Raw genomic sequence first — 40,480 nt, 5'->3', positions numbered from 1 at the left:
CATGTGAAAAATGTGGAGGAGAAATGTACCCTGAGTATTATAAAGGAGTACAAGGGATAGAGTACAAAATATCAGACATACGCTAAACAAAAAAGGACCGGGCGGTTTTTGCCCGGTTTTTCTTAATGTGGGGAAAAGATCTCTGAGAAGCATAGATGATTGTTGAGTCCCAAATAAGGGGTTCATTGACTGGAAAAGGGGGGTGAGTTCCGAGAAGGGGTGCTGAGTCCGGAATAAAGGCTGGTGAATCCGGAATAAGGGTTGCTGAGTCCGGAATAAACGCTGGAGATCCGGAATAAAGGCTGGAGAATCCGAAATAAAGGGTGCAAAGTCCGGGATAAAGGGAGCTGAGTCCAATAAGGGTTGCTGAGTCCTGAATAAAGGCTGGAGAATCCGAAATAAAGGGTACAAAGTCTGGGATAAAGGGATGCTGAGTCCGGAATAAGGGTTACGAAGTCCCTGATAACAGGTGCAGAGTTCTGATAAACTGGTCTGAGTTCGGTAAAGCAATTACTAAGTCCGGTTAATTTGTTCTGAATTCGGTAACACCACTTCTGAGTTCGTTATAACGGTTCTAAGTTTGGTGAAATGATTACTGAGTTCGGTAAACCACCCTCTGAGTTCGTTCAAATAACTGTGAGTTCGATTAAATGACTCTGAGTTTGGTTATAAACCGAAAATAGGCTAGAAAATTGGCCAAAAATCAAAAAACATTGCCATATCGTCAAAAAATACAATGCCGCTGACCTTTATTAAGAGGTTCGGCCTAAATTCACCAAAACCTATTCACACTATTTTCATCCCCTGTTATAATCTCCTAGGTTTCATCGAAAAATAGGAGTATGGCGATAAAGGAGAATACACAATGAATCAGAGTAACTCGACGGTCCAAAAGCTAACTGAATATGTGCTGGTGCTTTTGGGATCTGCCGTTGTTGCGATTTCTTTTAACGTACTGCTGCTGCCAAATCGGGTGGCATCTGGTGGAGTGAGTGGGATTAGTACGATACTGGATGCTTTGTTCGGTTGGGAGCCGGCTTTTGTCCAATGGGCTTTAAATATTCCTTTGTTTATAGCGGGTGTGCTTTTATTAGGGTTTCAATATGGATATAAGACACTGGCCGGGACGTTATTTTTGCCGCTGGTGGTATTCCTGACGAATGACTGGGAGCCTTTCACGCTGAATCCGCTGCTTGGCGCTTTGTTTGGCGGAATGGGGGTAGGTTTAGGTCTCGGGATTGTGTTTCGTGGGCATGCTTCGACAGGAGGAACTGATTTAGCGGCACAAATTTTACATAAATATGCAGGTTTGAGTCTGGGAACTTGTGTAGCGATTATTGACGGGCTGATTGTTTTATCAGCGGCTATTGTGTTTGATATTGAAGGCGGTCTTTATGCTTTGATTGGTTTATATGCAACGAGTAAGACGATAGATGTCGTGCAAACGGGTTGGAAGCGTTCGAAAATGGCCCTTATCATTACCGATTATGAGCAACAGATTCGGGAAGCGGTTTTGCATAAAATTCCGCGTGGTGTGACAAAACTACAAGCATATGGCGGTTATACCGATTATGCCAAATCTGTCCTAATGTGCGTTGTGGATCAGACAGAATTTCAAAAATTAAAGGACATTGTTAAAAGTATTGATGCACATGCGTTTGTTGTCGTGATGGATGCATCTGAGGTTTTAGGCGAAGGATTTAAGCGGAATTAATTTTTCAATCAAATGGAGGGATCTTCGTTGTCTAAAAAATGGATGGCTTTCCTCATCCCGACCATACTGCTCGCTTTATCAGCCTGCGGCGGGGGAGAGGAAGAAGAAACACAGGAAAATGGGGCTGAGCCTAGCGCCATTGAGGCAGAGGCAAGACCTATTTATGAACAAAATTGTCTCCAATGTCACGGTCAAAATTTACAAGGAGCCGGTGGTCCATCTTTAGAGAAAGTAGGTTCGAAATACTCGCAAGCCGAAATTGAAGAAATCATTTTAGAGGGTAAAGGAACCAATATGCCTGGCGGGTTAATCCAAGGGGATGAAGCTGCGACTGTAGCTGAATGGCTTTCAACATTAAAATAATCCCGAAGTCAAGGACTCTTTTATAGGGTCCTGTTTTTATTGCTAATTTTAGGAAATAAGACTCTAGTCATTTGAACCGATCATTGAGCAACAGACCTGATTTTACAAATTCCGAGCCAAAGCCCTATTGCCAATCATGGAAAAAATAGGACTAAAAGCTGCCGTTTTCCAGTTATCGACAAATTTCAACTCTGGTAAAATAAGAAATCTAGTGAATTTGAACTAGAATGAAATCAAAATGTAATAATTTTTTTCGTTTTTTTTGACATTTCGAGTGTTATAATGTTTCTGGACCCCAAAAATAGGGTAAAATATATCCCTTTTTTAAGCGAAATTGTCAAAACATGTATATATAGTTTGTCGGATTATAGTACAATTGATTTGGAATTCAGAGTACACAACATTTGGGTGGTTATTTCATGATAGAAATGAAAGATGTTTATAAAAAATATAAAAACGGCGTTTTGGCCGCAAATGGCATTAACGTCAAGATTGAAAAAGGTGAATTTGTATATGTCGTAGGTCCCAGCGGTGCTGGTAAATCTACGTTTATTAAAATGATGTATCGTGAAGAAAAACCGACAAGCGGAGTGATTATCGTTAATAATACGAATCTATCAACTCTTCGCAACAGTCGGGTACCGATTTTTAGAAGAAACTTAGGCGTTGTTTTTCAGGATTTTAAGCTTTTGCCGAAACTAACTGTCTATGAAAATGTTGCTTTTGCGCTGGAGGCAATCGAGGAAACGCCAAAACAAATCCGCAGAAGGGTTATGGAGGTTCTCGATTTAGTGAGCTTAAAGCATAAAGCAAGAATGCTTCCATCTGAGCTTTCAGGAGGAGAGCAGCAGCGAATTTCGATTGCACGTTCGATTGTAAACTCGCCAAAGGTTGTCATAGCGGACGAGCCCACAGGTAACCTGGATCCTGAGACAAGCTGGGACATTATGAGAATCTTTGAGGAAATTAATAACCGTGGTACTACGGTGGTCATGGCTACTCACAACAAAGAGATTGTAAACACCTTAAAACATCGTGTTATTGCCGTAGAAAACGGACAGATTGTGCGCGATGAAGAGAGAGGAGATTATGGCTATGAAAGCTAGAACTCTTCTAAGACATATGCGTGAGAGCATCAAGAGTTTAGGACGCAACGGTTGGATGACATTCGCCTCAGTCAGTGCCGTAACTGTGACTTTGCTTTTAGTTGGTGTATTTTTTCTGATTATGATGAATTTAAATGAGGTTGCAACATCATTGGAAGAAGATGTTGAAATCCATGTTTATATTGATCTGACAGCTGACCAAGCAGCGGTAGAGCAATTAGGCGAACAAATAAAAGCGTTAAACGGTGTGGAGGAAGTTACTTTTTCTTCTAAAGACCAAGAGCTGGCTGCGTTTGCAGAAAGCATGGGTGATGAAGGGGAGCTCTTCGCACTATGGCAGCAAGAAAATCCGCTGCACAATAAATACATTGTCAAAGCATCAGACCCAAGAAATACAAAGGCTGTCGCCAATCAAATTAACGTGATGCAGCATGTAAGCGAGACTGAGTACGGGGCTGGCAAAATAGATAAATTATTTGATATCCTTGAAATTGGCCGCAACGTTGGACTTGTTTTAATTGTCGGCCTGCTGTTCACAGCGATGTTCCTTATTTCAAATACGATTAAAATTACGATTTTGGCCAGAAGCAAGGAAATTGAAATCATGCGATTGGTTGGGGCTACAAATGGCTTTATCAGATGGCCGTTTTTCCTTGAAGGAATGTGGCTGGGAGTACTAGGTTCATTTATCCCGATTACCTTAATCGCGATTCTTTATAAAAAAGTGTATGACTACCTGTCACCTCAGCTAGAATCTACTTTTATACGAATCTTGGACTATACTCCATTTATCTATCAGCTGTCAGGGCTGCTGATCCTGTTAGGCGCACTGATTGGTATCTGGGGAAGTACCATGTCGATTCGGAAGTTTTTAAAAGCTTAATAAATAGAAAAACCGGAGCTGATCCCATTCACTCAGCTCCCGATACATATCTCACTTTTAGTCTATGATAAAAGAAAGGCAGGGAATACTTTTGAAAAAAAGCACGATTTCGATTGTTACAGCGTTTTTTCTATTAGTAGGAACGCTTACATATAGCGTAGCAGAGGCTAATACGATAAATGATTTAGAAAATAAAAAAAATGCGATTAGTAAAGAACGTTCAGGAGTCAGCAGCGAAATCGAAGAAAAGAATGCGGAAATCAGCAGTTTACAGGCACAGCAAGACAAGTTAAAGCAGGAAGTTGAAGAGCTCGATACAAAGATTGCTGAAACTAATACACAGATACATGAAAAAGATCAAGAGATTAATAGAAAAAAAGAGGAGATTTCTATTCTTCAAGCAGAAATCCGAGAATTAACCGAAACGATTGAAAAGAGAAACGAATTATTAAAAGAGCGTGCACGTGCATTCCAGCGTTCAGGCGGATCTCTTAGTTACTTAGATGTTTTACTTGGTGCCAATAGCTTTGGGGAATTTATTAGCCGTGTTAGTGCGGTTTCTACGATTATGGATGCGGACAAGCAGTTAATTAAAGAGCAAGAAGAAGACCTGGCGAAATTGGAAAAGCTGCAAAAACAACAAGAAGAAGAGCTGGCAAAGTTAGAAACACTCCGTCAGGAATTGGAAAAAATGAAGGCTACTTTAGATGCGCAGCGTAAAGAAAAAGATGCTTTGATGGAAGAGCTTCGTAAGCAGCAAGCCAATATCGAAAATGAAGTTATGGATTTGAAAGAGCAAGAAGAATTGCTTGCAGCTCAAGAAGCGACGATGGCTAAAGCTATTGAACTCGAAAAGGCAAGATTAGCTGAATTAGAGAGACAAAGAAAAGCGGCTCAACAGTCCGGTGGCGGATCTTATCCAGCTGACACCGGCGGAACCTTTATGGTTCCTGCTGCCGGATATGTATCATCTGAGTTTGGACCTAGATGGGGCGACTTCCACTACGGTTTAGATATCGCAAAAGGTGGCCATGTGCCAGTCGTTGCTGCTGCAGATGGTGTGGTAATCCGCTCTTATTACTCGCCAAGCTATGGAAATGCTATTTTTATCAGCCATTCCATTAACGGGCAAATCTTCACAACCGTTTATGCCCATTTAAACAGCCGGAGCGTAGGCGAAGGTGAAGTTGTCACAAGAGGACAGCAAATCGGTGTAATGGGTAACACAGGAATGTCTTATGGTCAGCATCTGCACTTCGAAATCCACGAAGGACCATGGAATGCCAACAAGACAAACGCCGTCAACCCAAGAAAGTATCTCTCATTCTAATTTAATAGAATGATAGGAAGTGTTAAAAACCCGGGCAAGTGGGATGCCCGGGTTTTTTTGTTTATTGCAAGGGATCGGATGGCACCAAACTCAGGAGTAATACCCGAATCTGGCAACAAAAATGACGAAATCTTGGACGTAATACCCGAAATCAATTATAACCAGCTATTTATTATTAAAAATGCTTTATTATATTTTATAAAAACTATGTCATTGTTACCGAATTAGATGTACAATGAACTCAATCCTGCCGTGCGATAAAGGATTTACATTGAAAGGAGTTTTTCCGGTGGCTCAATCATTTGAAACCAAAGCGGTCCATTTTTCGATAGATCAAGAAACAATCAACAGAAGCAAAACGACGCCCATCTATCAGACATCTGTATTTTCTTTTAAAACGCTGGAAGAGCTAGAGTCGCATTATACGGGCGAGCTTCCATATTTATATACAAGAAACGGCAATCCGAATCCTGATGAACTGGGACAAGCAGTGGCTCTGCTAGAAAATGCTGAAGCGGGAGTTGCTTCTTCATCTGGTTTATCTGCGATCATGGCTGGGATTTTGGCTGTTTGTAAACATGGGGATCATATTGTCGCGAGTGAAGATGTTTATGGCGGGACCTATCATTTCCTTGAGCAGCAGCTTGAGCAAATCGGCATCAGCGTGACTTTCGTCAATTTTTCGCAGCCAGAACGTATAGAAGCGGCGATTGCTCCCGTTACCAAGCTTCTTTATTCAGAAACGATAACCAATCCTTTTTTGAGGACTGAATCACTCGAAACTATGGTAGCGATAGCGAAAAAACATAATCTAACGACAATGGTTGATAATACGTTTGCGACTCCATATTTACTTAGGCCACTTGAACAAGGGATTGATATTGTGATTCATTCAGCCACGAAGTACATTGGCGGGCATAGTGACGTGACAGCTGGGGTAGTGGTTGGCAGTAAAAAATGGGTCAGCCTGGCAAAGGAGAAAATTGTGACCTGGGGTGCAAATGTAAGTCCATTTGAAGCATGGCTTGCTTGCCGAGGACTAAAAACAATGGCTCTCCGAATGAGGCAGCAATGCGAGAATGCGGAGAAACTCGCATCTTTTTTACAGGAACATCCAGCTGTTGAGAAAGTATTTTATCCAAAAAACGTTTCGGTAAAAGGAAATGGGGCGATTGTTTCCGTTCAATTAAAGCCTGAGATTGATATGAGTGCATTCTTTTCTAATCTTTCTTGGGTTGCTATTGTCCCTTCACTGGCTGGGGTGGAGACTACGGTTTCTTATCCAATTGCAACGTCGCATCGGGCACTTCCGGAAGCTATTCAGCAAAAATTAGGAATAACGACACACTTAGTGCGTATATCTGTTGGTATAGAAGATTTTTCAGACATAGCGAGTGCGTTTCAGCAAGCTATGAAATTAGCTGAAAAATAAAAATTTACAGAAAAGCACTTGACGATGTGAAACCTTTTACTCTATAATTCAGTTCAAACGAACAACAAGTTCATACTTCAGCTAAATTGAATATCTCTTATCCAGAGCGGCGGAGGGACTAGGCCCGATGAAGCCCGGCAACCATCAAACAATCGGTTTGATAAGGTGCTACTTCCTACAGATCAAAGCGGATCTGAAAGATAAGAGGAGGACTCAAGCTACAATCCCTCTTCTTATGAAGAGGGTTTTTTAATTCCTCTTCATTCTATTCTTTTGATGTGTTCCCCCTTTCAAAAAAACACAAATAAAAAGACCGTCCGCTCTGTAGGAAGTTTACCTAGTTTTCATATCGGAATAATTAACAAGGAGGAAATAAAAATGACTCATGAATTCGAGAACTATCAGCCGGAAACATTACTATTGCACGGAGGACAAGAGCCAGATCCAGCCACTGGATCACGAGCAGTTCCGATTTATCAAACTACTTCCTACGTTTTTAAAAACACAGAGCATGCCCAAAATTTATTTGCACTTGCGGAGCAAGGAAATATCTATACAAGGATTATGAATCCAACGGTGGATGTTTTTGAAAAAAGAATTGCGTTGCTTGAAGGCGGGGCTGCAGCAGTTGCCACTTCTTCTGGAGCGGCTGCCATCGCCTTTGCCATCCTCAATATTGCTCAAGCGGGAGATGAGATTGTCGCTTCATCTGATCTTTATGGCGGTACCTTTAACCTCTTTTCAATCACTCTTCCTAAATATGGAATCAATGTTAAATTCGTAGATCCAAAAGACCCTGAAAATTTCCGGGCTGCAATTACTGATAAAACAAAAGCCGTCTTTGCAGAAATTATCGGCAACCCAAGCTTACATGTCCTTGATGTTGAAAAAGTAGCGGCTGTAGCGCATGAAAATGGAATTCCATTAATCGTTGATAACACTTTTGCATCCCCAATCGCTTGTCAGCCTATTAAATGGGGAGCCGACATCGTTGTTCACTCTGCGACCAAATGGATTGGCGGCCATGGAACTTCAATCGGCGGAGTCATCGTTGATGGCGGTACATTTGATTGGAATTCAGAGAAATTCCCTGGGTTCACTGAGCCTGACAGAAGCTACCATGGGCTTCGTTTTGCTACGGATGTCGGCAATGTAGGGTTTGCTGTTAAACTTAGAGTCCAATTGTTACGTGATATAGGTGCTTGCTTAAGCCCGCAAAATGCCTTTTTATTCCTTCAAGGACTTGAAACCTTACATTTACGCATCGAGCGTCATGCAGAAAATGCTTTAAAGCTAGCTCAGTATCTGCAGAATCATCCAGCAGTTGAATGGGTTTCCTATCCTGGATTAGAGCAGCACCCTTCCCATGAAGTCGCCAAAAAATATTTCAGAACAGGCTTCGGCTCGATTGTGAATTTTGGTATTAAAGGCGGCAGAGAAGCTGGCCGAAAAGTGATTGATAATGTGCAGCTCTGGTCTCATGTTGCCAATGTCGGCGATGCGAAATCACTGATTATTCACCCTGCATCTACTACTCATCAACAGCTGAGCCCAGATGAATTAAAGTTAACCGGAGTTACGGAAGAGTTGATTCGTCTTTCCGTTGGAATTGAATCCATCCAAGATATTATTCATGATTTAGATCGGGCTATCTTCGTAGCAACAGGCAAGTCTTCCGAAGTAGAAGTTGCGGCTGATCGCGAGGAATGACAGTGACGGACGGAAATAGTGATACATGGTTAGACGTGATCTGTTTTTGCACTCCTTTCAAAAACTCAGATGAAAGAGTTGAGGCCTTTGACATCTAGGCTGAATTACCAATATAAAACCAATACTGTTCAGATTGGGGACATTATCCTTGAATCAGGTGACTGTTTATCAGCAGTAGAGGTCGCCTATGAGAGGGCTGGAAATTTTAATGGCCCTGCGGTTCTTGTATGCCATGCCCTGACAGGGAATCATTTTGCTGTCGGTACCAACGAGAATCCAGGCTGGTGGAGCGGACTGATTGGTCCTGGCGGTTATATCGATACAAACGAATTTCAGGTCATTACTTTTAATGTGCTGGGAGGATGTAATGGAACCACGGGTCCAACGAGTACTAATCCACATACAGGGGAGCCATACCGCGGCAGCTTCCCGTACCCAACCATCCGTGACTTAGTCCGGGTTCAAAAAAGGGCATTGGAACTTTTAAAGATTCGCTCACTTCACGCCGTTGCCGGGGGCTCACTCGGGGGCATGCAGGTGCAGGAATGGGGACTCTTATATCCGACATTCATAAATCACCTTATTGTCTTAGCTTCTACTCCGGAACTAAGTGACTATGGAATGGCATTTAATAGAATTGCGATCGAAGCGATTCAAAATGATCCGAACTGGAATGATGGTTTTTATGATCCAAATGCTGAACTTAAAGGATTAGAGATTGCGAGGATGGCTGGTATGATCACATACCGAACCCCGCAGCTTTTTTCCAAGCGGTTCGAGCGCGAAGTTAGAGAGGAGGGCTCCCCAACTTTGTATCAAATCGATTCATATTTAATCTATCAAGGGAAAAAATTACGGCAACGGTTTGATGCGAATAGTTATTTGAGATTATTGCATGCGATGAACAGCCATGATATTGGCAGGGGACGAGGCGGCTGGGAGAAAGCTTCCCGGCAAATTCAAGCAAAAGTCCTCGCCCTCGGCTTTAAAGGGGATCTGTTATACGAGACATCCAGAATCGCCGAGTTCGCTGCAACAGTCCCGGTTGGCCACTTTTTCGAGGTCGATACCGTCTTCGGCCATGACGGATTTTTAGTCGAATTCGACAAATGGGGACCGCATATTAAACGGGCGCTTGAAGAAAAAACGGTTAAAGAGGAAGTCGGGTAATGGTTATAGCCGGCTTTTATAAAATATGCTCTTTCCTATTTTAGAGGGGAGAGCTATTTTTATTGTTTTTTGTTATATCAGGTGCCGAGTTCGGAAAAAGAGGTGCCGAGTTCGGAAAAAAGGGGTGCCGAGTTCGGAAAAAGGGGTACTGAGTTCGGAAAAAGAGGTGCTGAGTTCGGAAAAAGAGGTGCTGAGTTCGGAAAAAGGAGTGCTGAGTTCGGAAAAAGAGGTACTGAGTTCGGAAAAAGAGGTGCTGAGTTCGGAAAAAGGAGTGCCGAGTTCGGAAAAAGAGGTGCTGAGTTCGGAAAAAGGGGTGCTGAGTTCGGAAAAAGAGGTACTGAGTTCGGAAAAAGGGGTGCGGAGTTCGGAAAAAGAGGTGCTGAGTTCGGAAAAAGGAGTGCCGAGTGCGGAAAAAGGGGTGCCGAGTTCGGAAAAAGGAGTGCTGAGTTCCGCAAAATGGTGTCCAGTTTCTAAAAATCTGTATCAAGCTCCAAAAAACGAGTAACTGATTTCGAGAAAACCGTTCCAATCTTGTGAAATTAATCTCGGGGTTTGTCTCATAATTTATAAAGCCTGTACATATATTGGAGTAAATGCCTGTACTATTACGTGTTGGCAGATTACATGGCAGAATGAAGCAGGTTAGGGGGAGCCCGAGTGAAGAATAAAAAATGGCTGGCAATTACATTGTCCTGTTCAATTGTAACAGGAACGGGTGGGTTTTTAGTGGGGGCGAATCCCTTTTTTGAAGAGGAAAAGGAAGAGGCCCAACCCAACCAATCGGATTCATACATATTGAGTGACAGTTTGCGAAAGGTGCAGCGTGCCTTTGATTTAATTTCGACAGGTTATGTGGAGGAGGTTCCAAAGGAAGAGCTGGTAGAAGGAGCGATTCAGGGGATGCTTTCTGCTTTGGAGGATCCTTATTCGGTTTACATGGACGAGGAAACGACCAAGCAGTTTTCCAATACACTTGAATCTGAATTTGAAGGAATCGGAGCCGAGATTAGTAAAATCGAAGGGAAGATTTATATTATTTCTCCTTTTAAAAATTCCCCTGCAGAAGAGGCCGGGTTAAAGCCGAATGACGAAATTATTTCGGTTGACGGGAAGAATGTATCGGGTATGGATCTGTATGATGTAACCGAAATGATAAGAGGGGAAAAGGGGACGGTAGTGAATCTCGTGATTAAGCGGGAAGGACTCAGTAAACCGCTTGAAATCCCGGTTGAGCGGGCAGAGATTCCAAATGAAACCGTGTTTACCCAAACCTTTGAAAAGAATGGAAAAACGATTGGGTATGTTGAAATTACCTCATTCTCGGAAAATACGGATGAGGATTTTATTAAAGAGCTAAAGGCATTTGAGGAAAAAGGAATTGACGGTCTGTTAATAGATGTGAGAGGAAATCCAGGCGGGCTGCTTTCGAGTGTGGAAAATATTTTAAAAGAGTTAGTGAGCAATACAAAGCCGTATGTTCAAATCGAGGAACGCCGCGGCAACCAGATGCAATACTTCTCAAACAAAAAAGAATCGAAGGATTATCCGGTCGCTGTGTTAATTAATAAAGGAAGTGCGTCTGCTTCTGAAATTTTAGCCGCTGCCTTAAAAGAAGTGGAAGGTTATACACTCATTGGTGAGAAAACATTTGGCAAAGGGACTGTTCAGCAAGCCGTGCCGATGGGGGATGGAAGCAATATTAAGCTGACTCTCTTTAAATGGTTAACACCAAATGGCAACTGGATCCATGGCAAAGGCATTGAACCTAACGTTGAGATTGGCCAATCGGAAGTATACTATACCCATCCTATTCAGCTAGAAGAACCGCTAAAGCGGGATATGAACAATGAAAATGTGAAGAATGCACAGGTTATTTTGGATAGCTTAGGCTTCGAACCTGGCAGAACGGACGGATACTTTAGCAATCAAACTGAAATTGCCGTTAAAGCCTTCCAGCAAATTAAAGGAATGAAAATGACTGGGGTTATCGATACGATCACAGCGGCAGCTTTGGAAAAAGCAGTTATCGAAAAAATGAATGACCCTCGCTATGACCTTCAGCTCCAAACCGCCATAGAAATCATTGCTAAAAAAGAAAAATAGGTTCTTCCTCCATAGGAGTTTTATATAAAAGAACGTGCTAAATTAGCGGCACGTTCTATTTTTTTGAAACAGAGGGACGGTTCTAGTGTTGCAATCGAGCAAAAAATGGTCAAAAATCGGTGACAAAGGAGGAGGTGGGACCTTAAGATAAGAGATAAGAAACCCCAAAATCGTTGAAAAAGCAGAAGAAAGGTCTTTGATATATGCGATGATGGCCAAAATTCTTTCGTTAGACTATTGACACTTGTGTTGTTATTAATATATGATTATTTCTTCTTCAATCATTAATAGTAAACAATTTACATAATTTACACGATTTTACGACGATTAATGATTTTCATGCTATAGAAATTGAGGTTTACAAATATGAATGCAGAACAACGTAAAAAGATAACGATATTAATGATTAATATGTTTATTGCCATAGGAAGTTTTGGTATTATTATCCCTATTTTGCCCGGCATATTTAGAGTCCATTAATCAAGGCGGAACAGCTGCAGGACTAATGATTGCTCTATTTGCGGGTGCGCAGTTAATCTTTTCTCCAATTGCGGGAAAATGGGCGGATCAATACGGACGCAGAAAAATGATTATTTATGGATTAATAGGATTAACGCTATCCATGTTTGTTTTTTACGGTTTCAGTTCTATTTGGTGGCTTTATGTTTCACGTATTATTGGCGGTATTGGAGCAGCGTTGCTCGTACCGGCGATTTTTGCGTATGTTGCGGATATTACAACATTGGATCAACGTGCAAAAGGCAATAGTCTCGTATCGGCAGCCATGTCACTAGGAATTGTGATTGGACCAGGGATTGGCGGCTTTTTAGCTGATTTTGGCTTAAAGACCCCATTATTGATATCTGCACTAGTATCCCTTGTTTCCGTGATATTTTCTGTCTTAGTTCTTAAAGAAAGCAGCACGATGGAAATAAAGGAATTCCCTAAGGATGAAGAATCGATGGCTAGAAAAATGATCCGTTATGTGAGTATGCCTTATTTTATTCCGCTCATTATCACCCTTGTTATGAGTTTTGGTTTAATGGCATACGAATCGGTTCTTGGTCTATTCGTTGATCATCAATTTGGGGCTACTCCGCAGGAAATTGCGATTATGGTCACATCTACGGGGATCGTAAGTGTCATCGTGCAGTTATTTGTTGTTGATCGGATCGTTAGCCGCTATGGAGAAGGAGTTGTCTTAAATATCTTTTTAGGAGTAGCGACAATAGGCTTTCTTTTCTCGCTATTTGCATCTACTTATGTATTTTTCTTTGGGATCACTCTTTTAATTTTTCTTGCCACATCCATTCTCCGGCCAGTCTTAAATACTCTAATTTCCAAAATGGCAGGTCATGAACAAGGCTTTGCCATGGGTATGAATAATGCTTACATGAGTATAGGGAATGTATTAGGACCTACTCTGGCTGGGATATTATACGATATGAATATTATATATCCATTCGTTATGGGGCTTATTTTCTTAGTCCTGACACTAATCGTAACGATAATCTGGCAGAAACGATCTGTTCGAAAAAATAATCAGATAAAACTTGGGGAATTATAGAAATAGCTTGTGCAAAAAAAGCCTTCCCTGGTTTGAATATGAAGATATGGCAATCATTCATGGTTTGTCAGGGGGTTGTTGATTTCATTATCAATAGCTCTTTTTTTTGAAAAAGATTTACGTAATCAGAGGGACGGTTCTTCTGTTTCTGAAACAGAAGAACCGTCCCTCTGTTTCACACCCCTAATCCAAAATAAAATATTGATTTCTTTCCCTGAAATTTAAAAAACTTCCTCTTTTTCCCCTATTAATTTGCTACAATAGAGAGTAATAGATTTGCATCGAAAGGTGATTACAAGGGTGGTGAATTTGTGTGACTAGTGAGTGGATGGTAGAAACTTTACAGGCAATGGGTATCTTTTTTATAATTCCTATTTTCTATTATGTAATCTTTTATGCAGTTTTAATGGGTTATCGGAGGGTAAAGCGGGAGCGGTCCCAGTTTAAAGCCCGAGTCTATGATGGCTTTAAGGAGCTCCGGACGGCATTTAAATATAGTCTCCTGACGGGAGCTGCTCTTTCTCTTGTAACGGTTGTTTTAGGAGTAACCGTTTCACCCGGTGTTTTAACCTTAGGCGGGCTTTTATTTTTCCTCCTTTCCTTTACATTGCAATATCAGCTTCTTTCACCTGCCTATGTATTGGGAGGAGCTTTCATCATTGCATCCATTCTGCCATCCTTTATGGAGGAGATTCCTGTTTTAGGGTTTCCTATTGAAATGAATTCCAATACAATTCTTTCCTTTTTGCTGCTGCTCGGATTGCTGATTGCGGTTGAAGGGTATTATATTTTGAAAAATGGCGATGCGTTCACTTCACCCATGCTTGTCAAAAGTAAAAGGGGCCGGATGATAGGTGTGCATGAAGTTGATCGGTTGTGGTTTTTCCCTCTGATTTTGTTCGTTCCGGGTGAGCTGTCTGTACCATGGGAATGGTGGCCAATCATCCCTATAGGTCAAGACTTGTTAGCACCTTTGATTCTTCCGATTCCAATTGGCTATCGAAGACGGTTCCAAGGGCTTCTTACATATGTAGGAACTAGATTAGAAGGGAAATACGTCCTCCTGTTAGGGGTAGTGATTACAGCAGCGAGCTTTTTAACCTATTATGGATTATTCGTAAGCTATATTATCATTGGGGCAGCGATTCTGGGCAGAGAAGGGATTGCACTTTGGATTCGAATGAAAGACCAATCAAAGCCAAGTCTATACACTTCCCGAAATCAGGGGCTTGTGATTTTAAGTATCCATCCTTTTTCTCCAGCGGAAAAGTTAGGGCTTAAAGTGGGGGAGGTTGTCACTAAAGTAAATGGACATGTTGTGCGGACACCCGAGGAATTCTACTACTACCTCCAGCAAAACAGAGCTTATTGTAAGCTCGAGGTTCTAAACTTTGACGGCGAAATGCGATTTGCTCAGCGCGCGCTTTATGAAGGCGAACATCATGGGCTTGGATTGCTGTTTGTGGAGGAAGGGAAGGATTACGAAGCAGAAGTGGTGTAACATAAACTTGGCATTTTTCATAACGAACCCGAACTGGATGTATCAGGCAGATAATGGCTTCTATTTCTATATAAGAATAAAGAGTAAGTGATAAGGATATTAGACAAAAAATCCAACTAGGTCTCTAGTTGGATTTTTTTCTTTTCAAACTATCACAGAGCCTCTATTTTCCTCGGAAACACCATTATGTAAATCCCTCTTTACACCTGCTCAATAAAGTTAAACAAAATCGTAATCATTCGTTAATATTTGAAAATTAAAATGAATTTAATTGCAGAATTTGATGAAAATTCCAGAGTAAAGGGGGATTTGAAGGAAATTTGCAACTTAATTTGTCATTTTCTGTAGCACAATTTTTAAATTGATGGGAGAGAGCAGGAGAATGAAACGAATCCTTTCTATCATTCTTTGCCTGGTAATCGTACTCAATCCATTTGTACATACCACAAAGGCAATTAGCGATTCCGTTGAGCAGAATGTCATAGAAAATAATAGGCCGGTTATTTTTACAGAAGTTTATCCCAATGACCAATCAAATAGCCATATAGATGGGGCAGGGGAAAATGATTTATTTGAGTTCGTGGAAATCTATAATACTACGAATAATGATTTAGATTTTAATAGTCTGTATAAAATCCGATATGATTATGTATCTAATAGTAAAGATTTAACCGTAACTGCTGCAGATGATGCAGCCAATTTTGACGTTATTATTCCTGCAAATAGTCCGGCTGTATTATGGGTAGAGCGGACAAGCTCTAACATTACCGGTGCAGCAGCAGAGGTAACAGAGGAAGATTTTAGGGAATATCATGATATTCCTGCGGAAGTGCCTGTCTTTAAGCTGCGCGGACAAGATGGGCTGAATAATACGGACAGAGGGTTTTACATCACAAACAAAGAAAATAATGCAGACATTATTAGCCATGTTCATTATACAAGTGAGGATGTTGGGGACGGCTTAAGCTATCACACAAGAGCTACACAGAATGGCCTAACAGTGGCTAGTTTTGTGAAAAAAGCTGAACCAACAGCTGGGGTTGTGAGTGAAGAACAGCTCATTCCGGCGATTAACCATGAACCGGTTATTATACATAGTCCTGTTGAATCAGTACAAGAAGGTTCAGATTTAACTATAACCGCAACCGCTGAAGATGCGGATCAAGATCCTCTTACTATTCATCTATTTTATCGTAATGATTCTGCTTTAGAGTATAAAGAAGCGGATATGTCACTTGAAGGTGACGACTATTCTTATACCATTCCAGGAGCAGAAATCAGCGGAAGCTCCATTCATTATTATATGACCGTAAGTGATGGGACGGCTTTTGTTCAATCCGATACGTTTGAAGCAGAGATTATTGCTTCTGCTGAAGAAGAGGTTCCAGCAGAACAGCCCCAAGATCCTGCAAAACAGTCAGACTTTTTGATTCTTTTTACGGAGGTATATCCGAACGACAAGGATAATAGCCAGCTGCTGGTGAAAATGAAATGTCTGAAGCCGAACAGGCAAAAATAGCTTATTCAGATGGTGAATACCTAGTTAATGATTCGACAATGGGATTCCCCTATCACCGATTTCAGGTAACAGTAGAGGAAGAACTATCAGCAGGAGATACAGTCGAGCTTTATTGGAAAGGGAAAACCTTCCCGAATCGTAAGGTAACCCTTTATGCATGGGACTATGCAGAAGAAAAATGGGTAGCATTGAATTCTGCCATAGGCGATGCGGATGAGAGCGATATGGTTCTGACTGCGGAAGTAGATAAAGAACATTTCATTAAAGCTGGCAAAATCCAGGCAATGGTCCAGGACGAAGTAAAAAATGCAAATGATCCATTTACCATTCTATGGGCAACCGATACTCAGTATTATGCTGAAAGCTATCATTATATTTGGGACGGTTTAGGTGATTGGATTGTAGACGAATATAATAATGGAAAGTTTGAGTATATGATTCATTCCGGGGATATCGTTAATGTTGCAAACAGTGATGAGCAATGGATGGTAGCTGACCGGAATCTGCAAAAACTAGATGATGCCGGAGTCCCATACGGTGTGCTTGCTGGAAACCATGACAGTATCATCGATGGAATTGACTACTCTTATTACCATAAATGGGTCGGGGAACATCGATACAAAGATAATCCATGGTATGGCGGCTCAATGGACAATAATCGGAACCACTATGATTTAATGTCATTTGGCGGTCATGACTTCATTATTCTTTACCTTGGCTTTGGCTTGGAAGATACGCCAGAATCGATTGCATGGGCCAATGAAGCGCTGAAAAAGCACTCTGATCGAAATGCTATTTTAGTGATGCATGCCTACTTAGAATACAGTGCAACACTGTCAAATATGTCACAAAATGTATTCGACCAAATCATTGTGCCGAACGAAAATGTAAAAATGGTTGTGGGTGGCCATTATCATGGTGTAGCAACTCGTGTTACTGAAATTCCAAATCAGGATGGATCCACGAGAAAAGTTCTAGAAATGCTTGCTGACTATCAAGGCGGTCCGAATGGCGGAAATGGATATGTCCGGTACCTGACATTTAATCCTGTTGATGAAACGGTGGATGTTGTCACCTATTCTCCAATTCTAGATGACTATAACTTCTTTGATGAAGAAGGGGTTGATAGTTTTACAGCAGATTACCAACTAATCGATATCAATAAACGTGTTGCAACAGATTACTTCAGTGTAAATGTCTATTCTGACCAGTTGATCGGTACTGATAAAGGAGTATCGTCTGGTGAGAAAGCTGCCGCGAAGTGGACAGGCTTGCGACCAAATGAAACGTATTATTGGTATATGAGCATCACAGACGAGTACGGGGCAACAAGACAATCTGATATTTTCCGATTTACTACAGTTGCTGGCAATTCGTCAACAGGTAAACCAGACAATAGTAGTAACGCGGAAAAAACCAAGGGAAAATAATAGTGCAGATAAAAGGTTATGGTAATGAGCAAAATGTACTGTTAATAGAGTACTAATGCTGCATAATTAAACCATTGTAATAACCGATGCCTATTTTGCCTACGAATGTAAAGTATCAGATTTTGTGAATGATGCTTTTGCAAGTCAGGCAATCCATTATCAAAAGATAGGTTTTCATCTTATATGCAGGAGTACATCGCCTGTTGCCGGTACTATTTTTTGTAACTGCACTTGTAATTTGAAACAGTTGGGGAGAGGTATTAATTTTCTAATTTTACCATCTCCCTGAAACTGAACAATTCTTCCTGGAAATTATGTTGTTCTGCAATTTTCTTCTAAAACGATCCTTCTTTACCCTCTAAAGTTCTTTTCTTGTTAATAGAATACCAGCATAATATTGAAATAACCCCAGAAGCATGTAAACCAAACAACTTTTTGAATATATATACACCCCTATACTCCAAAAGACCTTGCAATGGATGGACAAGTGAATTATAATTTTTCCATAATATCTGAAAGTTCTAAAGATTTTAAAACCAGGAGGCAATCTATGAAGAGATTTGTAAGGGGATTCATTGTTCTAATTAGTGTAATCGTCATACTAGCTGGATGCGGCGGCAATCAAGAAACAGGTACTGAATCCGAATCTGGAATATCAGCCAAAATTGGTGTTATTTCGTACATAACTGGTCCTGGTGCAGCGTATGGTGAGGCTATTACTTCTGCACTAGAATTGGCGCAAAAGGAAATTAATGCAAAGGGAGAAGTACATATAGAGCTTGTAATAGAAGATTCTGCAGGTACTCCCGATCAAGCCCTTTCTGCTGCTCAAAAGCTTATGAACTCAGAAAATGTAACCGCGATTATTGGGCCGACATTGAGTACCGAAATGGAAGTAGTTGGACCTGTGGCTGACCAAAATGGGGTTCCGATTATGGGAACGTCTACGACAGCACAAGGAATTCCGCAAATCGGAGATTATGTCTTCAGAGATTCGATCCCAGAATCACTGGCGATTCCAGCGTCTGTAGAAAAAGCAGTTGAAAAGTATGGCGTTAAGAAAGTAGCCATCATGTATGGAAATGATGATGTCTTTACGAAATCTGGCTATGACTCTATGAAAAAAGCAGCGGAGGATTTGGGACTTGAAATCGTAACCACTCAAACCTTCCAAAAGGGTCAATCAGACTATAAAGCGCAGTTAACTGAAATTAAAAATCTCAATCCTGATCTAATTTTATGTTCTGCCCTCTACAACGAAGGTGCCGTTATTATGAAGCAGGCACGTGACATCGGTATTGATGTTCCTTTTGTAGGAGGCAACGGCTTTAACTCGCCGCAGGTCATTGAGATTGCCGGCGCTGCTGCTAACGGATTAATTGTGGCTACACCTTGGTTTACGGGTAATGATAATGAAAAAGTCCAGGAGTTCGTTACAGCCTATAAAGAGGAGTATGGCAAGGAACCGGACCAATTTGCTGCACAAGCTTATGATGGGCTTTACATCATCGCAGAAGCTTTGAAAAAAGCAGGTGAAGCGGACCGTGATAAATTGCGTGATGCTTTAGCCGAAACAAAAGATTTTGAGGGAGTACTTGGTACGATTTCTTTTGATGAAGAAGGCGATGTCATCATGGATCCAATTGTTCTTACGATTCAGGATGGCGCATTTGGGATTTTTGAATAATAGGTTTTACGTATTGATGTAAGCTCTATTAAACCAATCATATTTAATAAATAGGATCATGGCGGCCTACCCATTGTGCCGCCATGAGTGTTTCTTTTACCTAGGCACTGTTAAACTTACCAGTTGATTTCCGTTACAGGCACTCGCTTTCCGCTGGCGGTACGGGGAGTCTCCTCGGCGATTATCACCTGCTGGGTTTCCCTTATCCCGTACGACCACTTTTCACTGCTCTGAATAAAATTCTTAAAATTTTTACTGTCAGGCAGTGGAAATGAGTCTAGTGCCTTCCACTCCAATCAACCAACATAGAGCTCCAAATCAACAATTAGCTTTAACATAGCCTTTAACTAAGAAAATGGCAGGAGAAGGATGTGAATTCATGTTACTCGAACAACTAATCAATGGAATTACGACAGGAAGTATCTATGCCATTGTTGCTCTCGGATTTACGCTCGTATTTGGGGTACTGGGGATTATTAACATGGCCCACGGGGAAATTTTTATGTTTGGGGCCTTCATGGGAGTTGTGATAACCAGTACGTTAGAGGGTTCGATTTGGCTGGCTTTCGCTGTTGCGATTGTAGTCACTGCCATCATGGGGTGGCTGCTTGAATTTTTTGCCTTGCGTCCGCTCCGGGAAAAGCCGGGTGTGTCTCATTTAGCTCCTTTAATTAGTACCATCGGTGTTTCGATTTTCTTGGAAAACTTGGCGGATAAATTTTTTGGATCTGGAAATCAGCCGGTAACCAACAGTTTTTCAGAAATTCGATTTACGATTGGAACGGTCAATATTTACCTTGTGCAAATTGTTATTTTTTGTATATCGATTGCACTTATGATCGCATTATCATATTGGCTCTTAAAAACTAAAGGTGGAAAAGCGTTACGGGCCACTGCAGAAAATTTAGAGACTGCTAGTCTTTTAGGTGTCAACGTTAAGCGGATCATAACGATAACGGTTGTTCTTGCCTCATGTATCGGGGGAATAGCAGGCATTCTCGTAGGAATGGCATTTAGCTCAGTGAATCCGCAAATGGGACTCTCGATTGGATTAAAAGGACTGGCGATTATCATTTTAGGCGGAATGGGAAATGTCAAAGGTGCTGTTGTGGGCGGTATGATTCTGGGTATATCAGAAACGCTGGTTGTCACGGTTGGGTATTCTGGTTATCGCGATGCCATTGCATTTGTCATAATCATTATTATTTTGTTAGTACGACCACAAGGCATTTATGGAAAAAAAGCAGCATGATTATTTAAGGGGGTGAGTCCATGCTGGACTTGATACTCAATCCATATTACCTGCAAGTGGCTTCATTTATTCTTATTAATATCATTCTGGGATTAAGTATTTATGTAACACTTGCATCTGGCCAACTATCGCTTGGAACTGCCGGATTTATGGCTGTAGGTGCTTATACAACTGCGCTATTGACAACGAATCAAGAAATGCCAATCATCATTGGCATTTTGGCAGGCGCTTTATTAGCGGGAGCAATCGGCATTCTAATTGGAATAGCTGCTCTCCGATTGCAAGGCGTATTTCTGGCGATTGCTACACTGGGATTTGGTGAAATCGTTCGTGTCATTCTCGTAAACATGGAATCTGTAACGAATGGTGCGATTGGAATATCCGGAATCCCGCAAATGGGCAATCAAATGTATGCCAGTCTCGAAAAATGGGGGTTTTCAGCTGATTTATTAGGTTTGCAAAGAAATCAGTTTGTTTTTCTTTCAATCTTCATTGTGCTTTTGCTAGTCGTTATTTTTCTAATCTTCTTTTTTGTAAGGCAAAGCAGCTCTCGTATAGGCAGGGCATTTTCTTCGATAAAAATGGATGAAAACGCAGCTGCTTCGATGGGAGTTAATGTTACCTATTATAAGGTGCTTTCTTTCGTACAAGGTGCTATTTTCGCTGGACTAGCCGGAGCTCTGTATGCACATGTGATGTCTTTTATCAGTCCTGAAGATTTTTCTTATCAGCGTGCTGTAGAAATCTTGGTATTTACTGTATTTGGCGGAAGTGAAGTAGTGGCAGGTGCTGTTTTCGGAGGATTCTTCCTGACATTGCTTCCAGAAGTATTACGGCCGATCAGTGAGTATCGTTATATGATATATGGATTGTTATTAGTAGCTTTGATGTATTTCCGGCCACAAGGAATCATTGATCAACATATGCTGCGCGGATTCAAAGCACGAATGCTAGCTAGAAAGGGGCGGTCCCATGGTATTAGCAGTAAAGCAGATCAGTAAGCAATTCGGGGGATTAACGGCTTTGTCGGAAGTATCCTTTTCGATTGAGAAAGGGGAAATCTTCGGATTAATTGGACCGAATGGAGCCGGGAAAACAACGATGTTTAATATGATTACTGCCATGCTTACGCCTACATCTGGCGACATCTATTTATTTAATGAGAAAATCACAGGATTAAAGACTCATCAAATTACCGAGAAAGGAATCTGCCGAACGTTCCAAAATATCCGTCTGTTTTCAGAGATGTCCGTATTGGAAAATGTAATGATGGGCACCCATTCAAGGACCAAAGCGGGTGTATGGAGCAGTGTTTTTCGGACAAAGGCGCAAAAACAGGAAGAACAGAACATACAGGAGAAAGCCCGGAATCTATTAGATACAGTCCATTTACTTCATGAAGCAGATACGATTGCAAAAAATCTGGCTTACGGACAGCAAAGAAGATTAGAAATTGCACGGGCCCTTGCCAGCGATCCGATTCTGCTTTTATTAGATGAACCGGCTGCAGGCATGAATGAACAGGAAACTGAGGAGCTGCATCAGCTGATTTTGAAGATTCGGGACATGGGGATTACGGTTCTGTTAATCGAGCACGATATGCCGCTTGTAATGAAAACATGTGACCGAATCGCTGTTTTAAACTTTGGCAAAAAAATTGCCGAAGGAGTGCCAAAGGAAATTCAAAGCAATCCTGAAGTAATTGAAGCTTACCTCGGTTCGGAGGGAGATGATGAAATTGCTTAAGATCTCAGGAGTACAGACGTTTTACGGAAATATTCAGGCATTAAAAGGCGTTGATCTTCAGGTTGAAGAAGGAAGTATTGTCACGATTCTTGGGGCAAATGGTGCCGGGAAATCGACCTTGATGAAGACGATTGTTGGCTTATTGAAACCAAAGCACGGATCGATTCATTTCCTCGGCAATCCTGTAACGGGATTGCGTCCCGATCAGCTAATCCGAAAAGGAATTGCCCTTGTCCCTGAAGGAAGAGCGATGCTATCAGATATGACTGTTATGGAAAACCTCGATATGGGTGCATACCACCGTAAGGACAATGATGTTGTAAAAGACATCCAAGCTGTAATGGAACGCTTTCCGATTTTAAAGGAACGACAAAATCAGCTTGCTGGAACCTTGTCGGGCGGTCAGCAGCAAATGCTGGCAATTGCCCGAGCATTACTTGGAAAACCAAAGCTATTGTTAATGGATGAACCTTCCATGGGTCTTGCACCGCTAGTAGTTTCCGATATTTTTAAACTTATTAAAGAAATTAACGATGCAGGAACAACGATTCTGCTCGTGGAACAAAATGCGAGACAGGCGTTGAAGATTGCGGATTACGGCTATGTATTGGAAACGGGGAAAATCATTGCAGAAGGAAATGCGAAGGAACTATTAGAAAATCCGCGGATTGTTGAAGCTTATTTAGGTGCATAGGCTAGTAATTGTCTGACATAGAAATAAAACAGGGAAGGGGAACCATGCTCTCCTTCTCTTCTTTATAGAGAGGGTGTGAAGGTGTGAAGGTATCTTTATTTATTACCTGTCTCGGAGAAGTATTTTTTCCGAATATCGGGAAGGATGTCGTTGAAGTGCTGGAACGATTAGGCTGTGAGGTTGATTTTCCAAAGGAGCAAATCTGCTGCGGACAGCCCGCCTATAACAGCGGTTACAGAAAGGAAGCAATCAAGGCAGCCAAGCATATGATTAAGGCCTTTGAGCGTTCTGAATATGTAGTCACACCGTCAGGTTCGTGTGCTTCAATGCTTCACGAGTATAAAGGGTTATTTGAAAATGACTTGGAATGGTACGAGAGGGCACAGGCTTTGGCTGAAAAAACCTATGAATTTACGCAATTTATTGTAGACGTTCTCAAGGTGGAGGATGTAGGGGCAGTCTACCCGGCCAAGGCAACCTATCATTCCTCCTGTCATATGTCTCGACTTCTTGGTGTTCAGGATGCTCCTATAAAACTGCTAAAACATGTAAAAGAATTAGAGCTTGTTCCGCTTGCCAATAGCTATGATTGCTGCGGTTTTGGCGGAACATTTTCAGTCAAAATGTCTCCAATATCTGAACAAATGGTAGAAGAAAAGATCCGTCATATTGAAGCTACGGAGGCTAGCGTACTAATCGGCGCAGATAATGGCTGTTTAATGAATATTAGAGGACGTTTGAATCGTCTTGGGAAACCGATTGAGATCAAGCATATTGCTGAGATTTTGAATCATCAGATATAAAGTTTACTGAGCCATCGGAAGGTCATACCCATTCCATGTACGACTGGAGGCTGTGAGATGTCTATTAAAATTGGGGATAAACCCTTTTATGATCATGTAGAGCAAGAGCTGAAAAACACGTTTATGCGAAATGCGATTGCTTCAGCTCAGGATAGCTTACGTTCGAGAAAGATTCAGGCAACGACTGGAGATGCAGATTTCGGAGATTGGGAAGAGTGGCGCAAGGCGGGTGAAGAAATTCGCAAGTTTACACTCGAGAATTTAGATTATTACCTTGAACAGCTTAGTGAAAAGGTTGCAGAGCGCGGGGGACATGTGTATTTTGCGGAAACAGCTGAAGACGCAAATCACTATATAGAATCTGTGATAACACAAAAGAATGCGAAAACAGTTGTCAAAACCAAATCAATGGTTACCGAAGAGATCGGACTAAATGAAGTACTGGAGAACATAGGATGTGAAGTAATTGAGACTGACCTTGGCGAATATATCCTGCAAATAGATGAAGATCGGCCGTCTCATATCATAGCCCCTGCTTTACATAAGAACAAAGAACAGGTTCGAGATACATATCGGAAAAAGATTGGGTATGAGGGCACGGAGAATCCTGCTGAATTAACAGCCTATACGAGAAAGGTGTTGCGTGACAAATTTTTACAGGCGGATGTAGGAATTACGGGCTGTAATTTTGCGGTCGCTGAGTCGGGAACTGTAACTCTTATCACAAATGAAGGCAATGCGAATATGGTAACGACTCTGCCGAAAACACAAATCAGTGTGATGGGAATGGAGCGAATTGTTCCAACATGGTCTGATCTGGATGTGCTGGTCAGTCTGTTATGCCGCAGTGCTGTCGGCCAAAAATTATCAACTTATGTGACGGCAGTTTCCCCTAATGTTGAGCAAAATGCGGTCGATGCACCGAATGAATTCCACTTGGTGATTTTGGACGGCGGGCGTTCCAAAGCACTAGGGACAGAATTTCAGGAGGCTCTGCATTGTATTCGTTGTGCAGCTTGTGTCAATGTCTGTCCGGTTTACCGTCATATTGGCGGCCACGCGTACGGTTCGATTTATCAAGGGCCGATTGGGGCTGTCCTTTCTCCAATATTAGGCGGCTATAAGGAATATGAGGAATTACCATATGCCTCCAGCTTATGCGGAGCATGTACAGAGGCGTGCCCAGTAAAAATTCCGCTTCACGAATTGCTAATCCGGCATCGCGAGCGAATTGTGGCAGGAGAAGGGAACGTTGGATTTGGTGAAAAATTTTTAATGAAATGGTTTGGCATGTTTGTCTCATCTCCATCCCTTTTTCAAACGGCCGTAAAATCAGCCCCTGTTGTTACGAAGTCTCTAGAAAGGGAGGGAATCATTTCCAAAGGTCCCGGTCCGCTAAAAGCTTGGACAGAGAGCCGGGATTTCCCTGCACCAAGCAAAGAGAATTTCCGGAAATGGTTTGACAGTCGCAGACAAGGAGAGGATGTTCATGACCAAAGGAATGATTCATAATCGGGAAAAATTTTTAGACCATATCTCGCAAAAATTGGGGAGGGATCGGAAAAGGGAGGTAATACGGCCCCAGAAACAGTATCAGCCCCAACTAAAGGTATATTCCGGGATGACTCAGGAACAGCTGCTTGATGAACTGATCTGGGCAAGCGAACGGATTCATACAGATGTAGTCGTAACAAATATTTCGTCGCTTGAGAAAGCCCTTGAGAAACAAATTGAAGCACTTGGGGGAGGACCGATTGTAACTTCCGAGGATTTCCGCTTTCTCGGATTTGGATTAGGGCTTTTCTTGGAACGGAAAGATGTCCATAAATGGAATCCCTCTCTTGGTGAAGTAAACGTGGAAATGGCTGAAAAAGCCAATATCGGGATTATGTTCAGTGATATAACACTGGCCGAATCCGGAACAGTTGTGATTTTAAATGATAAAAACAAAGCACGAGCCATCAGCCTGCTGCCAACTTCATTTATTGCAATTATTCCTAAGAGCACCATTGTTCCGAGATTTACACAAGCTGCTCACGCAATAGACAGAAAGATACAAGCAGGAGAAACGATTTCCTCCTGTGTCAATTTTATCTCTGGCCCGAGCAACAGTGCAGATATTGAATATAACCTTGTCGTAGGTGTTCATGGACCGATTAAAGTGTCTTATATTGTGGTCGAGGATCGATAGTGAAAAGGTATCCCTGTTAACTGGCAAATCCCTTCATCTGAAGTGAGCTTTCGCACTAAATTTTAATGGTTGACTGGATTGGGCTTCATTCATACGATCGTTTGTACATTTAGAGGAATATATGTCCATTTCGCAGTAATGGAACAAGTACCGGAGTGCAAACGGATCCTCGTTCCGCTAATTGTTGCAAAACGTGTATTTTTCAAAGGTTATCGGTCTCTGGTTCCGCTATTTGCCCCAAACCGAGTAATTTTTGTATGATTTTCGGCAAATAGCGGAACGTAAATCCGCTTAGGTCCACAAAACAGTGGTTTTTTGCGAAATAGCGGAACGTAAATCCGCAAAGAAAAATCAAAAAGCAAAATGGAACGAACAATAGGACAGCTGATCCTGGGTCTCCTGCCGATTTCACTATGCGAAAGCTGAGTTAATCAATAAAATGACTAAGGTTATTCACAAAAACAGATAATAAAATGAAAGGATTTTTAAAGGAGGGGTATGATGACAGAGGGAAAAAATCCAAGAGATGTAAATGCTAAACCGAATGATAAGCCAGTCAAAAAACCTGTAGAATATACGGGCGGTTTTTACAAAAAACCAGAAAAGAATAAGTAAAAAAGGGACAGCTGATTGGCTGTCCTTTATTTTTGATTAGGTTTTCTAATTGTAAATAGGTCTTCCAGCATAGTCCAATTCTGTGGGAAAGGTTCTCCTAACACCCAATAAGCTACCCCGCGCAGACGATATTCCTTTATAAGATTAAACTTGGCTTGAGCACTTTGTTCGTTTTCAAACCACACCACATGTTTTTTACCATTGTCATCTGTGTAATTAAAATAAGGAGCCTGAGCTTTATTATCAAATTGAACCGTTACGCCTTCCTTAACAGCAAGGTCTGCTGCATCCTGTGGCGCTATTCTTTTAGCCCATTCGCCGTCCTCTACGTATGGCAGGGTCCAATCATAGCCGTAAAGAGGGGATCCCATCACGATTTTCTCTCGCGGGATGACGGAAACAGCATAATCGATTACTTGTCTAACCTGAGGTATTGGCGATACTGCCATTGGAGGTCCGCCTGACCATCCCCATTCATACGTCATTAAAACCACGAAGTCCGCCAGTTCGCCATGACGTTTATAATCATGTGCTCCATGCCAGGGTCCGCTTTGTTCGTCACTTGTTTTTGGAGCTAAGGCTGTCGATACAGTGAACCCTGCATCCCGCACCTGGGGGAGAATGGTTTCAAGAAATCCGTTGTATAATTCCCGGTCCTCAGCCCGGATATGTTCAAAATCAATATTCAATGCTTTGTAACCTTTGTCCTTCATGGTTTGAATGACATTTTGAATAAAACGTTTAGATGCCGCTTTGTCCGTGAAAATAGCGTGAGCAATATCCGGCGAAAAATTCCCTTCCGCAAAGTTGGTTACAACCATCATCGGAGCGGAACCAGCCTTACGAGTCGCAGAAAGGGCCGCTTCATCATTAAGTGGAATCAGACTTCCGTCGGAATTAGCTCTGTAACTGAAAAAAGCGACGTACGATAGATGTTTTCCGACATTGTTCACTTCTGAAACTGCAGCTTTTGGATCAATTGGTTCAAGGAACCCAATGGTATCAATGGTATGATTTCCATGAGCCGTTTCCGCGGGATTAACATCTTGAACATTTGGATTCGAGGACCCAGCCTTAATCTGTTGGACCCTTGGATGCGGATTCGTCTGGTTTAGAAGTTCTGCTTCATCCGCATTTTGATTATTTCCTGCACACCCTGAAAGAGGGAGGGAAAGTAAAAATATCATTACCAAAAATTTTTTCACAAGCACAACCCCTCAAAATTTTTTACTATTTTTTGTATTGTTGAGAGGTTTTATTCTAAGTTAAAAATCTGGCTGAAAAATTAATATACTTTTCGGCTGCCCTTCACTAGCTTTGTCTATATTAAAAACCTTCAATGGAATACATACTTCCGAATATCTAGAATGAATACCCAATAACTCCCTTAAAAACCATCAATAAAAATTTAAATTATAAACCAAAATATTAGAGTTGATATGAATGATTTTTTTGGTAGCAAAGGAGAACCAAATGGAAAATCGAGTTTTTTATCTTGCCTTGGGAGATTCTCTTACTGAGGGAGTGGGAGCTTCTGAGCAAAATAAGTCATTTACGGCCCATTTCTTTCACGCAATAAAACAAACCAATGAATGTCAGTATATGAATTTTGGCAAATCAGCACGGTGTAGCGGAGAATTGCTTGAATCGCTTGCAGAATCCAATATGCGCAATTTATTGAAGAGAGCTACTCATATTACGATTACTACCGGCGGTAACGATATGATACGTGCTTATCGGAACAATGCAACCTTTTTAGAATATGTTCGGACAGTTCGATCATTGGAGCAAAACTTGAAACGGATCCTTCAATTGATTACGCAAACGAATCCAAACTCGAAGACATTCTTAATGGGGCTTTATAATCCTGGTTCAACAGATCATAGCCTGTATAAGATGGCAAATCTATTAATTCAAAGGATTAACGCAAATCTATGAAGAAACGGCCAGACATTTTAATGTTGAAACCATAAATCCGATGGATTCTTTTTTAAACAAACCACACCTGCTGGCAGATGAAGTTCATCCTAATGATTTAGGCTACAGGGTTTTGGCTGATTTATTTCTGAATAAATATTGGTCCATAAGTGGTCCTCATAAAATTAGTTAGCAATGTAATGAATACTGAGCGAAAAATGTATAAGGATGAAAAGGAAATGAATCCAAATCTATTGTTCAAACCAGTCATTTTACTTAAAATCGATACATTGATGCCTAATCCGCTGGAAGTAGCGGTCCAAACCGGACATGCTCCTGCTTTGCAATTTTTGATGGAAAATGGCAGTTATATTTCCAATATGGTTAGCTCATTTCCGACAATGTCCGTAACCATTGACAGCAGTCTCTTGACAGGAACATATGCTGACAAACACCGTATTCCAGGCTTAAATTGGTTTGATGTAACGAATAATGAGGTTATTAACTATGGGACCGGTTTTAGGGAAACATTTAAGCTAGGTACAGACCGGTTTATCTATAATATGCTCTACCGTCTGAATAACGAAGATTTAAGCAGTGATGTGACGACAATATATGAAGAATTGGCTGAAAAAGGGATCCCTTCCGCTTCGATTAATGCCTTTGTGTACCGCGGCCATATACCTCAACCAATCCATTTTCCCCGTATGCTTAGCTCATTAACCCACGGACAAAGAGAATGGACAACGGAAGCTACGTCGATTTTCTCCTTAGGGGCTCTCTCCAAACTAAGGCCGTGGAGTTTCGTACCTCAAATATTTGCGGGTAATTATAAATTTTCAGCTCGGGAACTGCGTCACCTAATTCGAAAGAACAAGCTTCCGGGATTTACTTTATGTACCTTTCAGGATCTTGACTTGCGGATTCATTTTAAAGGACCAATGGATATAAAAGGCATTGCTAAAATTGATCGGGAAATACAAAAGATGTTAAATTTGTATCCAAGCTGGGAGGAAGCGCTCAACCGCAATGTGTGGCTGGTTATGGGAGATAACGGCCATGCGCCAATGGGCAACAGGTACAGTGAGTTTATCATTGATTTGCGGAAAATCCTAAAAAAATTCCGTATAGCCCGACTGCAACGGCCTATTTACGAAAGAGATCAGCTGGTTCTATGTGTTAACCAGCGCATGGCTTATATTTACGTATTGGACAAGAATCTTCCTCTGTCTGTGATAATCGAAAAACTTAGACATGATCACCGTATTGATATGATTGCCTGGAAAAACGGCAGCTCTATTTATGTTGAATCCGGTTTGAGAAAAGGTTTATTGCACTATTGCCCAGATGGGGAATACACCGATGAGTATAACCAGACATGGAATATTGAAGGGAATCCGGAGCTTTTAGATTTGAAGCTTACACATGATAAAAAGGTATCCTTTGGAGATTATCCGGATGCATTAGCGAGGGTTTATGGCGCATTAAATTCCCATCCAGGCCGTTTTATTGTTGTGAATGCCAAACCGGGCTGTGAATTTAAAGCCCAATCAACGCCATTCCACCTTGGCGGTTCCGCACACGGCTCATTACATAAACAGGAATCGCTTGTTCCTCTCGTGATTGCAGGAACTGCCGTTAAACCTAATTATCCGCGGATTGTGGATATAAAAGACTTTGTCCTTCAGTTAATTCTTCAACAACAAACACCCGGAGTATAATCATGCAGTTAAAAATTTTTTTCTTCTTTAAAATGGGGCTCACTCATAGGCAGATATGAACATAGGCTAATGTGACTCTATTTATGAAAGGGAGAAATTTACATGAATAGTACTTTTTATCAAAGGTCCGCCAACCCTTTCTATAGTAAACAATATCCATATAACGATCTGCAGCCATTTAGGAATCTTCAGACTCAACAGTTAAAAAGTCATACTTTATCAAAGGTGGCACCACTGGTCCAATATGGTCTTTGGGAGGCTCAATTTACTTCCTATCATCACGCTATGACAGAAATAGCGGCGATCAGTTATTTAATGGGAAGAGGGTATGATCTGCATACCGCCCACTGGATTGTGGAATCATGGGAAGTTGATGAGAAATTTTAATAGATCTTGGAGTGCACTTCCTTGGCAGGAGGTGCTTCTATTTTTTTATTATAACTAACGTGCTTTGCAAAATATAAAGAATCCCTATACCCAAAATCACCGTTTCAAATAAGTTTCCCAACGCTCCTCTGGTTATGAAGGATACTCCAAGAAAACAGAAGCCAAGGGTGATAGAATAAAAAATATAAAACTGCCTCCATCCTTGTCTTTTTAGCCAGAATGGTCCCAGCCCAGCCAACACGCCTAAAAGCAGAAGGATGACAGCGGTGACTAAAAATAATAGTATGGCTGCGTCATTTATCACTGAAGAAAATGCTTGGGAAAAACCCAGTCCAACCAATGACAAGTACCCAAGCCCAAGGGCAAGCAGTCCTGTTAAAATTCCTATCAAAATACCAAGGATTTTTGTATATTTGAATGGTTTCATATGAATGCCCCTCATAACACCTATTAGGGGGTCAGCCCCCCTTAACAGGTTTATTCTTTTAAAATGTTTAATTCTTTCAGCACATTAAAGGTGATGGTTTTTGCTTTAGAGCCACTTCCATTAATATTAGTCGCAAATACCCAGACGTCTTTATTGGTTTCAATATATCCAATATACCAGCCTAAACCATAGTCGGAAAGGCGTGAACCTGTTTTTCCATGAAGAACGTAGGAATCCGTTTCTTCATTTATCATGATTCTTTTCACCGTTTTCATATGCTGTTCATCAATCGGGAGGGTTTCCTCTACCAGGTTTTCGATAAACTGTACTTGTTCTTGGGCTGATATTTTTAAAGTGCTATCCAGCCAAAATTGATCGATGCCGCCACTCAAATCTTTATTCCCGTATTCGAACTGGTTGACATAGTTTTGCATATTCTCATATCCAATATCACGGGCCATAGCCTGATAGTACCAAATGACAGAATGTCTCATCCCAGAAGCGAGGGTATGATCCCTATTCCAATCCTCAAATTCTCTTACCACACCATCCCAGCGCTTAACATCATATTCGTCACGAACTGCGTCTGTCTGCAGTCCAATTAATGCATTTGCTACCTTAAATGTTGACTCAGGCGTAAAGCGTTCTTGGCTCCGCGCTTCATTGTAGACATAGACCTGATTTGATTTCAGATTTTTAATGACAGTCGTACCTACTAAGTCCTCAAATAGTTCTTCAACCTCTAGCTCTTTTACTTGTTTTTCAGCACTAGCCGGAATGGTGGATGCAGCTCCTGCTATTATAAGTAGAATAAGCAGCAGCCATAATCTTTTCAGTTTCATGGCAAAGCCTCCTAATTGGTTTTCAGCAATGTAGGCCTTCATTACTGTTTATTCAAAAATAGTTAACTAGATTTGATAGCTTCAAGTATACTTTCTCTTATAAACAAACAAAACCAAGTTTTTCAGAGTTTGTACCCATACAGTTTGGAAGGGAATGGGAAAAATGAGAAAGTACGAAGAAATTATCATGGCCATAGAAAAGCGGGTAGAACAAGGTATATTGGAGTCCGGCAGTAAATTGCCATCGATTCGAACCTTATCAGAAGAGCTTTCCTGCAGTAAAAATACAGTAATAAAGGCTTATGAGGAGATGGAGAAAAATCATCTTATCTACTCTGTCCCTAAGAGCGGCTATTATGTGGTAGAGGGGAACCCTTTTAGCAAAAAAAGAAGTGCTAAAGGTGATAAAATTGATTTCTTGTCAGCCGGTCCAGACCCAAAACGTATGCCCTTTCTCGATTTTAAACATTGCATCAATCAAGTAATTGAAACATATAAGGAGGAAATGTTCATTTACTCTGATGTCCAAGGCCTTTATTCACTTAGGCAAGAGCTTGCTCGGCATTTACAAGATCTCCAGGTATTTACCGTGCCAGAAAGAATCAGTGTTGTAACGGGCTCTCAACAGGCTTTGCACCTTTTGATTTCACTTCCTTTTCCTAATGGCAAGACAAACATATGTGTGGAGCAGCCTACTCATCCGTCCATGATTGAATCGATTAAGTTTCAGCATGTAAAGGCGATTGGCATTGAGATACATAAGACAGGCATCGATTTTCAGCAGCTAGAGGATATCTTTAAACATCAAGACATCAAGTTGTTTTACACGGTTTCCCGTTTCCAAAACCCTACTGGCTATAGCTATTCCAATCAAGAAAAAAAGAAACTAGTAGAGTTGGCGCAAAAATATGATGTCTATATTATTGAGGATGATTATATGGGGGATTTGGATCCGAATCGGAAGCAGGACCCCATGTTTGCCTTTGATCCATCTGGAAGAATCATCTATACCAAAAGTTTTTCAAAGGTGTTATTTCCGGGATTAAGACTCGGATTGGCAGTTCTGCCAGAGGTGCTGATCCCATCATTTTTGCAGGCCAAGTTTGCGGCTGATGTTCATACTCCTGTTCTCACCCAGGGTGCATTGGAAATCTACCTCAAAAGCGGAATGTATGATGCACATATTAAAAAGATGAGAGATATGTACAGAAGAAAAGGAATCCTGATTCAGAAAGCATTTCGTGAGCATTTGCCTGAATCTGTTACTTATTCAAATATGATTTCCGGTTTCTATTCAACTGTGGAATTGCCATCACCGCTGAAGGCACATCAAGTGATAGAACGGCTGAATCAAGAAAATATATTGGTTGATGATGTCGGGAAAATGTTTTTACCAAATTATAAAAAAGACAATATGATTAGGCTCAGTGTCTCACAAGTCGAGGAAGAGTTGATTGATGTTGGAATCAAAAAATTGGCGAATGTGATTAGGAAGTTGCTTTAGAGTTTATTAGAGGAGTAACGCCTCGCTTTTTTCTCAGATCTGCTATATTTTTCCGGATCTTTTTAATTGATTTCCGATTATTTAAGCTCATATTGCAAGCGATTCCCTTTTTCTAATGAAAACTTAATAGAAACTAGAATTAAATATGATGGAAATTTACATAATGTTAAAGTTTACCAATTGTTGTGCGCAAATTTGATTTAACGTGCAAAAAATTAATTTAAGGTACAAAAATCGTGTTCATCGTGCGAAAAGATGCTAATTAAGTGCAAAATATAAAATTGACAAAATCAGGAATTCTATATTTTTTTGTAACATAACATCTCACCTCGCGTCTAAGTAAATAAATGCTACTAATGGAGGAATTTGGTGAAAACTTGCAAAATACTTACTGTTACTCTTGGAATTGGGCTGGTCCTATCAGCTTGCGGAACATCTGATCAAACTAAAGATGTTGCACCGAAGTCCGAAGATGATCCAACTAACAAAAAAGTACAGGCCGGCCCTCCTAACGATTCAGGCTGGGAGACAATTGAGATCGTCAGTAACCGGCCCATTATTGCAAAACTAGAGCAGACTGCCACAGAAACTCCTGAAAGGGATCAAGTAATGAATGAATTAAAAGAATCAAAGGAGTTTAAAGAAGGTTTATACGGTGAACCATCGGATGAACTTTTAGAAGATTTATCTGTTCAGTGGGTTGAAGGTAATATCGCTACTTCCGTTATAGAAGAAATTTATGGCGGGCATGATGTTTTTTCAAAAGAGGGAGTTATCTTTTATGAAAATCAGACTTCTGGCGCAGAACAGGCAGGTTTTTGGATAGGGATTAAAAAGCCAGATGACCGCTTAAAGGAATTAGTAGATAGACTCCAAGCGGAAGTAGACGCAGGAAGAATTAAAGCTGAATATATTTTTATTTACTATTCACCGTTTACTGAAGCGGAAAACCAGCAGTTAATGAATGAAGTGAACCAGGCGGTAAGGACATTTGTTGATCAGCATCACGCCCCAAATCTTGTTTCAGTGGGTGTCAGTGTGAACACGATTACTGGAGATATTGAGATTAGCCATAACTTTTTAACTGAGGAACAAATAGAAAGTCTCAGGCAGCAATTTCCTGAGAGGCGGCTGGTTGCAGAGCAGGAAGGTAGGATGGTTCCAAAAGAAGGAGAGCCGGATACTTTTTATCCTGAGGAACCCTACACTAATCAGTTAACTAAAGAAGGGTCATATGTAATGGAAATTGGTACAGATAGTATGCTTGTTGTGGATGCTGAGCCACAGGAATTTAGTTCTACGGAAGGCGTCGACGAGTTCTATTCCGCTATTGTATTCAATTTCCCGAATGCATGTGAGAAGTTGGTCAAAGAGTGATGGTGGAGGCATCGGGCCCAATTTTGGAATCATACCCTGGCCAAGGGACTGCGCTTTATGTTGAAGTCCTTCCTGAATACAAACCGGATGGAGCGGACCTCTCTGAATCAGAAGTTGTTCAGGTTGTTATTCAAAAAGCAAAAGAAAACGGAATTGAAGGTACTATAGCCATTCGTGAATTAACTTATGATTCGAAAACCGATGCTTGGAAAGTCAGTATTAAACAAAATGATGAAGAAAACTATGACTTTGAGATCGATGATAAATAAAGGATTTTCACTATCTGGATAGTACGATTTAATCAGAGTAACTACAAGTTTAAAATAGAGGATAAAAAAATGATATTCCTCCAATCGAAGGTTGTCTTTTGAGAGAGTCTCTCTAATAAGGCAACCTTCTTAATTTATTGGACTGTGTGATATACGGATCAAATGAACAATAATTTGAGTGTTTAAATAAAAAATGAAACAAAAATAATGTGGATACGTATATATTAACAACAAGTCAAAAGGTAATTTTTTCTATTCAATACCAGTAATGCTGTAAAGGTAAAGGAGGAAGGGAAATGGGTGTAAATATTTTATTAGGAATCCTTGCTGCTTATATCCTGTTATCATTTGCTCTATTGCCAATGCAATACAGGTATATAAAGGAATTAAAAGAAATGGATAAAAGACGCAAAGAACTTGAACTTAAACAAGATGAATACTTTGAAACAATGAGTTTTGAGACGCAACAGCTGCATTTTCATGCACAGGGGAGCATTTTGTTTATAGGAGCAAACCTAATGGCCGAGCTCTTATATAATTGGAAGCATAAAAAATAAAGGATTTAACATGAGGGGAGAAAGCAAAAGGATAGGGGCAAAAATAGTCCTTATCCTTTTTTATGTGAATATACAATAAAAGCCCTTTACTTAAAAAAGCAGGAAAATTTCATCACCAAGTCAAAATCATTAAGTAAAAGACTGGAGGTTCACAGCATGTATCAAACAAGATGGGCTGAAAGAGAAGAAATGCTTCTGCTTGCAGAATATTGGTATAGAATGGCTTGTGAATTGGGGGATATTGATGGGATTCCTGCCCCTGATTTAATGCAGGTTAATCAAGTCAGGAACTTATTTTTAAAAGAATATGATTCTGGTAACCTCCTTTTTAGAGTGGCTATGGATCTAGAGGGGAAAATCGTATCATGTGCAGGCGGTCTTTTAAGAATGGAATATGCTTTTCCATTAAGTCAGGAACTAACTCCTTTTGGTTGGATTATATCGGTATATACGGTGGAACAACATCGGAAAAAGGGACTGGCCCATTTATTAGTGGAAGAGGTTTGTGAGTGGCTGAAAGAAAAAGGAGCAAAACGGGCAAGACTTTGGTCCAGTTCGAGTGCTAAAAATGTTTACAAAGATCTAGGTTTCACTTCCATGCTTGATATGGAAAAGCCATTTGTGTAATAAGGGAGGAGCAGAATGAACAATATCCAAGCCGTATTCATTGATCGGGATGGTACGATAGGGGGAACTGGACATTTCATTCATCCAAAGGATTTTAGTCTTTATCCTTTTAGTATGGAGGATTTGAAACTGTTAAAAAATCAAAATATCAAAATGTTCGCCTTTACCAATCAGAATCGGATTAGCAAAAATCAGGCTACCATCACAGAATTTCAGGAACAGTTTAGTCCTTTGTTTTGACGATGCCTTCATCTGCCCTCATGATCAGGATGAAGAGTGTAAGTGCAGAAAGCCAAGGACAGGTCTTTTAATTGAAGCATCCCAAAAATATAATTTAGACTATTCGAGGTGTGAAGTTATTGGAGATGTCGGTTCTACAGATATGTTAGCTGCTCATGCAGTGGGCGCAATGAAAATTCTCGTCCAAACCGGATGGGGGAAGGGTTCACTTAGTGAATATCGTTATACTTGGGCAAATGTAGAACCTGATTATGTAGCAGAGAATTTTCTTGAAGCGGTTAGGTGGCTCGTTCAATAGTACCCCATAATTTCAATCGGCAAACCCTGATGAAGGTGGTTCTAGTGAAATTTCGGAACCATTCATACCAATTAATCCTTAATGGGCGCTATTCATTAGACGATGAAAGCGCCCATTTCATTATGGCCTTATAAAAACCCGTGTCCCAATCGGAACGGTCCTCGCCAGTTCCTCTACATCCCGGTTATACATACGAATACAGCCTCTTGAGACAGCTTTTCCAATTGAGGAAGGATCATTGGTACCGTGAATGCCATAATGCTTTTTCGAAAGCGACATCCACATGGTTCCAAAAGGTCCGCCTGGGTTTGGTGCTTTATTGATGATGACAAATTCCCCAACCGGTGTTTGATGAAGAATTCTCCCGACAGCAATCGGGTAGGTTTTAACAACTGTTTGGTTCCGTCTTAATGTCAGTGTTCGCTGGGAAGTTGAGACATGAATCGTATATGGAATTTGGTCTGGGTTAGGCAGTCCCGGAATCAGGATTGCTTGCCCGACATAGATTGCATTTGGATTGCTAATGTTATTGGCTCTTACAAGCGCTTGGAAAGAAACACGATAGTCCTCCGAGATGGACCATAATGTCTCCCGGGGTTTTACAATGTGATAGTACATGGCAGCCTCCAAAATCCTTCTTTTAGATTACGTTATGAATCCAGAAGTATTTTGGAAGCTAGTCTTGCTATCGATGGGTTGCGTTGAGTTCGTGAAAAGAAAGTGCTGAGTCCGGAATAAGTGGTGGTTCGGAGTTCGGATAAGTGGTAGGTCGGAGTTCGGTAAAGTGGAGGTTCGGAGTTGGGTTAAGTGGTGGCCGAGTTCGGTTAAAAGGGTCGGAGTTCGGTTAAGTGGAGCCCAAGTTCGGTAAAAGGTTTCTGAGTTCATTTAAAACGCATCTGAGTTCGGTTAAACAAATTTAAGTTCGGTAAAATGAATTCTGAGTTCGGTTATCCAAGTGCTAAGTCCGGTTAAATCAATCTGAGTTCTGTAATTGAGATCCGAGTTCTGTTAAAAAGGTGGAGACTTCTGCAAAACTTGCAGTTTTTTCCGAATCATACGTCCCACGTACTAAAAATGTAAGTTGTTTTTAGAAAAACAAGGCTTCTAAGTTCCGAAAAGCAGGATCTGAGTCGGAAATAGCCGGTACTGGGTCCGAAATAGCCGGTGCAAAGTCCGGGAATAGCCGGTATGAGTCGGAAATAGCCGGTACAAAGTCCGGGAATAGCCGGTATGAGTCGGAAATAGCCGGTGCAAAGTCCGGAAATAGCCGGTATGAGTCGGAAATAGCCGGTGCAAAGTCCGGAAAACCAGGTACCGAGTTCCGAAAACCAGGTACTGGGTTCCGTAAAACGAGCGCTGAGTTCCTTAAACCAGATACCTAGTTCCGATACACCATAATTTTTCCGGCCCCACTACTCTAAAATAAAGTCAGTCTCTTATAAGTCGCAATATTTTCTGCCGGACTCCTCTTAGCTTCGAATTTCCTTTTTGCGCTCAATCTTTGCAAACGCCCGATGCCCAATCCATGTAATGACAATAGCTAAAACACTGCCTGTAAATAATGGGATGATTCCAGGGATCAATCTCACAACCCAATATAGTATGAAAAAGGATGCAACCATGAGAAGGGTCTCTACAGGTGAGACAGCCGCAATTAAAAACGACTGTTTAATAGATTGAAAGAATTTTAAATCAAAATGAACATAAACAATAAAGAAGTATAATAGCGTGATGATATAAGCAATTGCCAGAAAAATAAAGACAGGATAAAGAAAGACTAGCTGTCCTTCATTTAACCGCAAGAATATAAAATCGTAATATAATAGATACCCCCCAGCTAGGAAAAGAAGTGCATACCGATTTGCTTTGAAAAACTCATCCCGAAAGACATTCCAAAAGCATGAAAAGATGCCGAGATCCTTATCGCCATGGAACCATTTTCCTACGATTGTGAACATCGCGACCGTGGCAGGGAAAAGTCCAAATACCACTAATCCAATAATCGAAAATACTATCCATAAAATATTTAAATAAGCAATTTTCACCATCCAAGTAGCAAGTTGATTAAAACGATCCCAACCGCTCAACCGATTTTCCCCCTTTGCCAGATAAAGTTTGTAAGCATTATCCATCTCATATTCTTCTAGGTCTTTATTTAAAGACACTTTAGAGACTTGTCTCTGAATGAAAAACGAAATAGGATTATATATAGGCTACCTGAAAATTTTAACTATTTTGTAATTTGACCTCATGCATGTCCTACATTTTACTATTTCTTTTCATTCTTTACCACCTGATGTCCATACTACACAGCTTGAAAGGAGGTAAACCTTAGTTTCTATTTTCATTATAAAACAAAATGAAAGGGGTTTTGTGAGTGAGAAAGCTTCAATTTCTTTTAATCTTTCTTTTAATAACGGGGACATTATTAGCTGGCTGCAGTCAAAATGAAGAAGCTGATACTGATGGGGAAATCGGCGGTGAGATTACCGTATGGGCTCATCCTTTTACTGGTGATCAAGATGTTGAAGGTAAGATGTGGGATGAAATTATTACCGCATTTGAAGAAGAGTATGATGTGACAGTTAATTTTGAGCAGATTCCATGGGCAAATCGGGACCAAAAGATTTTAACGGCTCTTGCTGCCAATAATGGTCCGGATGTATTTTATGCAATTCCGGATCAGATGCCGCAATATGCGGATGCTGGAATGCTGCTAGAGCTTGATCCGTATTTGGAAGGCTATGACTTAGATGATTTTGTGGATACAGCCCTTTTATCTACACAATGGAAAGGAAAGACATATGGTCTTCCAATCTTACAGGAAGCCTACACTTTCTTCTACAATACGGAAGTTATAGAAGCAATCGGTGAGGATCCTGCTAATCTTCCAACGACCTGGGAAGAATTTGCCGATTGGGCTGAAAAAGCAAAGGAAAAAGGTTATTATGCATTAAATTACTTGGGCGGCGGCTCCATGAATGGAACGATTTATCCTTGGATTTGGCAAGCAGGTGGAGACGTTATTACCCAGGATAATGAAGTGTTAATCAATTCCCCGGAATCCGTGGAGGCATTTGAATTTGTCAATAACATGTATCAAAAGGGATGGATTCCGGAAGATTCGATAACAGCGATGGAGCAGGATGCTGTTTGGGATGGCGGACAAATGATGGCTGTACTTGGTTCAGGTATTACGTTAAGTAATTTGTTGTCGAAAGACGTAATTGATTTTGTGATTGCTCCTCCGCTCAAAAACAGAGAGCAGCTCACGTATGGAACAACAGGAATGTTTGTCGTTCCATCCAATAGCGACAATAAAGCAACCGCTGCAGAATTTGTGAAATTTATGACGAATACAGAAAGTCAGAAGAAATTTAATACGGTTACTCAATATATTCCAACCCGGGAATCCGCAAAAAATATCTTTGCTGATCAGGAATTCTTAAATCAGCTTGCAGGTTATACTCAATATGCCCTTCCAGGTGTGATTCATCC

37 protein-coding genes, 1 pseudogene and 1 riboswitch (1 of these 39 running past the window's edge) are annotated in these 40,480 nt (G+C 40.9%); of the genes and pseudogenes, 33 read left to right on the top strand and 5 right to left on the bottom strand.

Annotation, left to right across the window (positions count from 1 at the left end; genetic code table 11):
• Positions 1 to 865: 865 nt before the first annotated feature.
• From MLE14_RS09080 to MLE14_RS08975, 22 genes and pseudogenes are all read left to right on the top strand, one after another.
• The gene (locus MLE14_RS09080; RefSeq protein ID WP_243298044.1) at positions 866 to 1,714 is read left to right on the top strand and encodes a YitT family protein; all 849 of its coding nucleotides are present in this window, start codon (positions 866 to 868) and stop codon (positions 1,712 to 1,714) included.
• Between the two features lie 27 nt (positions 1,715 to 1,741).
• Positions 1,742 to 2,077: a cytochrome c551 gene (gene cccB / locus MLE14_RS09075; RefSeq protein ID WP_313897645.1), complete on the top strand. Its 336-nt coding sequence runs from the start codon at positions 1,742 to 1,744 to the stop codon at positions 2,075 to 2,077.
• Between the two features lie 419 nt (positions 2,078 to 2,496).
• Positions 2,497 to 3,183 carry a cell division ATP-binding protein FtsE gene (gene ftsE / locus MLE14_RS09070; protein ID WP_243298043.1) on the top strand — a complete coding sequence of 229 codons (687 nt, stop codon included), beginning with the start codon at positions 2,497 to 2,499 and terminating at the stop codon, positions 3,181 to 3,183.
• Positions 3,173 to 4,066 (top strand): permease-like cell division protein FtsX, encoded by an 894-nt coding sequence (gene ftsX, locus MLE14_RS09065; RefSeq protein ID WP_243298042.1) that lies wholly within the window; start codon positions 3,173 to 3,175, stop codon positions 4,064 to 4,066. Before ftsE ends, ftsX begins: the two co-directional genes overlap by 11 nt.
• 91 nt (positions 4,067 to 4,157) lie before the next feature.
• Entirely contained in the window at positions 4,158 to 5,396 is a 1,239-nt protein-coding gene (locus MLE14_RS09060; protein ID WP_243298041.1) for a murein hydrolase activator EnvC family protein, read from the top strand.
• 289 nt (positions 5,397 to 5,685) lie between these two features.
• On the top strand, positions 5,686 to 6,828 hold the full coding sequence (locus tag MLE14_RS09055; protein ID WP_243298040.1) for a trans-sulfuration enzyme family protein: 1,143 nt from the start codon (positions 5,686 to 5,688) through the stop codon (positions 6,826 to 6,828).
• 94 nt (positions 6,829 to 6,922) lie between these two features.
• A riboswitch (SAM riboswitch) is annotated at positions 6,923 to 7,035 on the top strand.
• Between the two features lie 171 nt (positions 7,036 to 7,206).
• Positions 7,207 to 8,538: a homocysteine synthase gene (locus tag MLE14_RS09050; RefSeq protein WP_243298039.1), complete on the top strand. Its 1,332-nt coding sequence runs from the start codon at positions 7,207 to 7,209 to the stop codon at positions 8,536 to 8,538.
• Between the two features lie 87 nt (positions 8,539 to 8,625).
• Entirely contained in the window at positions 8,626 to 9,708 is a 1,083-nt protein-coding gene (gene metX / locus MLE14_RS09045) for a homoserine O-acetyltransferase MetX (protein WP_243298038.1), read from the top strand.
• A 102-nt stretch (positions 9,709 to 9,810) separates the two neighbouring features.
• Positions 9,811 to 10,182: a hypothetical protein gene (locus MLE14_RS09040; RefSeq protein ID WP_243298037.1), complete on the top strand. Its 372-nt coding sequence runs from the start codon at positions 9,811 to 9,813 to the stop codon at positions 10,180 to 10,182.
• A 183-nt stretch (positions 10,183 to 10,365) separates the two neighbouring features.
• Entirely contained in the window at positions 10,366 to 11,811 is a 1,446-nt protein-coding gene (locus MLE14_RS09035) for a S41 family peptidase (RefSeq protein WP_243298036.1), read from the top strand.
• A 366-nt stretch (positions 11,812 to 12,177) separates the two neighbouring features.
• A pseudogene (locus MLE14_RS09030) lies at positions 12,178 to 13,378 on the top strand (MFS transporter).
• A 313-nt stretch (positions 13,379 to 13,691) separates the two neighbouring features.
• Positions 13,692 to 14,879, top strand: a complete 1,188-nt coding sequence (locus MLE14_RS22610; RefSeq protein ID WP_243298035.1) for a PDZ domain-containing protein — start codon at positions 13,692 to 13,694, stop codon at positions 14,877 to 14,879.
• A gap of 382 nt (positions 14,880 to 15,261) precedes the next feature.
• Positions 15,262 to 16,398, top strand: coding sequence for a lamin tail domain-containing protein (locus MLE14_RS09020; protein ID WP_243298034.1), 1,137 nt, complete (start codon positions 15,262 to 15,264; stop codon positions 16,396 to 16,398).
• Positions 16,371 to 17,828, top strand: coding sequence for a metallophosphoesterase (locus MLE14_RS09015; protein ID WP_243298033.1), 1,458 nt, complete (start codon positions 16,371 to 16,373; stop codon positions 17,826 to 17,828). The genes MLE14_RS09020 and MLE14_RS09015 overlap by 28 nt, the downstream gene beginning before the upstream one ends.
• 550 nt (positions 17,829 to 18,378) lie before the next feature.
• Positions 18,379 to 19,515: an ABC transporter substrate-binding protein gene (locus MLE14_RS09010; RefSeq protein WP_243298032.1), complete on the top strand. Its 1,137-nt coding sequence runs from the start codon at positions 18,379 to 18,381 to the stop codon at positions 19,513 to 19,515.
• A 379-nt stretch (positions 19,516 to 19,894) separates the two neighbouring features.
• Positions 19,895 to 20,767, top strand: a complete 873-nt coding sequence (locus MLE14_RS09005; RefSeq protein WP_243298031.1) for a branched-chain amino acid ABC transporter permease — start codon at positions 19,895 to 19,897, stop codon at positions 20,765 to 20,767.
• Positions 20,768 to 20,787: 20 nt separating this feature from the next.
• The gene (locus tag MLE14_RS09000) at positions 20,788 to 21,768 is read left to right on the top strand and encodes a branched-chain amino acid ABC transporter permease (protein ID WP_243298030.1); all 981 of its coding nucleotides are present in this window, start codon (positions 20,788 to 20,790) and stop codon (positions 21,766 to 21,768) included.
• Positions 21,740 to 22,513, top strand: a complete 774-nt coding sequence (locus MLE14_RS08995) for an ABC transporter ATP-binding protein (protein WP_243298029.1) — start codon at positions 21,740 to 21,742, stop codon at positions 22,511 to 22,513. The genes MLE14_RS09000 and MLE14_RS08995 overlap by 29 nt, the downstream gene beginning before the upstream one ends.
• On the top strand, positions 22,506 to 23,207 hold the full coding sequence (locus tag MLE14_RS08990; RefSeq protein WP_243298049.1) for an ABC transporter ATP-binding protein: 702 nt from the start codon (positions 22,506 to 22,508) through the stop codon (positions 23,205 to 23,207). Before MLE14_RS08995 ends, MLE14_RS08990 begins: the two co-directional genes overlap by 8 nt.
• An 83-nt stretch (positions 23,208 to 23,290) precedes the next feature.
• Positions 23,291 to 24,010 carry a (Fe-S)-binding protein gene (locus MLE14_RS08985; protein WP_243298028.1) on the top strand — a complete coding sequence of 240 codons (720 nt, stop codon included), beginning with the start codon at positions 23,291 to 23,293 and terminating at the stop codon, positions 24,008 to 24,010.
• A 57-nt stretch (positions 24,011 to 24,067) separates the two neighbouring features.
• Positions 24,068 to 25,522 (top strand): LutB/LldF family L-lactate oxidation iron-sulfur protein, encoded by a 1,455-nt coding sequence (locus MLE14_RS08980; protein WP_243298027.1) that lies wholly within the window; start codon positions 24,068 to 24,070, stop codon positions 25,520 to 25,522.
• Positions 25,500 to 26,201, top strand: a complete 702-nt coding sequence (locus MLE14_RS08975) for a LutC/YkgG family protein (RefSeq protein WP_243298026.1) — start codon at positions 25,500 to 25,502, stop codon at positions 26,199 to 26,201. Before MLE14_RS08980 ends, MLE14_RS08975 begins: the two co-directional genes overlap by 23 nt.
• Positions 26,202 to 26,842: 641 nt before the next feature.
• On the opposite strand, the gene MLE14_RS08970 is transcribed toward MLE14_RS08975, so the two are convergent.
• The gene (locus tag MLE14_RS08970) at positions 26,843 to 28,021 is read right to left on the bottom strand and encodes a glycosyl hydrolase family 18 protein (RefSeq protein WP_243298025.1); all 1,179 of its coding nucleotides are present in this window, start codon (positions 28,019 to 28,021) and stop codon (positions 26,843 to 26,845) included.
• 268 nt (positions 28,022 to 28,289) lie between these two features.
• On the opposite strand from MLE14_RS08970, the gene MLE14_RS08965 reads away from it, so the two are divergent.
• The 3 genes from MLE14_RS08965 (at position 28,290) to MLE14_RS08955 (ending at position 30,841) form a co-directional block, all read left to right on the top strand.
• Positions 28,290 to 28,754, top strand: coding sequence for a GDSL-type esterase/lipase family protein (locus MLE14_RS08965; RefSeq protein ID WP_243298024.1), 465 nt, complete (start codon positions 28,290 to 28,292; stop codon positions 28,752 to 28,754).
• Between the two features lie 218 nt (positions 28,755 to 28,972).
• Positions 28,973 to 30,454 (top strand): alkaline phosphatase family protein, encoded by a 1,482-nt coding sequence (locus MLE14_RS08960; protein ID WP_243298023.1) that lies wholly within the window; start codon positions 28,973 to 28,975, stop codon positions 30,452 to 30,454.
• 102 nt (positions 30,455 to 30,556) lie between these two features.
• Positions 30,557 to 30,841, top strand: a complete 285-nt coding sequence (locus tag MLE14_RS08955) for a hypothetical protein (protein ID WP_243298022.1) — start codon at positions 30,557 to 30,559, stop codon at positions 30,839 to 30,841.
• Positions 30,842 to 30,878: 37 nt separating this feature from the next.
• Here MLE14_RS08955 and MLE14_RS08950 read toward each other — a convergent pair whose 3' ends face one another.
• Positions 30,879 to 31,268: a hypothetical protein gene (locus tag MLE14_RS08950; protein WP_243298021.1), complete on the bottom strand. Its 390-nt coding sequence runs from the start codon at positions 31,266 to 31,268 to the stop codon at positions 30,879 to 30,881.
• Between the two features lie 50 nt (positions 31,269 to 31,318).
• The gene (blaOXA, locus tag MLE14_RS08945) at positions 31,319 to 32,110 is read right to left on the bottom strand and encodes a class D beta-lactamase (RefSeq protein WP_243298020.1); all 792 of its coding nucleotides are present in this window, start codon (positions 32,108 to 32,110) and stop codon (positions 31,319 to 31,321) included.
• Between the two features lie 163 nt (positions 32,111 to 32,273).
• Between blaOXA and MLE14_RS08940 the strand changes: the two genes are divergently transcribed.
• From MLE14_RS08940 to MLE14_RS22605, 7 genes are all read left to right on the top strand, one after another.
• Positions 32,274 to 33,614 carry an aminotransferase-like domain-containing protein gene (locus tag MLE14_RS08940; protein WP_390628541.1) on the top strand — a complete coding sequence of 447 codons (1,341 nt, stop codon included), beginning with the start codon at positions 32,274 to 32,276 and terminating at the stop codon, positions 33,612 to 33,614.
• A gap of 369 nt (positions 33,615 to 33,983) precedes the next feature.
• Positions 33,984 to 34,991: a hypothetical protein gene (locus MLE14_RS08935; RefSeq protein WP_243298018.1), complete on the top strand. Its 1,008-nt coding sequence runs from the start codon at positions 33,984 to 33,986 to the stop codon at positions 34,989 to 34,991.
• 23 nt (positions 34,992 to 35,014) lie between these two features.
• Entirely contained in the window at positions 35,015 to 35,260 is a 246-nt protein-coding gene (locus MLE14_RS08930; RefSeq protein WP_243298017.1) for a hypothetical protein, read from the top strand.
• A 296-nt stretch (positions 35,261 to 35,556) separates the two neighbouring features.
• Entirely contained in the window at positions 35,557 to 35,817 is a 261-nt protein-coding gene (locus MLE14_RS08925) for a DUF3949 domain-containing protein (protein ID WP_243298016.1), read from the top strand.
• Between the two features lie 156 nt (positions 35,818 to 35,973).
• Entirely contained in the window at positions 35,974 to 36,444 is a 471-nt protein-coding gene (locus MLE14_RS08920; protein ID WP_243298015.1) for a GNAT family N-acetyltransferase, read from the top strand.
• 15 nt (positions 36,445 to 36,459) lie between these two features.
• Complete coding sequence (locus MLE14_RS08915) at positions 36,460 to 36,684, top strand: hypothetical protein (RefSeq protein WP_243298014.1); 225 nt, start codon at positions 36,460 to 36,462, stop codon at positions 36,682 to 36,684.
• A complete protein-coding gene (locus MLE14_RS22605) occupies positions 36,584 to 36,982 on the top strand; it encodes an HAD hydrolase-like protein (RefSeq protein ID WP_313897744.1) in 399 nt (132 codons plus the stop codon). The genes MLE14_RS08915 and MLE14_RS22605 overlap by 101 nt, the downstream gene beginning before the upstream one ends.
• 120 nt (positions 36,983 to 37,102) lie before the next feature.
• On the opposite strand, the gene MLE14_RS08905 is transcribed toward MLE14_RS22605, so the two are convergent.
• Both MLE14_RS08905 and MLE14_RS08900 read right to left on the bottom strand, forming a co-directional pair.
• A complete protein-coding gene (locus MLE14_RS08905; protein ID WP_243298013.1) occupies positions 37,103 to 37,600 on the bottom strand; it encodes a L,D-transpeptidase family protein in 498 nt (165 codons plus the stop codon).
• A gap of 851 nt (positions 37,601 to 38,451) precedes the next feature.
• Positions 38,452 to 39,069 (bottom strand): YesL family protein, encoded by a 618-nt coding sequence (locus MLE14_RS08900; RefSeq protein WP_243298012.1) that lies wholly within the window; start codon positions 39,067 to 39,069, stop codon positions 38,452 to 38,454.
• Between the two features lie 290 nt (positions 39,070 to 39,359).
• On the opposite strand from MLE14_RS08900, the gene MLE14_RS08895 reads away from it, so the two are divergent.
• On the top strand, positions 39,360 to 40,480 hold the 5' portion of the coding sequence (locus MLE14_RS08895; RefSeq protein WP_243298011.1) for a sugar ABC transporter substrate-binding protein. It continues 124 nt past the right edge of the window; 1,121 of the gene's 1,245 nt are visible here — the first part of the coding sequence; its start codon is at positions 39,360 to 39,362; the stop codon falls past the right edge of the window.

This window comes from Bacillus litorisediminis, from assembly GCF_022808645.1.
Classification (GTDB): domain Bacteria; phylum Bacillota; class Bacilli; order Bacillales; family JC228; genus Bacillus_BF; species Bacillus_BF litorisediminis.
The sequence above is the reverse complement of the archived record's forward strand: the minus strand, read 5'-3'. Positions and strand labels throughout refer to the sequence as shown.

Excerpts from the sequence above, each read along its gene's own strand:
- MLE14_RS09080 (WP_243298044.1), top strand. The coding sequence starts at position 866 with ATGAATCAGAGTAACTCGACGGTCCAAAAGCTAACTGAATATGTGCTG.
- ftsE (WP_243298043.1), top strand. The coding sequence starts at position 2,497 with ATGATAGAAATGAAAGATGTTTATAAAAAATATAAAAACGGCGTTTTG.
- ftsX (WP_243298042.1), top strand. The coding sequence starts at position 3,173 with ATGAAAGCTAGAACTCTTCTAAGACATATGCGTGAGAGCATCAAGAGT.
- MLE14_RS09050 (WP_243298039.1), top strand. The coding sequence starts at position 7,207 with ATGACTCATGAATTCGAGAACTATCAGCCGGAAACATTACTATTGCAC.
- MLE14_RS09020 (WP_243298034.1), top strand. The coding sequence starts at position 15,262 with ATGAAACGAATCCTTTCTATCATTCTTTGCCTGGTAATCGTACTCAAT.
- MLE14_RS09015 (WP_243298033.1), top strand. The coding sequence starts at position 16,371 with ATGTCTGAAGCCGAACAGGCAAAAATAGCTTATTCAGATGGTGAATAC.
- MLE14_RS09010 (WP_243298032.1), top strand. The coding sequence starts at position 18,379 with ATGAAGAGATTTGTAAGGGGATTCATTGTTCTAATTAGTGTAATCGTC.
- MLE14_RS09005 (WP_243298031.1), top strand. The coding sequence starts at position 19,895 with ATGTTACTCGAACAACTAATCAATGGAATTACGACAGGAAGTATCTAT.
- MLE14_RS09000 (WP_243298030.1), top strand. The coding sequence starts at position 20,788 with ATGCTGGACTTGATACTCAATCCATATTACCTGCAAGTGGCTTCATTT.
- MLE14_RS08995 (WP_243298029.1), top strand. The coding sequence starts at position 21,740 with ATGGTATTAGCAGTAAAGCAGATCAGTAAGCAATTCGGGGGATTAACG.
- MLE14_RS08980 (WP_243298027.1), top strand. The coding sequence starts at position 24,068 with ATGTCTATTAAAATTGGGGATAAACCCTTTTATGATCATGTAGAGCAA.
- MLE14_RS08975 (WP_243298026.1), top strand. The coding sequence starts at position 25,500 with ATGACCAAAGGAATGATTCATAATCGGGAAAAATTTTTAGACCATATC.
- MLE14_RS08965 (WP_243298024.1), top strand. The coding sequence starts at position 28,290 with ATGGAAAATCGAGTTTTTTATCTTGCCTTGGGAGATTCTCTTACTGAG.
- MLE14_RS08960 (WP_243298023.1), top strand. The coding sequence starts at position 28,973 with ATGAATCCAAATCTATTGTTCAAACCAGTCATTTTACTTAAAATCGAT.
- MLE14_RS08955 (WP_243298022.1), top strand. The coding sequence starts at position 30,557 with ATGAATAGTACTTTTTATCAAAGGTCCGCCAACCCTTTCTATAGTAAA.
- MLE14_RS08950 (WP_243298021.1), bottom strand. The coding sequence starts at position 31,268 with ATGAAACCATTCAAATATACAAAAATCCTTGGTATTTTGATAGGAATT.
- blaOXA (WP_243298020.1), bottom strand. The coding sequence starts at position 32,110 with ATGAAACTGAAAAGATTATGGCTGCTGCTTATTCTACTTATAATAGCA.
- MLE14_RS08940 (WP_390628541.1), top strand. The coding sequence starts at position 32,274 with ATGAGAAAGTACGAAGAAATTATCATGGCCATAGAAAAGCGGGTAGAA.
- MLE14_RS08925 (WP_243298016.1), top strand. The coding sequence starts at position 35,557 with ATGGGTGTAAATATTTTATTAGGAATCCTTGCTGCTTATATCCTGTTA.
- MLE14_RS08920 (WP_243298015.1), top strand. The coding sequence starts at position 35,974 with ATGTATCAAACAAGATGGGCTGAAAGAGAAGAAATGCTTCTGCTTGCA.
- MLE14_RS08915 (WP_243298014.1), top strand. The coding sequence starts at position 36,460 with ATGAACAATATCCAAGCCGTATTCATTGATCGGGATGGTACGATAGGG.
- MLE14_RS08905 (WP_243298013.1), bottom strand. The coding sequence starts at position 37,600 with ATGTACTATCACATTGTAAAACCCCGGGAGACATTATGGTCCATCTCG.